56 protein-coding genes (1 of these 56 running past the window's edge) are annotated in these 55,536 nt (G+C 60.8%); 35 read left to right on the top strand and 21 right to left on the bottom strand.

Translation table 11 applies throughout. The annotated features are described in order from the left end of the window. The 4 genes from ACIPO9_RS14645 to gap form a co-directional block, all read right to left on the bottom strand. On the bottom strand, positions 1–2,319 hold the 5' portion of the coding sequence (locus tag ACIPO9_RS14645; protein WP_400781642.1) for a TonB-dependent receptor. Its footprint begins 291 nt before the window's first position; the window shows 2,319 of its 2,610 coding nt (coding positions 1–2,319); its start codon is at positions 2,317–2,319; its stop codon lies beyond the left edge, outside the window. A 118-nt stretch (positions 2,320–2,437) separates the two neighbouring features. Next, on the bottom strand, positions 2,438–3,343 hold the full coding sequence (locus tag ACIPO9_RS14640; protein ID WP_274135151.1) for a FecR domain-containing protein: 906 nt from the start codon (positions 3,341–3,343) through the stop codon (positions 2,438–2,440). A 157-nt stretch (positions 3,344–3,500) separates the two neighbouring features. Next, the gene (locus ACIPO9_RS14635; RefSeq protein ID WP_274135153.1) at positions 3,501–4,016 is read right to left on the bottom strand and encodes an RNA polymerase sigma factor; all 516 of its coding nucleotides are present in this window, start codon (positions 4,014–4,016) and stop codon (positions 3,501–3,503) included. Between the two features lie 228 nt (positions 4,017–4,244). Continuing rightward, positions 4,245–5,246, bottom strand: coding sequence for a type I glyceraldehyde-3-phosphate dehydrogenase (gene gap, locus ACIPO9_RS14630; protein WP_274135703.1), 1,002 nt, complete (start codon positions 5,244–5,246; stop codon positions 4,245–4,247). A 236-nt stretch (positions 5,247–5,482) separates the two neighbouring features. On the opposite strand from gap, the gene edd reads away from it, so the two are divergent. The 10 genes from edd to ACIPO9_RS14580 all read left to right on the top strand — a co-directional run bounded on the left by edd (position 5,483) and on the right by ACIPO9_RS14580 (position 17,908). After that, positions 5,483–7,309 carry a phosphogluconate dehydratase gene (gene edd / locus ACIPO9_RS14625; protein ID WP_274135702.1) on the top strand — a complete coding sequence of 609 codons (1,827 nt, stop codon included), beginning with the start codon at positions 5,483–5,485 and terminating at the stop codon, positions 7,307–7,309. Beyond that, positions 7,306–8,268 (top strand): glucokinase, encoded by a 963-nt coding sequence (locus ACIPO9_RS14620; protein WP_400781640.1) that lies wholly within the window; start codon positions 7,306–7,308, stop codon positions 8,266–8,268. The genes edd and ACIPO9_RS14620 overlap by 4 nt, the downstream gene beginning before the upstream one ends. Positions 8,269–8,482: 214 nt before the next feature. Continuing rightward, positions 8,483–9,220 carry a response regulator gene (locus tag ACIPO9_RS14615; RefSeq protein ID WP_400604845.1) on the top strand — a complete coding sequence of 246 codons (738 nt, stop codon included), beginning with the start codon at positions 8,483–8,485 and terminating at the stop codon, positions 9,218–9,220. Positions 9,221–9,280: 60 nt separating this feature from the next. Beyond that, the gene (locus ACIPO9_RS14610; RefSeq protein ID WP_274135705.1) at positions 9,281–10,687 is read left to right on the top strand and encodes an ATP-binding protein; all 1,407 of its coding nucleotides are present in this window, start codon (positions 9,281–9,283) and stop codon (positions 10,685–10,687) included. 239 nt (positions 10,688–10,926) lie between these two features. Then, on the top strand, positions 10,927–12,213 hold the full coding sequence (locus ACIPO9_RS14605) for an ABC transporter substrate-binding protein (protein WP_274135698.1): 1,287 nt from the start codon (positions 10,927–10,929) through the stop codon (positions 12,211–12,213). A gap of 152 nt (positions 12,214–12,365) precedes the next feature. Then, the gene (locus ACIPO9_RS14600) at positions 12,366–13,274 is read left to right on the top strand and encodes a carbohydrate ABC transporter permease (protein WP_274135696.1); all 909 of its coding nucleotides are present in this window, start codon (positions 12,366–12,368) and stop codon (positions 13,272–13,274) included. After that, a complete protein-coding gene (locus ACIPO9_RS14595; protein WP_400781639.1) occupies positions 13,267–14,112 on the top strand; it encodes a carbohydrate ABC transporter permease in 846 nt (281 codons plus the stop codon). The genes ACIPO9_RS14600 and ACIPO9_RS14595 overlap by 8 nt, the downstream gene beginning before the upstream one ends. Before the next feature lie 2 nt (positions 14,113–14,114). Then, complete coding sequence (locus ACIPO9_RS14590; protein WP_400781637.1) at positions 14,115–15,275, top strand: ABC transporter ATP-binding protein; 1,161 nt, start codon at positions 14,115–14,117, stop codon at positions 15,273–15,275. A 139-nt stretch (positions 15,276–15,414) separates the two neighbouring features. Beyond that, positions 15,415–16,770 (top strand): carbohydrate porin, encoded by a 1,356-nt coding sequence (locus tag ACIPO9_RS14585; RefSeq protein WP_274135692.1) that lies wholly within the window; start codon positions 15,415–15,417, stop codon positions 16,768–16,770. Between the two features lie 265 nt (positions 16,771–17,035). Next, entirely contained in the window at positions 17,036–17,908 is an 873-nt protein-coding gene (locus ACIPO9_RS14580; RefSeq protein WP_400781634.1) for a D-hexose-6-phosphate mutarotase, read from the top strand. Positions 17,909–18,169: 261 nt separating this feature from the next. Here ACIPO9_RS14580 and ACIPO9_RS14575 read toward each other — a convergent pair whose 3' ends face one another. Beyond that, positions 18,170–19,039, bottom strand: coding sequence for a MurR/RpiR family transcriptional regulator (locus tag ACIPO9_RS14575; RefSeq protein WP_274135690.1), 870 nt, complete (start codon positions 19,037–19,039; stop codon positions 18,170–18,172). Positions 19,040–19,270: 231 nt separating this feature from the next. Between ACIPO9_RS14575 and zwf the strand changes: the two genes are divergently transcribed. From zwf to ACIPO9_RS14560, 3 genes are read left to right on the top strand one after another with little or no spacing between them, the layout of a single operon-like run. Further along, entirely contained in the window at positions 19,271–20,740 is a 1,470-nt protein-coding gene (gene zwf, locus ACIPO9_RS14570) for a glucose-6-phosphate dehydrogenase (protein WP_274135689.1), read from the top strand. Continuing rightward, a complete protein-coding gene (gene pgl, locus ACIPO9_RS14565) occupies positions 20,727–21,446 on the top strand; it encodes a 6-phosphogluconolactonase (protein ID WP_274135688.1) in 720 nt (239 codons plus the stop codon). Before zwf ends, pgl begins: the two co-directional genes overlap by 14 nt. A gap of 17 nt (positions 21,447–21,463) precedes the next feature. Beyond that, positions 21,464–22,138, top strand: coding sequence for a bifunctional 4-hydroxy-2-oxoglutarate aldolase/2-dehydro-3-deoxy-phosphogluconate aldolase (locus tag ACIPO9_RS14560; protein WP_400781629.1), 675 nt, complete (start codon positions 21,464–21,466; stop codon positions 22,136–22,138). A 312-nt stretch (positions 22,139–22,450) separates the two neighbouring features. On the opposite strand, the gene ACIPO9_RS14555 is transcribed toward ACIPO9_RS14560, so the two are convergent. Then, on the bottom strand, positions 22,451–22,717 hold the full coding sequence (locus ACIPO9_RS14555; protein WP_274135686.1) for a DUF3820 family protein: 267 nt from the start codon (positions 22,715–22,717) through the stop codon (positions 22,451–22,453). 225 nt (positions 22,718–22,942) lie between these two features. Here ACIPO9_RS14555 and ACIPO9_RS14550 point away from each other — a divergent pair, with 225 nt between their 5' ends. Further along, the gene (locus tag ACIPO9_RS14550) at positions 22,943–23,413 is read left to right on the top strand and encodes a PA2169 family four-helix-bundle protein (RefSeq protein ID WP_274135685.1); all 471 of its coding nucleotides are present in this window, start codon (positions 22,943–22,945) and stop codon (positions 23,411–23,413) included. An 85-nt stretch (positions 23,414–23,498) separates the two neighbouring features. Here the strand turns inward: ACIPO9_RS14550 and ACIPO9_RS14545 are convergent, their stop codons facing one another. Next, complete coding sequence (locus tag ACIPO9_RS14545; protein WP_400781794.1) at positions 23,499–24,962, bottom strand: sensor domain-containing diguanylate cyclase; 1,464 nt, start codon at positions 24,960–24,962, stop codon at positions 23,499–23,501. Positions 24,963–25,333: 371 nt separating this feature from the next. Between ACIPO9_RS14545 and ACIPO9_RS14540 the strand changes: the two genes are divergently transcribed. Both ACIPO9_RS14540 and ACIPO9_RS14535 read left to right on the top strand, forming a co-directional pair. Continuing rightward, positions 25,334–25,699, top strand: coding sequence for a type II toxin-antitoxin system RelE/ParE family toxin (locus tag ACIPO9_RS14540; protein ID WP_274135683.1), 366 nt, complete (start codon positions 25,334–25,336; stop codon positions 25,697–25,699). Further along, positions 25,692–25,997, top strand: a complete 306-nt coding sequence (locus tag ACIPO9_RS14535; RefSeq protein ID WP_274135682.1) for an XRE family transcriptional regulator — start codon at positions 25,692–25,694, stop codon at positions 25,995–25,997. The genes ACIPO9_RS14540 and ACIPO9_RS14535 overlap by 8 nt, the downstream gene beginning before the upstream one ends. A 13-nt stretch (positions 25,998–26,010) precedes the next feature. Here the strand turns inward: ACIPO9_RS14535 and ACIPO9_RS14530 are convergent, their stop codons facing one another. The 10 genes from ACIPO9_RS14530 to ACIPO9_RS14485 form a co-directional block, all read right to left on the bottom strand. Then, positions 26,011–26,283 (bottom strand): HPr family phosphocarrier protein, encoded by a 273-nt coding sequence (locus tag ACIPO9_RS14530; protein ID WP_274135680.1) that lies wholly within the window; start codon positions 26,281–26,283, stop codon positions 26,011–26,013. A gap of 16 nt (positions 26,284–26,299) precedes the next feature. Next, positions 26,300–27,157 carry an RNase adapter RapZ gene (gene rapZ, locus ACIPO9_RS14525; protein ID WP_274135679.1) on the bottom strand — a complete coding sequence of 286 codons (858 nt, stop codon included), beginning with the start codon at positions 27,155–27,157 and terminating at the stop codon, positions 26,300–26,302. Positions 27,158–27,159: 2 nt separating this feature from the next. After that, positions 27,160–27,624, bottom strand: coding sequence for a PTS IIA-like nitrogen regulatory protein PtsN (gene ptsN, locus ACIPO9_RS14520; RefSeq protein ID WP_274135678.1), 465 nt, complete (start codon positions 27,622–27,624; stop codon positions 27,160–27,162). 12 nt (positions 27,625–27,636) lie between these two features. Beyond that, entirely contained in the window at positions 27,637–27,945 is a 309-nt protein-coding gene (gene hpf / locus ACIPO9_RS14515; RefSeq protein WP_062384329.1) for a ribosome hibernation-promoting factor, HPF/YfiA family, read from the bottom strand. Between the two features lie 174 nt (positions 27,946–28,119). Continuing rightward, positions 28,120–29,619, bottom strand: a complete 1,500-nt coding sequence (locus ACIPO9_RS14510) for an RNA polymerase factor sigma-54 (protein ID WP_274135676.1) — start codon at positions 29,617–29,619, stop codon at positions 28,120–28,122. A gap of 186 nt (positions 29,620–29,805) precedes the next feature. Further along, a complete protein-coding gene (gene lptB / locus ACIPO9_RS14505) occupies positions 29,806–30,531 on the bottom strand; it encodes an LPS export ABC transporter ATP-binding protein (protein ID WP_081565365.1) in 726 nt (241 codons plus the stop codon). Beyond that, on the bottom strand, positions 30,531–31,079 hold the full coding sequence (gene lptA, locus ACIPO9_RS14500; RefSeq protein ID WP_274135675.1) for a lipopolysaccharide transport periplasmic protein LptA: 549 nt from the start codon (positions 31,077–31,079) through the stop codon (positions 30,531–30,533). The genes lptB and lptA overlap by 1 nt, the downstream gene beginning before the upstream one ends. Then, complete coding sequence (lptC, locus tag ACIPO9_RS14495; RefSeq protein WP_274135674.1) at positions 31,066–31,638, bottom strand: LPS export ABC transporter periplasmic protein LptC; 573 nt, start codon at positions 31,636–31,638, stop codon at positions 31,066–31,068. The genes lptA and lptC overlap by 14 nt, the downstream gene beginning before the upstream one ends. A 10-nt stretch (positions 31,639–31,648) precedes the next feature. After that, complete coding sequence (kdsC, locus tag ACIPO9_RS14490; protein ID WP_274135673.1) at positions 31,649–32,182, bottom strand: 3-deoxy-manno-octulosonate-8-phosphatase KdsC; 534 nt, start codon at positions 32,180–32,182, stop codon at positions 31,649–31,651. Continuing rightward, complete coding sequence (locus ACIPO9_RS14485; RefSeq protein WP_400604826.1) at positions 32,183–33,157, bottom strand: KpsF/GutQ family sugar-phosphate isomerase; 975 nt, start codon at positions 33,155–33,157, stop codon at positions 32,183–32,185. A gap of 312 nt (positions 33,158–33,469) precedes the next feature. On the opposite strand from ACIPO9_RS14485, the gene ACIPO9_RS14480 reads away from it, so the two are divergent. The 10 genes from ACIPO9_RS14480 to hisC all read left to right on the top strand — a co-directional run bounded on the left by ACIPO9_RS14480 (position 33,470) and on the right by hisC (position 41,499). Further along, positions 33,470–34,279: an ATP-binding cassette domain-containing protein gene (locus tag ACIPO9_RS14480; protein WP_274135670.1), complete on the top strand. Its 810-nt coding sequence runs from the start codon at positions 33,470–33,472 to the stop codon at positions 34,277–34,279. Further along, positions 34,279–35,076 (top strand): lipid asymmetry maintenance ABC transporter permease subunit MlaE, encoded by a 798-nt coding sequence (mlaE, locus tag ACIPO9_RS14475; RefSeq protein WP_400781626.1) that lies wholly within the window; start codon positions 34,279–34,281, stop codon positions 35,074–35,076. The genes ACIPO9_RS14480 and mlaE overlap by 1 nt, the downstream gene beginning before the upstream one ends. Beyond that, positions 35,076–35,543, top strand: a complete 468-nt coding sequence (gene mlaD / locus ACIPO9_RS14470; RefSeq protein WP_274135669.1) for an outer membrane lipid asymmetry maintenance protein MlaD — start codon at positions 35,076–35,078, stop codon at positions 35,541–35,543. Before mlaE ends, mlaD begins: the two co-directional genes overlap by 1 nt. 11 nt (positions 35,544–35,554) lie before the next feature. Next, positions 35,555–36,211: a phospholipid-binding protein MlaC gene (locus ACIPO9_RS14465; RefSeq protein ID WP_274135668.1), complete on the top strand. Its 657-nt coding sequence runs from the start codon at positions 35,555–35,557 to the stop codon at positions 36,209–36,211. Continuing rightward, complete coding sequence (locus ACIPO9_RS14460; protein WP_400781624.1) at positions 36,208–36,513, top strand: lipid asymmetry maintenance protein MlaB; 306 nt, start codon at positions 36,208–36,210, stop codon at positions 36,511–36,513. The genes ACIPO9_RS14465 and ACIPO9_RS14460 overlap by 4 nt, the downstream gene beginning before the upstream one ends. Before the next feature lie 115 nt (positions 36,514–36,628). Next, positions 36,629–36,868, top strand: coding sequence for a BolA family protein (locus ACIPO9_RS14455; RefSeq protein WP_062384295.1), 240 nt, complete (start codon positions 36,629–36,631; stop codon positions 36,866–36,868). A 23-nt stretch (positions 36,869–36,891) separates the two neighbouring features. Beyond that, complete coding sequence (gene murA / locus ACIPO9_RS14450) at positions 36,892–38,157, top strand: UDP-N-acetylglucosamine 1-carboxyvinyltransferase (RefSeq protein ID WP_274135665.1); 1,266 nt, start codon at positions 36,892–36,894, stop codon at positions 38,155–38,157. 173 nt (positions 38,158–38,330) lie between these two features. Continuing rightward, the gene (hisG, locus tag ACIPO9_RS14445; protein ID WP_274135664.1) at positions 38,331–38,966 is read left to right on the top strand and encodes an ATP phosphoribosyltransferase; all 636 of its coding nucleotides are present in this window, start codon (positions 38,331–38,333) and stop codon (positions 38,964–38,966) included. 149 nt (positions 38,967–39,115) lie between these two features. Next, positions 39,116–40,444, top strand: coding sequence for a histidinol dehydrogenase (gene hisD / locus ACIPO9_RS14440; protein WP_400781622.1), 1,329 nt, complete (start codon positions 39,116–39,118; stop codon positions 40,442–40,444). A 2-nt stretch (positions 40,445–40,446) separates the two neighbouring features. Continuing rightward, complete coding sequence (gene hisC / locus ACIPO9_RS14435; protein ID WP_400781619.1) at positions 40,447–41,499, top strand: histidinol-phosphate transaminase; 1,053 nt, start codon at positions 40,447–40,449, stop codon at positions 41,497–41,499. Positions 41,500–41,556: 57 nt separating this feature from the next. Here the strand turns inward: hisC and algW are convergent, their stop codons facing one another. Further along, on the bottom strand, positions 41,557–42,717 hold the full coding sequence (gene algW, locus ACIPO9_RS14430) for a Do family serine endopeptidase AlgW (RefSeq protein ID WP_400604816.1): 1,161 nt from the start codon (positions 42,715–42,717) through the stop codon (positions 41,557–41,559). Positions 42,718–42,840: 123 nt separating this feature from the next. On the opposite strand from algW, the gene ACIPO9_RS14425 reads away from it, so the two are divergent. The 4 genes from ACIPO9_RS14425 to cysN all read left to right on the top strand — a co-directional run bounded on the left by ACIPO9_RS14425 (position 42,841) and on the right by cysN (position 47,157). Next, positions 42,841–43,599, top strand: a complete 759-nt coding sequence (locus ACIPO9_RS14425; protein WP_400781618.1) for a Nif3-like dinuclear metal center hexameric protein — start codon at positions 42,841–42,843, stop codon at positions 43,597–43,599. Between the two features lie 243 nt (positions 43,600–43,842). Then, complete coding sequence (gene cysD, locus ACIPO9_RS14420) at positions 43,843–44,760, top strand: sulfate adenylyltransferase subunit CysD (protein ID WP_400604812.1); 918 nt, start codon at positions 43,843–43,845, stop codon at positions 44,758–44,760. 103 nt (positions 44,761–44,863) lie between these two features. Next, entirely contained in the window at positions 44,864–45,205 is a 342-nt protein-coding gene (locus ACIPO9_RS14415) for a four helix bundle protein (RefSeq protein ID WP_400781615.1), read from the top strand. Positions 45,206–45,258: 53 nt separating this feature from the next. Beyond that, on the top strand, positions 45,259–47,157 hold the full coding sequence (cysN, locus tag ACIPO9_RS14410) for a sulfate adenylyltransferase subunit CysN (RefSeq protein WP_400604810.1): 1,899 nt from the start codon (positions 45,259–45,261) through the stop codon (positions 47,155–47,157). A gap of 324 nt (positions 47,158–47,481) precedes the next feature. Here the strand turns inward: cysN and ACIPO9_RS14405 are convergent, their stop codons facing one another. Next, on the bottom strand, positions 47,482–47,919 hold the full coding sequence (locus ACIPO9_RS14405) for a YhcB family protein (protein ID WP_274136812.1): 438 nt from the start codon (positions 47,917–47,919) through the stop codon (positions 47,482–47,484). 145 nt (positions 47,920–48,064) lie between these two features. On the opposite strand from ACIPO9_RS14405, the gene ACIPO9_RS14400 reads away from it, so the two are divergent. The 3 genes from ACIPO9_RS14400 (at position 48,065) to zapE (ending at position 51,228) form a co-directional block, all read left to right on the top strand. Then, a complete protein-coding gene (locus tag ACIPO9_RS14400) occupies positions 48,065–48,694 on the top strand; it encodes an alpha/beta hydrolase (RefSeq protein WP_400605199.1) in 630 nt (209 codons plus the stop codon). A gap of 28 nt (positions 48,695–48,722) precedes the next feature. After that, positions 48,723–50,072: a tryptophan--tRNA ligase gene (locus ACIPO9_RS14395; RefSeq protein WP_400781613.1), complete on the top strand. Its 1,350-nt coding sequence runs from the start codon at positions 48,723–48,725 to the stop codon at positions 50,070–50,072. Between the two features lie 61 nt (positions 50,073–50,133). Then, complete coding sequence (gene zapE, locus ACIPO9_RS14390; protein ID WP_274136817.1) at positions 50,134–51,228, top strand: cell division protein ZapE; 1,095 nt, start codon at positions 50,134–50,136, stop codon at positions 51,226–51,228. A 215-nt stretch (positions 51,229–51,443) separates the two neighbouring features. Here the strand turns inward: zapE and ACIPO9_RS14385 are convergent, their stop codons facing one another. After that, entirely contained in the window at positions 51,444–52,340 is an 897-nt protein-coding gene (locus ACIPO9_RS14385; protein ID WP_400605197.1) for a GlxA family transcriptional regulator, read from the bottom strand. Between the two features lie 246 nt (positions 52,341–52,586). Here ACIPO9_RS14385 and ACIPO9_RS14380 point away from each other — a divergent pair, with 246 nt between their 5' ends. Further along, entirely contained in the window at positions 52,587–53,723 is a 1,137-nt protein-coding gene (locus ACIPO9_RS14380; protein ID WP_400604805.1) for an acyl-CoA dehydrogenase family protein, read from the top strand. A gap of 137 nt (positions 53,724–53,860) precedes the next feature. Here the strand turns inward: ACIPO9_RS14380 and ACIPO9_RS14375 are convergent, their stop codons facing one another. Further along, complete coding sequence (locus ACIPO9_RS14375; protein ID WP_400781611.1) at positions 53,861–54,898, bottom strand: NADP(H)-dependent aldo-keto reductase; 1,038 nt, start codon at positions 54,896–54,898, stop codon at positions 53,861–53,863. 239 nt (positions 54,899–55,137) lie between these two features. Here ACIPO9_RS14375 and rplM point away from each other — a divergent pair. After that, the coding region (gene rplM / locus ACIPO9_RS14370) for a 50S ribosomal protein L13 (RefSeq protein ID WP_400781609.1) at positions 55,138–55,536 on the top strand (399 nt) is incomplete at its 3' end.

Genomic DNA, 55,536 nt, shown 5'->3' with positions numbered 1-55,536 from the left:
GACCAGGGTCCAGCTCAGCAAGCCGCCGTAGTTGTCCTGGTCATAACCCAGGCCGAAGGTGCCGGTCAGCGGGTTGATGCTGTTGATCGGCTGGCCGGTGTCGTCGTTGCGCCCGTGCTGATACGCCACCGAGCCCAGGGTGTAGAGGCCTTGCGGGGCGCCGTAGCTGTCCAGGTTCAGGCGGCCCTTGAGTTCGAGGCCCTTGATGGTGGCGTGCTTGATGTTGTTGGACTGAAACACCGCCGTGTTGGAACTGGCCGGCTGGATGGCGTCTTCGTTGATGAAGTCGCGGTACTTGTTATAGAACACCGCCACATCGAACGAGCCCTCGTCGAAACGGCCGCGCAGGCCGGTTTCAAAGCTCTTGCTCTTCTCCGGCTCCAGGTCCGGGTTCGGCGCGACGACATAGCCGGTATTGATGTTCTCGAAGCGGCCGTACAGTGCCTTGGCGCTTGGGGTACGGAAGCCCTCGGCGTACTGGCCGTACCAGGTGTAGGCGTCGTCGATGGCGTAGGTCACACCGAGTTTGGGCGACAGGCGATGCCACTTCTTCTCGCTGTCGTCGAACTGGCTGGCGCTGGTCAGGCCTACGGCGCGCAGGAATTCCGGAGTGGCGTGTGGATTGAGCGTGGTGTAGTCGTAGCGCGCACCCGGCATGAATGTCCAGTCACCCCACTTGATCTGGTCCTGGGCGAACAGCGCGTAGGTGTTGATGGTCGGGTCCGGGAAGTCGCTGTTTGGCGCCAGGCTGTCGGAGGCGGTCGGGCTGGTCGCACCGATGGTGCGGCAGGTGCCGAGGACCGATGCGCAGGTCGCGGTGCCGCTACGTTCGCCGGTGACTTTCTGCTGCTTGAGGGTGGTGCCATAGGTCAGCAGGTGCTCGGTGTCGGCGATGCTGAAGGCCTTGTCCAGCTGCGCGTCGAAGATCCACTGGCGTTCCTTGTAGGTGGTGTCGCGGGTTCGCCAGACGTCGCGCGTTGGCGCCCCTGTGAACGGATTGCTTGGAACGTACCGCTCCATGGTGTCCTGGTCGGTCTTGGCGATCTGGTAGTTAAGGCTCCACTTGACGTTGTCCACCAGCAGGCTGTCCAGCGCGAAGGTGTTTTCCAGGCCGAAACGCTCGCGGGTGATCACATCGTTGCCTTCACGGCTGCGATACATGCCAGAGCTGACGCCGGAAATGAACGGCCCGCCCACCGCACTTTTCTGGTTGGTGTGGGTGTCGTCCTTGTATTTCTCGTAGGTGAAGGCCAGGCGGTCGTTGTCGTTGTAGTTCCAGCCCAGTTTAGCCAGCACGTTGGTGGCGCGACGGTCTTCAGGGTTGGCGGCGGTGCGGGACAGACCGGTGCCGCCGTGCTCGCCGTAGGATTCGGTCTCACGGCCGTTGCGCTGGCTCAGGTGCAGCAAGGCGTCGAAATCGCCTTCACGGCCCGCCAGGGTTGCGGAGTTCAGCCAGCTGTTGTCGGCCGAGCTGTACCCGGTTTTCAGGCGTGCGCCGACGTCGCTGACGGGCTTGATGATGTCTTCGGGATCGAGGGTGTAGTAGCTGACTGCGCCGCCGATGGCACTGCTGCCGTAGAGCGCCGAGGCCGGGCCGCGCAGGATCTCGACGCGCTTGATGATTTCCGGGTCGACGTAGTTGCGGTGAGTGTTGGCGTAGGGGCCGGAGAAGTAGTTGTCCGGGACTTCGACGCCATCGACCTGGGTCAGGATGCGGTCGCCGTCGATGCCGCGAATGTTGTAGCCGCTGGTGCCTGCACGCTGGCCGGCGCCGCCTACCGAGACGCCGGGCTCATAGCGCACCAGATCGCGAATGGTGTTGACGTTTTTACGATCCAGATCCTCACGGGTCTGCACGGTGACGGTGCTGGGGACCGAGTCCACCGACTGGGCCTGTCGGGTGGCACTGACCGTGACCTGATCCAGGGCCAGTGTGCCGGTGTTGCTGCGTTTTTCCAGCACCACGTTGTTGTTGCCCAGGCTGCGGTAGCTCAGGTTGCTGCCCGCCAGCAGGCGATCAAGCGCCTTTTCGGCAGGCATCGACCCGTTGACACCCGGCGAGGTAACGTTCTGTGCCAGATCCGAGGACATCCCGACCTGCCAGCCCGTCACCTTGCTGAACTCGTTCAACGCCGACACCAGCGGTTGCTGCTTGATCGAGAACTGATAGCTGCCCGCGACACGCGCCGGTTGTTCGGCGGCGAGGGTGGGGGCTGCGTGCAGGCCGGCGGCGAACACGGCGACGGTCAGCAGGGAAAGGGTGAAGTTGCTGGTGCTGCGGGGTGAATCGGATGTCCCGGGGGTGAACGTGGACGGCATCGATAGCGCTCCCTGTCGTGCGGCTCGTTATAAGTGTTAGCAAGTATTTAATAGGAATCACTTGCATTGGCTATGACGAGACGAACGACGAACGGTTATCGCGTAAAAATAATTATTCTCAATTGAGGATGACCAGCGCAGGCAGTTCATGCAGGTGCGCGGAGGTGATCTGCGCCAGGGAGCGGACCACGTCCACCGGGTTGTCCAGGCGGTAGTTTCCGGTCACGGCAACCTTGTCCAGCCGGTCATTGGCGCTGACGATCCAGCCAGGATAATAGCGGCGCAGCTCGGCCAGCACTTCGCTCAGCGGGCAGTTATCGAAAATCAGGCGCCCCTGGACCCAGGCCAGGTCCTTGTTGCGGTCGATCTTTTCACGATGGCCAAATCCGTCGGGCCCGACCCTGAGGCTGTCGCCTGCGCCCAGGCTGACCTGGGAATTGCCCTTGGTCGCCTGCACGTTCACCGCGCCATGTTCGACCTGAATCTGCGCGACCCCGTCCAGATAGCGCACGGCAAAGGCAGTGCTGCTGGCGCTCATGCGCACGGGACCTGCCTCGACCTCAAGGGGCAGGCCCTTGGCCCCCGGCACTTCGAAGAACGCTTCACCCTGATACAGACGGGCGATGCGCTGGTGTTCATCCAGGTCGCTGGAGAACGCAGATCGGGTATTGAGTAGCACCTTCGAACCGTCTGCAAGCTCCAGCCGCTGGCGCTCTCCGGTCACTGTGAGGTGGTCGGCCTTGAGCCTCAGGGGCAGGTCGCTGAAGTTGAACAGGCCCAGAATCAACAGCGCTGCGGTGGCCAGTGGCATCCAGTGGGGGCGCAGGCGCTTGAACATCGAGGGCTTTTTCGGCGCGGCCAGGGTCACTGCGGCGTCGAGCACCGGCTGCGAATTCCACACGGCCTCGGCCCTGGCGAAAGCTTCGCCATGGGCAGGGTCGGCGGCCAGCCATTCATGAAAACGGGCCTGCTGCTGGGCGTCGGCATCTTCCAGTTCGATCAGCCACATCAGGGCTTGATCCATGGCGCTGTCGTTCAGCGCATCGGCTGGTTGACCGGTGCCAGGTGAGTGAGAGTCCGTCAAGGAGCGTCCTCGGTTGCACGGTTTGGGGCGCGATTCTAGCGTCACAGACGCAAGGCTCCGCCGGATTTCTTATGAAGTATGGATCAGGCTGCTCTCATCAGCGTTCGAGCCGGGCAGCAACCCCGACACAGATCGCCATGATCAGCTTGAGTTCCTTTTGTACGGTGCTGGCCGAAACCCCCAGTTGCTCGGCGATCTCCAGGTAGCTGCAACCATTGAGCCGGCTGAGGGTGAAGATTTTCTGCTGGCGGGGCGTGAGCTTCTCAAGGCTCGCGTTCAGGCTCTGCAGCAGGCGGTTGGCGTGGGCGGCGTCTTCCAGCGCGGCATCAGGGGCGACCACGTTGTAGATATCGGCAATGGGCGCGTCATCGACGATGGTGCGGGCATGAATGCGTCGTGCGCGCAGATGATCCAGCGCCAGGTTGCGTGCCGTCTGGAATACGAAGGGTTCGAGGTGATCGATGGGCCGCTCGCCCAGCGCACGGGTCACCCGCAGGTAGGTTTCCTGCAACAGGTCTTCGGCGGTGCTGGGGTTGCGAACCATGCGTTGCAGGGTGCGCAGCAGGATCGTCCGTCTTGCCAGGAAGACGTCGTTGAAGTGTGACTGACTCACGGGGATACCCGACCAGAAATTCAGCGAATGATAATGCTTATCATCTGCCATGCGGGTCAAGGGTAAAAATTGCAAAGAATGTGTAAAAGCAAGGGCTGGTGCACCCCTGTAGGAGCGCGCTTGCCCGCGATAGCGGTGTGTCAGCCAAGGTTGAGTGACTGACACACCGCCGTCGCGGGCAAGCGCGCTCCTACAGTTAACGCATTGCGTCGGAGGGCACTCGGCCCGTCACTCCGCGTTCATCAACGCCAGGCAGTTATCCAGCATGCGGTTGGAGAAGCCCCATTCGTTGTCATACCAGGCCAGGACCTTGAGCAGGCGGCCGCTGACCTTGGTGTGGTTGGCATCGAAGATCGACGAAAGCGGGTTGTGGTTGAAGTCATGGGACACCAGCGGCAGGGTGTTGTAGCCCAGGATCTTCGAGTGCTTGGCGGCTTCTTTCATGATCGCGTTGACCTCGTCGGCCGTCGCGTCACGCTTGAGCTGGATAGTCAGGTCGACCAGCGACACGTTGATGACCGGTACACGCACCGCCATACCGGTCAGCTTGCCCGCCAGTTCCGGCAGCACCAGGCCCACGGCTTCGGCGGCGCCGGTCTTGCTCGGGATCATCGACTGGGTGGCCGAACGGGCGCGGTAGGGGTCGGTGTGGTAGACGTCGATCAGGTTCTGGTCGTTGGTGTAGGCATGCACCGTGGTCATCAGGCCGCTTTCGATGCCCAGCTCGCGGTTGAGCACCTGGGCCACCGGCGCCAGGCAGTTGGTGGTGCACGAGGCGTTGGAGATGATCTGGTGCGACTGGCGCAGCACGTCGTGGTTGACGCCGTACACAACGGTCGCGTCCGCGCCCTTGGCCGGGGCCGAGATGATGACCTTCTTCGCGCCTGCGGTGATGTGGGCGGCAGCCTTGGCGCGGTCGGTGAACAGGCCGGTGCACTCGAACACCACGTCAATCTTCTCGGATTTCCAGGGCAGTTCAGCCGGATTGCGAATGGCGCTGACCGAAATACGGTCACCATTGACTGTCAGGCTTTCCTTGTCGTGCTCGACAGTTGCGTCGAACTGGCCGTGAACGGTGTCGTATTTGAGGAGGTGGGCGTTGATCTCGCTGTCACCCAGATCGTTGATGGCGACGACTTGCAGGTCCTGACGGTAGCCTTGGGTATAGAGTGCACGTAGGACGTTGCGGCCGATGCGGCCAAAGCCATTGATTGCGATGCGGAGAGTCATACACCCGTCCTCTGTAAATTTGTTGTTGGAATTACAAGATTATTCTCATAAAAATAGAAAACAAGCCCTTTTAGTGGCAGTATTTTGGTTTATCTACAAATAGAAACCCGTAAAACGGGCACAACACGCTGATAAATCAGGCCTTTGCTGAAGCGTTTCTCCCAGGTCATGAAAAATTGTCAGATTTTGTGAACGTTTGAGAGGGTGACCACATCCGTTAGCCTGGAGTTCATCACATGCATCCCCGCGTCCTTGAGGTAACTGAGCGGCTGATCGCTCGAAGCCGTGAAACCCGTCAGCGCTATCTGCAACTGATCCGGGGCGCGGCAAGCGACGGGCCGATGCGCGGCAAGCTGCAATGCGCCAACTTCGCCCATGGCGTCGCGGCCTGCGGCAGCGAAGACAAGCACAGCCTGCGGATGATGAACGCCGCCAACGTTGCCATCGTTTCTTCGTACAACGACATGCTCTCGGCGCATCAGCCTTACGAGCATTTTCCGGAACAGATCAAGAAAGCCCTGCGCGAAGTCGGCTCGGTCGGCCAGTTCGCCGGCGGCGTGCCTGCCATGTGCGACGGCGTGACCCAGGGCGAGCCGGGCATGGAACTGAGCATTGCCAGCCGCGAAGTCATCGCGATGGCAACGGCGGTGGCGCTGTCGCACAACATGTTCGATGCAGCGCTGATGCTCGGCATCTGCGACAAGATCGTGCCGGGCCTGCTGATGGGCTCTTTGCGTTTTGGCCACCTGCCGACCATCTTCGTGCCGGGCGGGCCCATGGTGTCGGGCATTTCCAACAAGGAAAAAGCCGACGTGCGCCAGCGCTACGCCGAGGGCAAGGCCACCCGCGAAGAGCTGCTGGACTCGGAGATGAAGTCCTATCACGGGCCGGGCACCTGCACCTTCTACGGCACGGCGAACACCAACCAACTGCTGATGGAAGTCATGGGGCTGCACTTGCCGGGCGCCTCCTTCGTCAATCCTTACACGCCGCTGCGCGATGCCCTGACACACGAAGCCGCGATCCAGGTGACGCGTCTGACCAAACAGAGCGGCGAGTTCATCCCTCTGGGTGAGATTGTGGACGAACGTTCGCTGGTCAACTCGATTGTTGCGCTTCACGCGACGGGTGGTTCCACCAACCACACGCTGCACATGCCGGCCATCGCCCAGTGCGCCGGCATCCAGTTGACCTGGCAGGACATGGCCGATCTGTCCGAAGTGGTGCCGACCCTGAGCCACGTCTACCCCAACGGCAAGGCCGACATCAACCACTTCCAGGCCGCTGGCGGCATGTCGTTCCTGATTCGTGAACTGCTCGATGCGGGCCTGCTTCACGAAGACGTCAACACCGTGGCCGGTCGTGGCCTGCGTCGCTACACCCAGGAGCCGTTCCTGGATAATGGCAAGCTGGTCTGGCGTGATGGCCCGATCGAAAGCCTGGATGAAAACATCCTGCGCCCGGTGGCTCGTCCGTTCTCCCCTGAGGGTGGCTTGCGGGTCATGGAAGGCAACCTGGGGCGTGGCGTGATGAAGGTTTCGGCGGTGGCGCTGGAGCATCAGATCGTCGAGGCGCCTGCCCGGGTTTTCGAAGATCAGCAGGACCTGGCCGATGCGTTCAAGGCCGGGGAGCTTGAGCGCGATTTCGTCGCGGTCATGCGTTTTCAGGGGCCGCGCTCCAACGGCATGCCTGAACTTCACAAAATGACACCCTTTCTCGGCGTGCTGCAGGATCGCGGTTTCAAGGTCGCCCTGATTACCGACGGACGCATGTCCGGGGCCTCCGGAAAGATCCCGGCGGCCATCCACGTCTGCCCTGAAGCGTCCGATGGTGGCCCTTTGGCACTTGTGCGTGATGGGGACCTCATTCGGGTCGATGGCGTGAAAGGAACGTTGCAAGTTCTGGTCGAACCGGCAGAATTGGCCGCCAGAGAACCGGCAATCGGACGTTTGTCCCACAACGTGGGCACCGGCCGTGAACTGTTCGGTTTCATGCGCATGGCCTTCAGCTCGGCAGAGAAGGGCGCCAGCGCCTTTACTTCGAATCTGGAGACGCTCAAGTGACATTGGCGATGGTGGGTGATATCGGCGGCACAAATGCTCGTTTTGCCATCTGGGAAGACGATCAGTTGCATTCGATCCGGGTGTTCCCGACGATCGATTACGCCAGTCCCGAAAAGGCCCTGCTGGTTTACCTGCAGGACCTGGAGCTGCAACCGGGCGATGTCGGCTCGATCTGCCTGGCCGTGGCGGGGCCGGTGACCGGCGATGATTTCCACTTCACCAACAGCCACTGGAAAATCAACCGGCAGGCATTCTGTGCGGCGATGAAGATCGACAACCTGATCATGGTCAACGACTTCACCGCCATGGCGCTGGGCATGACTCGCCTGCGCGACGATGAATACCTCACCGTGCGACACGGCAAGGGCGATCCGAAGGCCGCCCGCGTGGTGATCGGACCGGGCACCGGCCTTGGCGTCGGCACCTTGATCCGCACCGGCGAAAGCCACTGGACGGCCGTGCCGGGCGAGGGCGGGCATGTGGATTTGCCTATCGGCACGTCCCGCGAGGCGTTGTTGTGGACGCGGCTGATGGCCGAACATGAGCATGTCAGCGCGGAAACCATCTTGAGTGGCGCAGGGATGTTGTTGCTGTATCAGGTCAGTTGTGCGCTGGATGACATCGAGCCGGAACTGAAATCCCCGGCGGCCATTACCTCGGCCGCGCTCAAGGGTGATCCGGTGGCCTGCGCGGTGCTGGAGCAGTTCTGTGTGTTCCTGGGCCGTGTGGCGGGCAACAACGTGTTGACCGTCGGCGGGCGGGGCGGTGTGTACATTGCTGGCGGGGTGATTCCGCGTTTCGTCGACTTCTTCATGAACAGCGGTTTCAATGCGGCCCTTGCACAAAAAGGCCTGATGAAGGATTACTTCAAGGATGTGCCGGTGTGGCTGGTGACGGCCGAGTACCCGGGCCTGATGGGTGCGGGTGTGGCGCTGGACCAGGCGCTGGCTCAGGCCTGATGCTTTTGTAGGAGCGCGCTTGCCCGCGACGGCGGTGTGTCAGCCCATGCATATGACATGGACGGATCGCAATCGCGGGCAAGCGCGCTCCTACAGCCGCGGCGATCTTGAGGACGCCCCCGCCGGCAAGCCGTGCTGCTACGGGGTATGAGTGTGTAGCTACAGATCCGATTTACCCATAAAAACAATTTCAGTGCTTACAAGGACGACCAAAGTGAACGCTGTCAGTAAATCGATTCTGGTGGTCGATGACGACCAGGAGATCCGCGAGTTGCTGCAGGCCTACCTGAGCCGCGCAGGTTTTCAGGTACGCACCGTGGGTGACGGTGCCGAGTTTCGTCAGGCGTTCAATGACGAGGCCAGCGACCTGCTGATTCTCGATGTCATGCTGCCCGACGAAGATGGTTTCAGCCTGTGTCGCTGGGTCAGGCAGCACCCGCGCCAGCCCCATGTGCCGATCATCATGCTCACCGCCAGTTCCGACGAAGCCGACCGGGTCATTGGCCTTGAGCTGGGTGCCGACGACTACATGGCCAAACCCTTCAGTCCCCGTGAACTTCAGGCCCGGATCAAGGCCCTGCTGCGCCGTGCCCAGTTCGGCCAGGAACGCACGGCTGGCGAGGTGCTGGTGTTCGACGAGTGGCGTCTGGACATGGTCAGCCACCGGCTGTTCCACAACGATGGCGAGGAAGTGATCCTCTCCGGTGCCGACTTCGCCTTGCTCAAACTGTTTCTCGATAACCCGCAGCAGATCCTCGACCGCGACACCATTGGCAACGCCACCCGTGGGCGTGAGCTGATGCCGCTGGAGCGCATCGTCGACATGGCGGTGAGTCGTCTGCGCCAGCGCCTGCGCGACACCGGCAAGGCGCCGCGGCTGATTCGCACCGTGCGAGGCAGTGGCTATCTGCTGGCGGCCAATGTGCTGCCGCAAGCCGGCAACGGCTACTGACCGGTGATAGTGGTCGAGAAAAAACGCCGTCTGCCGGTACCGCGCTCGCTGCTGGGGCGCATGTTGCTGCTGACCCTGCTGGCGGTGTTGCTGGCCCAGACGCTGTCCAGCCTGATCTGGCTGTCGCAACTGCGCGCCACGCAGATGGAAGGCCTGATCACCAGTGCCCGCAGCCTCGGTTTCTCGATGGCCGCCAGCGTGAGTTACTTCCGTTCGTTGCCGGTGGCGTTTCGCCCGATGGTCCTCGACCAGTTGCGCAGCATGGGCGGCACGCGGTTTTTCGTGTCGCTCAATGACCGGCCCCTGGAAATGCAGGTGCTGGAGCCCACGGTGCGCAAGTCGGCGGTGATCAATGTAGTCGGCCAGGTCCTGCGCCAGAACCTGGGCGCTGATCCCGACATCCTGGTGCGCTTCGTGCGTCCGGAAGACCTGCGCATCTTCAACAGCGGCCTGAAACTCGATGAACTGCCGCGCTCCTGGGCACATTACGCCCTGACGCTGGAGCCGGTGAATCCGCCGGTGCTGGTGACCCAGATCGAGCTGTCGCCGGGGGAATGGCTGTACATCGCTTCGCTGTTGCCCGAGCCCTACACCATGCTCGAAGAGGAAGGCCTGCCGTCGCAGCAGGTCTGGTTCATCGCGCTGACGAGTATTTTCCTGCTGGTGTTCATCGGCCTGCTGGTGCATTGGCAAAGCGGGCCGCTCAAGCGCCTGGCCAATGCGGCGCGCGACCTGTCGCTGGGCGCCGACGTGGAGCCAGTGGTGGAAGGCGGCGGTAGCGAGGTGGTCGAGGTGACTCGCGCTTTCAACACCATGCGTGAACGCATCAGCCGTTACCTGACCGAGCGCGGGCAGTTGTTCAGCGCCATTTCCCACGACTTGCGCACCCCGATCACACGGCTGCGGCTGCGGGTCGAACTGCTGGAAGACGAAGCCATGCAGGTCAAGTTCACCCGCGATCTGGATGAGCTGGAGCTGCTGGTCAAAGGCGCCCTGCAGTGTGTGAAAGACACCGACATCCACGAGAACATCGAGCCGGTGGACCTCAATCACGCGCTGGACTGCCTGATCGAACCGTACCTGGGGCCTAACGGCGATGGCCGTGTCACGCTGCAAGGCACGGCGATGTCGATGTTCTACGGCAAGCCGCTGGCGTTGCGGCGCTGCATGGGCAATCTGATCGACAATGCGATCAAGTACGGCGATAAGGCGCATCTGTTCGTCGAGGACGATGCCGAGGCGTTCATCCTGCATGTGGATGACGAGGGGCCGGGGGTGCCGGAGCAGCGCCTGGAACAGGTCTTCGAGCCGCATTTCCGGCTGGCGGGCAAGCAGCAGCAGGGTTACGGCCTGGGGCTGGGCATCGCACGCAATATCGCCCACAGCCACGGCGGTGAAGTCAGCTTGCAGAACCTGCGCGAGGGCGGGCTGCGGGTGACGCTGTACCTGCCACGCAGCCAGAACTGACATCCATTTATCACCGTAGGAGCGCGCTTGCCCGCGACCGCGTCATGTCAGTCGCCACATCCGGTGCAGACACACCGCGGTCGCGGGCAAGCGCGCTCCTACAACTGCAACAGCGAATGTCACCATCCTGTGACACTCGCGCATCCCTTCGTTACCGTCGGCTCTAGCCCGTTGTTTAGAATCCATGCAGTGCAAGCACCAAGACTTGCTCATGCATAACAACAAGAAAGGTCAAATTGATGAATTCGATTACTCGTCTCGCCGCACTCGTTTCTCTCGCCTCGTTGTTCCCTCTGAGCGCCATGGCCGCTGATTCCAAAGGCACTGTCGAAGTTGTCCACTGGTGGACTTCGGGCGGTGAAAAGGCGGCTGTCGATGTGCTCAAGGCCCAAGTTGAAAAAGACGGATTCACCTGGAAAGACGGCGCTGTAGCTGGCGGCGGCGGTTCGACTGCCATGACCGTTCTGAAAAGCCGTGCCGTGGCCGGTAACCCGCCTGGCGTTGCCCAGATCAAGGGCCCGGACATCCAGGAGTGGGCATCCACTGGCCTGCTCGATACCGACGTGCTCAAGGATGTCTCCAAGGAAGAGAAGTGGGACAGCCTGCTGGACAAGAAAGTCTCCGATACCGTGAAGTACGACGGTGATTACGTGGCCGTGCCGGTGAACATTCACCGTGTGAACTGGCTGTGGATCAACCCGGAAGTCTTCAAGAAAGCCGGCATCGAGAAAGCGCCTACCACCCTCGAAGAATTCTACGCCGCAGGCGACAAGCTCAAGAAAGCCGGCTTCATCCCGCTGGCCCACGGTGGCCAGCCTTGGCAGGACAGCACCGTGTTCGAAGCTGTCGTGCTCTCGGTCATGGGCGCAGACGGTTACAAGAAAGCCCTGGTCGACCTCGACAACGGCGCGCTGACCGGCCCCGAGATGGTCAAGTCCCTGACCGAACTCAAGAAAGTCGCCACCTATATGGACACCGACGGCAAAGGCCAGGACTGGAACCTGGAAGCCGCCAAGGTCATCAACGGCAAGGCCGGCATGCAGATCATGGGTGATTGGGCCAAGTCCGAATGGACCGCCGCCAAGAAAGTCGCCGGCAAGGACTACGAGTGCGTTGCCTTCCCGGGCACCGACAAGGCGTTCACCTACAACATCGACTCCCTGGCCGTGTTCAAGCAGAAGGACAAGGGCACCGCAGCCGGTCAGCAGGACATCGCCAAGGTCGTGCTGGGCGAGAACTTCCAGAAGGTCTTCAGCATCAACAAGGGCTCGATCCCGGTGCGTAACGACATGCTGTCCGACATGGACAAGTATGGTTTCGACTCCTGCGCCCAGACCGCTGCCAAGGACTTCCTGGCAGATGCCAAGACCGGCGGCCTGCAACCGAGCATGGCGCACAACATGGCCACCACACTGGCCGTGCAGGGCGCGTTCTTTGACGTCGTGACCAACTACATCAACGACCCGAAAGCCGATCCGGCCGACGCGGCGAAGAAGCTGGGCGCTGCGATCAAGGCTGCTAAATAACGCGTAGTCCGCAGACTTGTAGGAGCGCGCTTGCCCGCGATTGCGGTGTGTCAGATCAACGATGCGGCACTGACACGACGCCGTCGCGGGCAAGCGCGCTCCTACAACCGGCAGCGCGTTCGTAATCTTCTTTTCCTGTACTGGATTTCACCATGAGTTCTGTTGCTGTGTTCAGCAAAGCCTCGCCGTTCGATGCACTGCAGCGCTGGCTACCCAAACTGGTGCTGGCGCCAAGCATGTTCATCGTATTGGTGGGCTTCTACGGCTATATCCTGTGGACGTTCGTTCTGTCGTTCACCAACTCGACTTTCCTGCCGTCCTACAAGTTCGTGGGCCTGGCGCAATACGCACGGCTGTTCGACAACGACCGCTGGTGGGTGGCAAGCAAGAACCTGGCGGTATTCGGTGGCATGTTCATCGGTATCAGCCTGGTGGTCGGCGTGCTGCTGGCAGTGTTCCTCGATCAGCGCATTCGTCGCGAAGGTTTCATCCGCACCATTTACCTGTACCCGATGGCGCTCTCGATGATCGTCACAGGTACCGCCTGGAAATGGCTGCTCAACCCGGGCATGGGCCTGGACAAGCTGCTGCGTGACTGGGGCTGGGAAGGCTTTCGTCTGGACTGGCTGATCGACCCGGATCGCGTGGTCTACTGCCTGGTGATCGCTGCCGTGTGGCAGGCCTCGGGCTTCATCATGGCGATGTTCCTGGCGGGGCTGCGTGGTGTCGATCAGTCGATCATCCGTGCCGCGCAGATCGATGGCGCAAGCATGCCCAAGATCTACTGGAAAGTGGTGCTGCCAAGCCTGCGTCCGGTGTTCTTCAGTTCGGTGATGATCCTGGCGCACATTGCCATCAAGAGCTTCGACCTGGTGGCCGCGATGACCGCCGGTGGCCCTGGCTACTCGTCCGACCTGCCTGCGATGTTCATGTACTCGTTCACCTTCAGCCGTGGCCAGATGGGCATGGGGTCGGCCAGTGCAATCCTGATGCTCGGTGCGATTCTCGCGATCCTCGTGCCTTACCTGTATTCCGAGCTGAGGACCAAGCGCAATGACTAGTCTCGCTGCCAAACCTTCCATCAGTCTGAGCCGGATCGCGATCTACGTCGTGCTCATCGGCGCGGTGCTGATCTACCTGGTGCCGCTGGTGGTGATGCTGCTCACCAGTTTCAAATCGCCGGAAGACATCGGCACCGGCAACCTGTTGAGCTGGCCGACCGAAATCACGGCCATCGGCTGGGTCAAGGCCTGGGCGACGGTCAAGGGCTACTTCCTGAACTCGATCCTGATCACCGTGCCGGCAGTGCTGATCTCCACCGCCATCGGTGCCCTGAACGGCTACGTGCTGTCGATGTGGCGGTTCCGTGGCTCGCAGATGTTCTTCGGCCTGTTGCTGTTCGGCTGCTTCCTGCCGTTCCAGACCGTGCTGCTGCCGGCCTCGTTCACCCTGGGCAAGATGGGCCTGGCCAGCACCACCACCGGGCTTGTGTTCGTGCACGTAGTCTATGGCCTGGCGTTCACCACGCTGTTCTTCCGCAACTACTACGTGAGCATCCCTGATGCGCTGGTCAAGGCTGCACGCCTGGACGGTGCCGGTTTCTTCACCATTTTCCGGCGGATCATCCTGCCGATGTCGACCCCGATCATCATGGTCTGCCTGATCTGGCAGTTCACCCAGATCTGGAACGACTTCCTGTTCGGCGTGGTGTTCTCCAGCGGTGATTCGCAGCCCATCACGGTGGCGCTGAACAACCTGGTCAACACCAGTACCGGGGTCAAGGAATACAACGTTGATATGGCGGCGGCGATGATCGCGGGTCTGCCGACCCTGCTGGTCTATGTGGTCGCAGGCAAGTATTTCGTGCGCGGGCTGACGGCCGGCGCAGTCAAGGGGTAATCATGGCAACGCTCGAACTTCGCAATGTAAACAAGACTTACGGGGCCGGCCTGCCGGACACCCTGAAGAACATCGAACTGTCGATCAAGGATGGCGAATTCCTGATTCTGGTCGGGCCTTCAGGCTGCGGTAAGTCGACCCTGATGAACTGCATCGCGGGCCTGGAGAACATCACCGGCGGCGCGATCATGATCGGCGATCAGGACGTCAGCGGCATGAGCCCCAAGGATCGTGACATCGCCATGGTGTTCCAGTCCTACGCGCTGTACCCGACCATGAGCGTGCGCGAGAACATCGAGTTTGGCCTCAAGATCCGCAAGATGAGCCAGGCCGACATCGACGCCGAAGTCGCCCGTGTGGCCAAGCTGCTGCAGATCGAACACCTGCTCAATCGCAAGCCGGGCCAGCTTTCCGGTGGCCAGCAACAACGTGTGGCCATGGGCCGCGCACTGGCCCGTCGGCCGAAGATCTACCTGTTCGACGAACCGCTGTCCAACCTCGACGCCAAGCTGCGGGTCGAGATGCGCACCGAAATGAAACTGATGCACCAGCGCCTCAAGACCACCACGGTCTACGTGACCCACGACCAGATCGAAGCGATGACCCTGGGCGACAAAGTGGCGGTCATGAAGGACGGCATCATCCAGCAGTTCGGCACGCCCAAGGAGATCTACAACGATCCGGCGAACCAGTTCGTCGCCAGCTTCATCGGCTCGCCACCCATGAACTTCATTCCGCTGCGCCTGCAACGCAAGGATGGGCGTCTGGTCGCGTTGCTCGACAGCGGCCAGGCGCGCTGCGAACTGCCGATGAGCATGAGCGATGCGGGGCTTGAGGATCGTGAGGTGATTCTGGGCCTTCGCCCTGAACAGATCATGCTAGCGTCCGGTGATTCTTCCGGGATGCCGACCATCCGCGCTGAAGTCCAGGTCACCGAGCCAACGGGGCCTGACACGCTGGTTTTCGTCACGCTCAATGAAAGCAAGGTCTGCTGCCGCCTGGCCCCTGATGTGGCGCCTGCGGTGGGCGAAACCCTGACCCTGCAATTCGATCCGGCCAAGGTGCTGCTGTTTGACGCCAAGACCGGAGAGCGTCTGGGTGCGCTGGGAAAGTCTAGGCCCGAGCAGGGCATGGGCAACGTCACGCGGCTCAACCGCAACTGATTCACGCACGCAGGAGCACTGCGTCAACGAGCACATCTGACGGGGCGGTTTCTGCCGTAAAGACGGCCCGTCAGGCACACGAGGCAAGTGGTTACAACGCTGTTCCAGAGCTAATAACAATAAAACGAGGATTTAAGGGATGAAGAAGGTAAAAGGCAAATCGCTGAACCAGTTCCGGTTGATTGGCGGGCTGTCAGTCCTGGGGGCTTTGACAATGTCGGGATCGGCATTCGCACTCGAGCCTTTCAACGCCAACGAGCACATGACCGGCGATTGGGGCGGTCTGCGCAAAGAGCTGCACGACAAGGGTTATGACTTCAATCTCGAGTACGTTGGCGAGATGGGGGCCAACGTCAAGGGCGGCTACAACCACGACAAGACTGCGCGCTACAGCGACCAGTTCGCCATCGGTACCCAGATCGACCTGGACAAGGCTTTCGGCATCAAGGACGCCGAGTTCAAGCTGACCATCACCGAGCGTAGCGGTAACAACATCTCCAACGATCGCCTGGGCGATCCGCGCATCGGCACGCTGTCTTCCTCGCAGGAAGTCTGGGGCCGTGGGCAGACCTGGCGCCTGACGCAGATGTGGGTCAAGCAGAAGTACTTCGACGGCGCGCTGGACATCAAGCTGGGCCGTATGGGCGAAGGTGAAGACTTCGGCAGCTTCCCTTGCGACTTCCAGAACCTGACGTTCTGCGGCACCCAGGCGGCGAACTACGTCAACACCTGGTACAACTGGCCCGTCAGCCAGTGGGCTGCGCGCGTGAAATACAACATCACGCCGGAATTCTTCGCGCAGGTCGGTGTGTATGAGCAGAACCCGTCGTACCTGGAAACCGGTAACGGCTTCAAGCTCAGCGGCAGCGGCGCCAAGGGCACCCTGGTGCCTGTGGAAGTGGTGTGGTCGCCAAGCATCAACTCGCTGCCAGGCGAATACCGCTTGGGCTGGTACTACAGCAGCCCGAGCGCCGATGACCTGAAAGACGACGTCAACGGTCAGCCTCAGGCTCTCACCGGCGCCGACTTCAAGTCCCACGGCAGCAAGCACGGCTGGTGGTTTGTCGCTCAGCAGCAACTGACCACCATCGGTGGTGATCCGTCGCGCGGCATGAGCGTGTTCTTCAACGCCACTGTGCACGACAAGGCCACCAACTTCGTCGACAACTTCCAGAACGTCGGCCTGGTGTTCAAAGGTCCGTTCGATGCTCGTCCGAAGGATGACATCGGCGTCGGTGTGTCGCGTATCCACGTCAACGACAACGTGCGTGACCGTGCACGTCTGATCAACCAGGTGAACGGCGCGACTGATTTTGACGATCCGAACTTCCTGCCGATCCAGACCACCGAGTACAACTCGGAGATCTACTACGGCGTACACGTCACCGACTGGCTGACCGTGCGTCCGAACGTGCAGTACGTCGTGCACCCAGGTGGTACCGACCACATCGACAACGCACTGGTTGCCGGTATCAAGCTGCAAACCAAGTTCTAAGTGTCATCGGCGGCGTGTACCGCTCCTGCGCGCCGCTTCTCTCTGATGTGCTTCACAAACGATCTAGGGTCGTGTGTGCTTTACGGGCAGCCTGGCTGCCCGTTTTTTTGTGGAATGGCGCGCAGGTTTTCTTGCGCTTTTTTTTGCACTGAGATCCCCCCTTTTACCCTCGTAGCAGCACGGCTTGCCGGCGGGGGCATTCTCAAGATCGCTCCCGCCGGCAAGCCGTGCTGCTACGGGTGTCTCACCGCTAGACAGGAACTCAATGGCCATCTCGGAAACAGGCTCGCTTGAGCATCCTCTTCAACGCTTCTTCACCCAGGCAAGGCCGCAGCCGACCTTTCAGTGGGAGCGGTACCAGCAGCGCGATGTGTTGGTGGTCAATCACCCGCAATGCCACGCGGTGTTCAGCCGCCAGGGCGCGCAACTGCTGCATTTCCAGCCTTCCGGGCAAAAGCCCTGGTTGTGGTGCGCGGCGCAGTGGCCGCAGGTGGGCGCGATTCGTGGCGGTGTGCCGGTGTGCTGGCCGTGGGTGGGGCGGCATCCCGGTGAGAGTGGCTGGCCGTCCAATGGCTGGGGGCGCCTGCTGGACTGGAAGCTGATCGACAGCCAGGAACACCGCGACGGTGTATCGCTGCACTGGCGCCTGACATTATGGGACTGGCAGGCCGACCTGTTCGCGGACTTGGGGCAGGGCATGGATCTGCGTCTGGAGACCCAGCATCAGGACAGCGAGCCCTGCCAGTTCGGCCATGCCTTGCACGCTTACTGGCGCATCAGTGACATCGCCGATGTCGCCCTGCAAGGCCTGGATGGCGCCCTGGGCTACGACGAACTCAGCCGCAGCCCCTGCGAGCAGAAGGGCGAGCTGAAGGTACTGGGCAGTTGCCAGCGGGTGTTCGAGCATTCCGGGGCGTTGCAGTTGCAGGATGATAGCTGGCAGCGGCGCCTGAATATCGATGCCAGCGACAGCGACAGCACGGCAGTCTGGCACCCTGGAGGGCGCCCGCTGCTCGGCGTGGCGGGCAGTGAAGCGGCAGGGTTCGTGCGGGTGGAGGCGGTGTCGGGTATCGACGACTGCCTGAGCCTGGCGCCGGGGCAGCAGGCGCGGGTGAGTTTGCAGGTGAGTTTGGTTTGAGGTCGTTACGTCGATGCCCTTCGGGCCTATCGCGGGCAAGCGCGCTCCTACATTTGTTGCAACGTGCCGCATTCTGACGGACCGAGCACATAGCCTTTAAAGCAGACCGCACAGGTCACGTTTGAAACCAAGGCTATCAACTCGGTCCATCAGGCCATGGCACGTTGCAAAAAATGTAGGAGCGCGCTTGCCCGCGAAACGCCCGAAGGGCATCCATGTAGCAATCCCAAGCCAACCCCCCCCAACCCAACACCCCAACCCTCACTCCAACTCATCCCCCGCCGGATACCGGCTCGCATTCAGGCTTTCCTTGATCTTGCGCAGGTGCGGCTGGAAGTCCACGCCGCGGCGCAGGGTCATGCCGGTGGCCAGCACGTCGAGCACGGTCAACTGAACGATGCGCGAGGTCATCGGCATATAGATGTCGGTGTCTTCGGGCAGTGGAATGTTCAGGCTCAGGGTGCTGGCCTTGGCCAGCGGCGAGTTGGCGGCGGTCAGGCCGAGGACCGAGGCGCCGTTTTCCCGGGCAATGCGCGCCACCTCCACCAGTTCACGGGTGCGGCCGGTGTAGGAAATGATCACGAACAGCTCGCCGGTGTGGGCGACGGACGCCAGCATGCGCTGCATCAATACGTCCGCGTGGGCCGTCACAGCGAGGTTAAAGCGAAAGAACTTGTGCTGCGCATCCACCGCCACGGGCGCTGAAGCCCCGAGGCCGAAGAAGTGGATCTGCCGAGCCTGGATCAGCAAGTCCACGGCCTTGCTGACCAGCGTCGGGTCGAGCACCTGGCAGACGCTGTCCAGAGAGGCGATGGCGCTGGCGAAGATCTTGCGGGTGTAGGCCTCGGGATTGTCGTCGGCCTCCACCGCACGGCTGACATAGGCCGCGCCGCTGGCGAGGCTCTGGGCCAGTTGCAGCTTGAGTTCCGGATAGCCACTGACGTCGAACGAGCGGCAGAAGCGATTGACCGTCGGCTCACTGACCTTGGAGGCCTGGGCCAGGGCGGCAATGCTGAAGCGGGTCGCCTGCTGGGGATTGCTCAGAATCACCTCGGCGACCTTGCGCTCGGCCTTGTTCAATTCCTCGAGACGGCTCTGGATCTGCTCCAGAAGATTGCGTACGCGGTCCATTCAAAATCCTTCTCTGAAGCGGCAAACAGGCGAATCGGCAGGCCATAAGTGTAAAGGTAGCGACATAGGCCTTTAGCCTGTAGCAAAGGTGGCCTATCGTACTGAGGGCCTGTGGCGATCACCACTCTAATGTGCTTTTTGAAGAAATGTTGTGGTTATTACTACATTTGGCCTTGAGTAACGCCTTTAAAAAAGGTATTTGTAGCCTAACTTGATAAAAGAACAAACATTATGCTCTCGATTACGGTAGAACCGTGCACTTTCGCCTTGTTCGGCGCCCTGGGCGACCTGGCAGTGCGCAAGCTGTTTCCTGCGTTGTACCAGCTTGACCGGGCTGGACTGCTGCATGCCGAGACCCGAATTCTTGCCCTGGCCCGCGAAGCGGGCACGCCAGAGGAGCATCTGGCCTACATCGACAAGAACCTGCGCCGTTTTGTCCCCGAGGCTCAGCTTGAGCGCGAGCACGTGGAGCGTTTTCAGGCCCGCCTGAGCTACCTGCACGTGGACTTCCTCAAGGGCGAGGATTACGTGGGCCTGGCCGAAGTGGTGGGCGATGCGCAGACCATGATTGCCTACTTCGCGACGCCCGCCTCGGTGTACGGTGCGATCTGCGAAAACCTGGCGCTGGTAGGCCTGACCGACCGCACCCGTGCGGTGCTGGAAAAACCGATCGGCCATGACCTAGCGTCTTCGCGTCGGGTCAACGATGCGGTAGCCAAATTCCTTCCGGAAAACCGCGTTTACCGGATCGACCACTACCTGGGCAAGGACACGGTGCAGAACCTCATCGCGCTGCGCTTTGCCAACAGCCTGTTCGAAACCCAGTGGAACCAGAACTACATTTCCCACGTCGAGATTACTGTGGCGGAGAAAGTAGGCATCGAGGGCCGTTGGGGCTACTTCGACCAGGCCGGCCAGTTGCGCGACATGGTCCAGAACCACCTGCTGCAGCTGTTGTGCCTGATTGCGATGGACCCGCCGAGCGACCTGTCCGCCGACAGCATCCGCGACGAAAAGGTAAAAGTGCTCAAGGCGCTGGTGCCCTTCACCCCGGAACGCCTGGCCACCCAGGTGGTGCGCGGGCAGTACATTGCCGGTTACAGCGAAGGCAAACCGGTTCCCGGTTATCTGGAGGAGGAAAACTCCAACACCCAGAGCGACACCGAAACGTTCGTTGCCATTCGTGCCGACATCCGTAACTGGCGTTGGGCAGGGGTTCCGTTCTATCTGCGTACCGGCAAGCGCATGCCGCAGAAGCTGTCGCAGATCGTGATCCACTTCAAGGAACCGCCGCACTACATCTTCGCCCCGGAACAACGGATGCAGATCAGCAACCGCCTGATCATCCGCCTGCAGCCTGATGAAGGCATTTCGCTGCAAGTGATGACCAAGGACCAGGGGCTGGACAAAGGCATGCAATTGCGCAGCACCCCTTTGCAACTGAGTTTCTCCGACGCTTACAACAGCTCACGCGTCCCGGACGCCTACGAGCGGTTGTTGTTGGAGGTCATGCGCGGCAATCAGAACCTGTTTGTCCGCAAAGATGAGATCGAGTATGCGTGGCAATGGTGCGACCAGCTGATTGCCGGCTGGAAAAAGGCGGGCGATGCGCCCAAGCCTTACGCCGCTGGCTCCTGGGGGCCGATGAGTTCCATTGCGCTGATTACTCGTGACGGGAGGTCCTGGTATGGCGATATGTGAACTTGAATTTCCGGCTGGCCTGAAAGCCCTGGATTTCGACAACCCCGAACAGCTGGCCAATGCGCTGGCCGATCACGTGGCCGAGCGTCTGACGGCGGCCATTGACAGCAATCCCCATGGCACCGCGACCCTCGTGGTGTCCGGTGGCAAGAGCCCGGTGGCATTCTTCCAGGCGCTGGCGCAGAAGCCGATCAAATGGTCCCGCGTGTGCATTAGCCTGGCTGACGAGCGCTGGGTGCCGACCGAGCACGCCGACAGCAATGCCGGCCTGCTCAAGCGCTTCCTGTTCCAGGGGCCGGCGGCCGAGGCGGGCTTCTTCAGCCTGTACCGCCCGACCACCACGCTGGACGAAGCGGCGGCAGCCACCGACGAAGCGCTCAAAGAGTTGCCGAAGATCGACGTGCTGGTGCTGGGCATGGGCGACGACGGCCACACGGCCTCACTGTTCCCGGATAGCCCAAATCTTGCCGAGGCACTGGATCTGAACGGCACTCGCCGCTGCCTGCCGATGCTGGCACCGAGCACACCGCATCAGCGTCTGACCATGACCCGCGCCCTGTTGGCGACGGCCGCGACGCCGATCCTGTCCGTTTCCGGGCAGGCGAAACTCGAAACACTGCGCACGGCGCTGGCGGGCGATGACCTGGCCCAGATGCCGATCCGTGCGTTCCTCAACCCGGCTTTAGAGATCTACTGGTGCCCATAAGCAAAGGATCAGCCGCCATGGAGAAAACCCAAGTGACACAACCGTTGAATAGCATGGCGAGCAAAGTTGCCCAGATCGACGAACTCTGCGCGAAAGCGAAGATTCTTCCGGTCATCACCATCGCCCGCGAACAGGACGTGCTGCCTCTGGCCGATGCGCTGGCGGCAGGCGGCCTGACCGCGCTGGAAGTCACCCTGCGTTCCGAATTCGGCCTGAAGGCCATCCGCATGCTGCGCGACGCGCGCCCTGAGCTATGCGTAGGGGCCGGTACCGTGCTGGACCGCCACATGCTCAAGGCCTGCGAAGAAGCCGGCTCGCAATTCATCGTGACCCCGGGCAGCACTCAGGAGCTGCTGGAAGCTGGCGCGCAGAGCAAGTTGCCGCTGTTGCCTGGCATCAGCAGCGCGTCGGAAATCATGATCGGTTACGCCCTGGGCTATCGCCGCTTCAAGCTGTTCCCGGCTGAAATCAGCGGCGGTGTCGCTGCGATCAAGGCCCTGGGCGGCCCGTTCCCGGAAGTGCGTTTCTGCCCCACTGGCGGCGTCAGCGCAGCCAACCTGAAAAGCTACATGGCGCTGCCAAACGTGATGTGCGTGGGCGGCACCTGGATGATCGACAACGCCTGGGTCAAGAACGGTGATTGGGGTCGCATCACTGATGCCACTGCAGAAGCCGTGGCGCTGTTCGACTGATCGAATGCCCCTGACACCCGGCGATATTGATCCCGGACAGCTCCCGTTCATGAGCGGGCTGTTCTAATTATCATTCAACGATGGGTTTCAATGCGCTGGGGTGTTGCTACAGAAGTCGTTGTTGCATGGCTATTTAACGGTGCTCTCCGGTCAGGGAGCATCGTTTTTTTTTGGGTTTTTTTAAGGTCAAGGCGAAAGCGATAAATATGTACCGCACGGCCCTTTGGCTGGGCACGTATCTTTATCACTCCTTTGTAGTTCGTTTTTCATGAGCTCTTTAGCGGTGTTCCCTCCCGGGCGCACCGCTTTTTTTTATTCAGGAAATCGAATCAGCGTCTTGGGCGCGTTCGGCCTCAGCGGCTCGCGAGGGCGGGTTCGCAGCGGGTCGAGCAGGGCGGACAAACCGTTGTGGTCAATCTCCTGCATCAGTGCCAACAGGCTGCCCAGCTCTCCCGTCGGAAACCCCTTGCGGGCAAACCAGTTCAGGTAATCCCCCGGCAGATCGGCCAGCAACCGCCCCTTGTACTTGCCATAGGGCATTTCACGGGTCACCAGGAGTTTGAGTTTTTCGGGATTCATGACGTCGCCGTTGGTCTTTTCGAGTGAACTGGCAAGATACGTGCATTCTGCATGCAGGCCAACAGGCCGATCATGCAGAAAGCGCGGCCACGTGATTTGATTAATGTGTTAACTATATGATTTTAAAGGATTTAATTAAGTTTGAAAGTCTGGCATGGCCGCTGCAACAGTCTACTCATCGAGTGAACTGACTCTTCGATCAACCTGCCAGAAAGGAAACTCAAAATGACGGACATCAACAAAGAAGCGGTCTCCCTGCTCAATGACCTGATCGAGACCAGCAAAGACGGCGAAAAAGGTTTCCACACCAGCGCCGAAGATATCAAGAACCCAGAAATCAAAGCTTATTTCCTTTCTCGTTCATCCGAGTGTGCAACTGCAGTGCGTGAACTTCAGGCTGAAGTCCGTGCACTGGGCGGCGATCCAGAAAATTCCTCTACCGCCGCGGGCACTGTGCACCGTCTCTGGGTGGAGCTGAAGGCTGCCGTGACCGGCAAGAGCGATGAAGCCGTACTCAATGAAGTTGAGCGTGGTGAAGACCATGCCTTGAAGGCTTATCGCGATGCCCAGCAGAAAGCCGTCGAGAAAGCGCTGCCTACTAATGTGGTCAGCCTGATTCAGCGTCAGCTGGCCGGCGTGCAAGCCAACCACGACAAAGTAAAAGCGCTGCGTGACTCGGTTCGCAGAGCGAGCTGATCAACGCCGGTAGCTGGCACTCAGGTGCTAGCCGCTCGTTGAATGAAAAGCGTCAGCCTGGCTGGCGCTTTTTTATGCTCCCGGATCAAGTCGGAGACAGATCAGGTGCTGCTGGCAGCGCGACACGATTGCGACCCAGGCGCTTGGCCACATAGAGCGCTTTGTCTGCATCGGCCAGCAGCATGGCCAGCGTGGCGTGCGCATTGGGCGTGCGAGTCGCGACACCGATACTCACGGTAGTCGGCTGGGTATCTTCGCCGTGAGGCGCAAGTGCCTCGATGGCGCTGCGGATCTTTTCGGCTATCTGTGCCGCGCCTTCAAGGGGCGTCTGCGGCAACACCACCATGAATTCCTCCCCGCCATAGCGTGCGGCCAGGTCGCCGGGGCGTCGCGTGGTGACGGACAGCGTGCGGGCAACGTCACGCAATGCGTCGTCGCCGCCATGATGGCCATGGCGATCGTTGAACGCCTTGAAGTGGTCCACATCGATCATCAAGAGCGATAAGGGCTGGCCGTTGCGCAGGCTGCGCGACCACTCGTGCGCCAGTGCCTGATCCAGCTGGCGGCGGTTGGCAAGCCCAGTCAACCCGTCGGTGGAGGCGAGCTTGGCGAGTTCCCGTTCGGCCCGACGGCGCAGGCGCAACTGCCTGCCCAGCAGCGACGACAGCCAGAGTATTCCCAGGCACAACAGGCTCGTGGCGCCCGCGACCAGCAGCGCATTGCGCTTCCACACGGCATACACCTCATCCCGGGACTGGGCCACCACCACAATCAGCGGCAAGTCCCCGACGCGGGAGAAGGTATATAGCCTGCGTTCATTGTCGAAATCGGAAACGGCGCTGAAACTGCCGTTGATTTCCTTGAGGATTCGCTGGAAGTTGGGTTGCTGGCTGAAGTCCCGGCCGATGAACTTCGCATTCGCACCCTCGGGCTGACGGGCGAGCAAGATGCCTTCGGCGTTGATGAGGTTGATGGTGCCGCTGCGTCCCACATCCAGGCCGCGAAACAGGTGATTGAAGTAGGAGAGGCGCATCGAGGCGCTGGCGACGCCGACGAACTGGCCGTCAGGGGAGGGGATGCGCCGGCTGAAACTGATGCACCAGTCCTTGAAGCCCCAGCGGGATTTGAACGGCCCATCCACCTTCAATCCCAGGGACGCATTGCTTCGATGAAACTGAAAACTCGCCCGGTCGGAAAAGTTGTCTGGCCGAGGGTCCACCGAGGTGGAGTCGGCGACGATCGCGCCATTCTCATCAAGCATGACCAGGTCGCCCTTGTAAGGCGCGGCAGTGGAACGATCAAACAACACCTGACGCCGCAACGCAGGAGAGATCGCCATCACCTCCGGCTGCTGCCATGCGTCGATCATGCCCTTGAGCGAGATGTCATAGAGATCGGCGTTGCGCTGCACGTCCGCATCAATCAGTTGCACCACATTGTTGGCTGAGCGCACTGCGGTTTCGGTCGCATTGCCATACTCGCGCAGCAAGAGCGAGGCGACGATGGCCAGGATCGCCAGCACGGCAAGCAGGCTGCCGGACATCAGCATTTTTTCCGACCGGGACCAGGACCTCGGCGGCGATATGGCAACGGAAAATGTCATCGAACAGCTCTGTTGAAGGTGAACCACTGATGTCCTGCCGGCTGGCTGCATCCAAGGTGCGTCCAGGCCAGCCCATGTTTTCAGGAATTGATGACGTTCGGGTCATCATGCTCGAGCATTAAGGAGACGTCGGCGGCTTGGATCAAGTCAGAAAATTCCGCGAAATTTGAGAGGCAAGTCCGTTAGGCACTGCGGATGAGAGGTGTTTGGCGGTATTTTTCGAGGGCCGATATTCCTGAGGCAGAATCGGAAAAATCCTTCAGTACCTGTGGATATATTCCATTGAGGTTATACTCGGATTTGTCCACAGTTCTTGAATGACCTGGGATATTGAATACACAGATGAATTTGGCGATTGGTGGGCAAGGCTCACTGTCGGTGAGCAGGAGTCGGTGAGCGCCAGCGTGCAGTTGCTTGGGCAGTTCGGGCCGGCGTTAGGATTTCCCCATAGCAGCGGTATCAAAGGGGCGCGACACGGCAATCTCCGGGAGCTGCGGGTGCAGTATGCCGGGAGACCATTTCGTGTTCTTTATGCCTTCGATCCTCGGCGTTGCGCATTGCTGCTGATTGGTGGTGACAAAACGGGTCAGGACCGCTGGTACGAGATTCACGTGCCACTGGCAGACCGTCTGTACGACGAACACATCGAAACACTGCGCCGAGAGGGCTTGAACGATGGCTAGAAAATTTTCCGACCTGCAGGCCGCCATGTCGCCTGAGTCTCGGGCGCGTTCCGAGCACATCTATCAAGGGTTGCTCAGCGAAATGCCCTTGCATGAGCTGCGACGCGCAAGAGAACTGAGCCAGGCGACGCTCGCGAAGACGTTGCATGTGAATCAGGCGGCCATCTCGAAGATGGAGCGTCGTACCGATATGTACATCAGTACGTTGCGCGACTATATCCGGGCTATGGGGGGAGAGTTGGAAATCGTCGCGACCTTTCCGGAGGGGCAAATCAAGATCGAGAACTTTGCCAACTGACTTGGCGCCTCAATCACTCCCCCTCATCAAACCTGTTGTTGATCAACTCGATCAGCCCTTCCAGCGCTGCTTGTTCGTCGTCGCCTTCGGTCAGCAGGTGAATCTCGGTGCCTTTGCCTGCGGCGAGCATCATCACGGCCATGATGCTTTTTCCGTCGACCATGCTTTCCGGGGTGCGGCCGACGCGGATCTGGCAGGGGAATTTTCCGGCCACGCCCACGAACTTGGCGGCCGCGCGGGCGTGCAGGCCCAGCTTGTTGATGATGGTGATCTGATGAGCGGGCATCGCGTTGGGGATCCTTTCAGCTTAGGTCGCGGTGGCGGACCTGAACATTCTTGAGCGATTGTTGCAGGGCCTGACCCAGGCGTTCGGTCAGGTAGACGGAGCGGTGATGCCCGCCGGTGCAGCCAATGGCAATGGTGACGTAGGCGCGGTTGCTGGCGGCGAAGCGCGGCAACCACTTGTTGAGGTACGAGGAAATGTCCTGGAACATCTCTTCGACATCCGGCTGTGCGGCCAGGTACTCGGCCACCGGCAGGTCGAGGCCGGACTGCTCGCGCAACTCCGGCTTCCAGTAGGGGTTGGGCAGGCAGCGCACATCGAAGACCAGGTCGGCATCCACGGGCATGCCGCGCTTGAAGCCGAACGACTCGATCAGGAAGGCGGTGCCGGGCTCGGGTTTGTTCAGGAGGCGCAGCTTGAGGGTGTCGCGCAACTGGTAGAGATTCAGGTGCGTGGTGTCGATGGTCAGGTCGGCCAGGTCGATGATCGGCCCCAGCAGCGTCTTTTCGTCACGAATGGCCTCGGCCAGCGAGCGTGTTGCGTTGCTCAGCGGATGGCGGCGGCGGGTTTCGGAGAAGCGCTTGAGCAGTGTCGACTCTTCGGCATCCAGGAACAGGACGTCGCAGCGGATGTGGCGGCCGCGGACCTCTTCGAGCATTCGCGGAAAACGGGTCAGGTGACTGGGCAGGTTACGGGCGTCGATGGAGACGGCCAGTAGCGGTTCTGCCAGTTCCGTGTTGATCAGCGCCCGCTCGGCAAGCTCTGGGAGCAGGCCGGCCGGCAGGTTGTCGACGCAGTAGAAGCCACTGTCTTCGAGAACATCGAGGGCCGTGCTCTTGCCGGAGCCGGAGCGACCGCTGACGATGATCATGCGCATGTTCAGTGACCGTTCTGTACGCGAAGCACGACGTTGTACAGCTCTTCGCTGCTCTTGGCCTCGCGCAGGCTTGCGCGGACGTCGGCACGGTCGAGCATGCTGGCGATCTGGCGAAGCAGTTCGAGGTGGGCATCGGTCGCTGCTTCAGGGACGAGCAGCACGAACAGCAGGTCAACCGGAGCGCCGTCGATGGCGTCGAAGTCGACAGGTCGTTGCAGGTGCAGCACGGCACTCACCGGTGCCTGGCAGCCCTTGAATCGGCAGTGGGGGATGGCGATCCCGTTGCCAAAACCGGTAGACCCCAGTTTTTCACGGGCGAGTAGGCTTTCGTAGACGTCTTGCCAGTCGAACTCGGGAACTTCTTCGCCGATGCGTCGGGCAATCTCTTCGAGTACTGCTTTCTTGCTGCCGCCTGGCACGTTCACGAATGAACGGCCAGGGGTCAGGATATTTTCAAGTCGGATCATGGAGGGGGAGCGTCAGCGAGCGGCCGCACCTTTGAGGATGCTTTGCTGCTTTTCCTTATGTTTGAGCAGTTGTCTGTCCAGCTTGTCAGTGAGCAGGTCGATTGCCGCGTACATGTCATCATGCTCCGCATTGGCTACGACCTCTCCACCGTGGATATGCAGGGTGGCCTCGATCTTCTGTTTGAGTTTCTCGACGGCCATCGTCACCTGCACGTTGGTAATCTTGTCAAAGTGCCCTTCGAGCTTTTTCAGCTTCAGCTCGATGTACTCGCGCAGGGGCTTGGTCACTTCCAGTTGGTGTCCACTGATGTTGACTTGCATACAGCTTCTCCTTCGTTGCCAGTGCATTAAGAGGCAGGCTGAGTACCTGCCACTGGAACGCTGTGGCTCGTGACCTCTAGGTTCTAGTAAGAAAAGTCTTGAGACCCGGTCATGCTGCGCTGAAAACAGCCTTGCCTTACCTACGTCTTAAAACATTTCGTACAGAGCCTGCCTTTACATCAGTCGCTTGCGCTCGCTCGAAGGGGCTATCCCTAAGGATTCGCGATACTTGGCGACTGTGCGACGGGCCACTTGGATGCCTTGTGCCTCCAGTAAACCAGCGATCTTGCTGTCACTCAACGGCTTTTTCTGATTTTCCGCGGCAACCAGTTTCTTGATGATCGCGCGAATGGCCGTGGACGAGCATTCACCGCCCTCGGAGGTGCTCACGTGGCTGGAGAAGAAGTACTTCAGTTCGTAAATGCCGCGAGGCGTGTGCATGAACTTTTGCGTGGTGACCCGCGAGATCGTCGATTCGTGCATGCCCACCGCCTCGGCGATGTCGTGCAGGACCAACGGCTTCATCGCCTCGTCGCCGTACTCCAGGAAGCCGCGCTGGTGCTCGACGATCTGGGTCGCGACTTTCATCAGGGTTTCATTGCGGCTTTGCAGGCTCTTGATGAACCAGCGCGCTTCCTGCAACTGGTTGCGCATGAAGGTGTTGTCGGCGCTGGTGTCGGCACGACGCACGAAACCTGCGTACTGCGGGTTCACTCGCAGGCGCGGCACGGCTTCCTGGTTCAGCTCCACCAGCCAGCGCTCGTTGTCCTTGCGCACGATCACGTCGGGCACCACGTACTCGGCTTCGCTGGATTCGATCTGCGAGCCAGGACGCGGGTTGAGGCTCTGGACCAGTTCGATGACCTGGCGCAGGTCATCTTCCTTGAGCTTCATGCGGCGCATCAGTTGCGAGTAGTCGCGGCTGCCCAGCAAGTCGATGTAGTCACTGACCAGGCGCTGGGCTTCGGCCAGCCACGGGGTTTTGGCAGGCAACTGGCGCAATTGCAGCAGCAGGCATTCGCTCAGGGTGCGGGCGCCGATGCCGGCGGGCTCGAACTGTTGAATGCGGTGCAGGACGGCTTCGATTTCGTCCAGCTCGATGTCCAGTTCCGGGTCGAACGCGTCGAGCAGCTCTTCCAGGGACTCGTCCAGGTAGCCCTGGTTGTTGATGCAGTCGATCAGCGTGACGGCGATCAGGCGGTCAGTGTCGGACATCGGCGCCAGGTTCAGTTGCCACAGCAGATGGCTTTGCAGGCTTTCGCCGACCGAGGTGCGGGTGGTGAAGTCCCACTCGTCATCGTCGTTGCTGGGCAGGCTGCTGGCGCTGGTCTGGTAGATGTCTTCCCAGGCGGTGTCGACCGGCAGTTCGTTGGGGATGCGCTCGCTCTCGCTCCACTCGCCGTCTTCGAGATTGTCGACGGTGGGGGCGGATTCCTGGTAGGTCGGTTCCTGAACGTCGGCGTTGGGCTTGTTTTCGATGTTGTCGGCCATCGGGTCGGCATTATCGAAGTCGTCGCCTTCTTCCTGGCGTTCCAGCATGGGGTTGGACTCCAGTGCCTCCTGGATTTCCTGTTGGAGATCCAGCGTGGACAATTGGAGCAAGCGGATGGCCTGTTGCAGCTGCGGTGTCATCGTCAGCTGCTGGCCCATTCTCAAGACTAGCGAAGGTTTCATGGCAGGGGCTTAACACCTTATTCGCCGGCGCATCCGCGCCATCCACTACTGGGCGCCGGGGCGCCAAATTAAGCAAATTATATGCCTGAAACCGAAGTGTTTGCCTAGGGTGTGGCGACAATTAATCCGGGGTTGGCGATGAGGCGCATGCAGCGGTCGCCGGCCAACCCCTTGTCAGCCCCCTGTTTACAGGCGGAACTCGTGGCCGAGATACACTTCCTTGACCAACTGGTTGGCCAGGATGGTTTCAGCGTCACCTTCTGCAATCAGCTGCCCGTCGTTGACGATGTAGGCGGTTTCGCAGATGTCGAGGGTTTCGCGCACGTTGTGGTCGGTGATCAGAACGCCGATACCCTTCGCCTTGAGATGGTAGATGATCTGCTTGATATCGCCCACGGAGATCGGGTCGACACCGGCGAATGGCTCGTCGAGCAGGATGAACTTCGGTGCGGTGGCCAGTGCGCGGGCGATTTCGACACGACGACGCTCACCACCGGACAGGCTCATGCCCAGGTTGTCGCGGATATGCGTGATGTGGAATTCCTGCAGCAGGCTTTCCAGTTCCTTGCGACGTCCTGCACGATCCAGTTCCTTGCGGGTTTCCAGGATCGCCATGATGTTGTCCGACACCGACAGCTTGCGGAAGATCGAGGCTTCCTGCGGCAGGTAGCCGATGCCGGCACGGGCACGCCCGTGCATCGGCTGGTGGCTGACGTCCTGTTCGTCGATCAGCACGCGGCCCTGGTCGGCCTGCACCAGGCCGACGATCATGTAGAAGCAGGTGGTCTTGCCCGCACCGTTGGGGCCGAGCAGGCCAACGATCTGGCCGCTGTCGATGGACAGGCTGACGTCACGTACCACCTGGCGGCTTTTGTAGGCCTTGGCCAGGTGTTGGGCTTTCAGCGTCGCCATTACTGCGCCTTCTGCTGGTCGGTTTTCTTTTTCGGCTGGATCACCATGTCGACGCGAGGACGCGCTTCGGTGACCTTGCTGCCGGTGGCGCGGCCAGCGCTGGCCAGCTTGCGCACGGTGTCATAGACGATCTTCTCGCCCTGGGTCACGTTGTTGTCCTTGTCGATGACCTTGGCCTTGTCGATCAGCACGATGCGGTTTTGCGGCGCATGGTACTGGATCGTCACGCCCCAGCCCTGAACGGGTTTGGGGTCGCCAGCGGTCTGCAACTGCTCGAAGTAGGCCAGGTTGCCCACCGAGGTCACGACGTCGATGTCACCTTGCGGGGTGCGGGTCATGGTCACCTTGTTGCCGGTGACCTTCATCGAGCCCTGAGTAATGATCACATTACCGGTGTAGGTGGCGATGCCTTGCTTGTCATCGAGCTGGGCGTCGTCGGCCTGAATGCGGATAGGCTGATCCTGATCGTTCGGCAGAGCCCAGGCGCTCACGCTTCCCAGTGCTGCGCCCAGGCCGAGCAAAATAGGGAGGGTTTTAAGGAGCCTCATACTGTCCTCTTGCGTTCGATAGCAGGTGTATCCTGCTTTCTTTTAGATAGGCTTTCATACCCGTACCGGTGCTCACGCCGTTGAAGCCGTCGATTCTAACGGGTTGGGCCGTTTCCGCATATTGCTTCTGAGGGAAGACAGTCATGCGGGTGCTGGTGATGATGGTGGTGCGGTTCTGTTCGTCGGTGCGGTTGATGCGCACGTTGTCGATCAGCTCGACATGATCGCCGCCCGGGGAAACCTCGGCGCGTACGCTCTGTACATGCCACGGAAACTCGGTGCCACGGTACATCTGCAGCACAGGGGTGGTCATCAGGGTCACGTCGGTAGCCTTCAGGTGCTCGACCTTGTCCGCCGTCAGGTCGTACTGCTGGGTGCCGTCGGGCAGGTACTGGATGCTGTGGGCGTTCATCGCATAGTAGTCGATGGCGCTCTCGTCCACGGCAACCTTTGGCTGGTCCATGAAGCTTTCCGGGCTGATGTTCCAGTAGCCGGCCGCTGCAAGCAGCAGTCCCAGTGCACCGAAGATCAGAAATGTGCGAAATCTTTTGCTCAGCATAAGTACGCTTCTATAAGTAGGCGGCGTGGGCCGCTTCGAGGTTGCCCTGGGCGTTCAGGATCAGCTCGCAGAATTCCCGGGCAGCGCCTTCGCCGCCCCGTGCCCGGGTAACGCCGTGTGCATGCTCGCGCACAAAACCTGCGGCGTTGGCCACGGCCATGCCCAGGCCTACCCGGCGAATCACCGGCAGGTCGGGCAGGTCGTCACCCAGATAGGCAACCTGTTCATAGCTCAGGTTCAATTGCGCCAGCAGTTCATCGAGCACCACCAGCTTGTCTTCACGGCCCTGGTACAGATGGGCGATACCCAGGTTTTTGGCGCGACGCTCGACGACCGGGGTCTTGCGACCGCTGATGATAGCGGTGGTCACGCCGGAATTGATCAGCATCTTGATGCCTTGACCGTCCAGGGTGTTGAAGGTCTTGAACTCGCTGCCGTCTTCAAGGAAGTAAAGGCGACCGTCAGTGAGGACGCCATCGACATCGAACACTGCCAGCTTGATCTGTTTGCCGCGTTGCATCAGGTCGTTCATATCACCGCTCATTTACATGACTCCCGCGCGCAGCAGGTCCTGGAGGTTGAAGGCGCCCACCGGACGGTCGGTTTCATCCACCACGATCAGCGCGCTGATCTTGTTGTCTTCCATGATTTTAAGGGCTTGTGCCGCGAGCATGTCCGGGCGGACGGTCTTGCCGTGCACGGTCATCACTTCGTCGATGGTCGCCTGGCGAATATCGATAGGGCGGTCCAGCGTACGGCGCAAGTCGCCGTCGGTGAAGATCCCGGCCAGGCGTCCGTCGGTCTCGACGATGGCGGTCATGCCCAGGCCCTTGCGGGTCATTTCCATCAGCGAGTCGCGCAGCAGTGTTCCGCGCGCCACCACAGGCAGCTCGCCACCGGTGTGCATCACGTGCTCAACCTTGAGCAGCAGGCGGCGGCCAAGGGCGCCACCTGGATGGGAGAAGGCGAAATCTTCGGCGGTAAAACCGCGTGCGTCGAGCAGGGCCACTGCCAGTGCGTCGCCCATGACCAGTGCCGCCGTGGTCGAGGAGGTCGGGGCCAGGTTCAGCGGGCAGGCTTCTTTCTCGACCCGGGCATTGAGGTTCACGTCCGCGGCTTTGGCCAGCGTCGACTCGGGGTTGCCGGTCAGGCTGATGAGCTTGATGCCCAGGCGCTTGATGAGCGGCAGCAGGGTCACGATTTCGTTGGTCGTGCCCGAGTTCGACAGGGCCAGGATGATGTCGTCGGCGGTGATCATGCCCATGTCGCCATGGCTGGCTTCGGCCGGGTGCACGAAAAACGCCGGGGTGCCGGTGCTGGCCAGGGTCGCGGCGATCTTCTTGCCGATGTGCCCTGACTTGCCCATCCCGACCACCACAACCCGCCCTTTGCTGGCCAGGATCATCTGGCACGCACTGACGAAATCGCTATCGATGTGCGCGAGCAAACCCTCCACGGCCTCTATTTCAAGGCGGATGGTGCATTGTGCCGATTGGATCAGGTCGCGGGCGTCGGTCATGTCTGGAGAGGATCGGTCTGCTGAAAAGGCGGGGATTATAGCGACAATGTTGAAAAGCCTCACGCTTCATTGCGGATGTTTGTTTATTCAAAGTGCCTGTCCGTCAGTTCCTGCACCGCCCAGGGCAGGAGTGTTGCAGGAAATTTGCACTGCAACCGCCGTTTGCGCTGCCTTTAACGCCTTGTAATGTTGGAGCTTTGGCTGCGTACGACAGCGGTGGTATAGTTCGCCGCTTGTTCGGCCCCCCCAGACAGTGTGTCGTTCTTCAAGGACGCAGCATCTGAGAGAGAGGCTGCATCGCAAGGAGTTTAGATGAGTGCCGATAACGCCTACGCGGTCGAATTGAAGGGTGTGTCCTTCAAACGCGGTACGCGCAGCATCTTCAATAATGTCGACATCCGCATCCCCCGGGGCAAAGTCACCGGCATCATGGGGCCGTCGGGCAGTGGCAAGACCACTCTGCTGCGGCTGATGGGTGCGCAACTGCGCCCGGCCAGCGGTGAAGTCTGGGTCAACGGCCAGAACCTGCCAAAGCTCTCGCGCAGCGATCTGTTCGATGCGCGCAAGCAGATGGGGGTCCTGTTCCAGAGCGGTGCGCTGTTCACCGATCTCGACGTTTTCGAAAACGTGGCCTTTCCGCTGCGGGTTCATACCCAGCTTCCCGAAGACATGATCCGCGATATCGTCCTGCTCAAATTGCAGGCGGTCGGGTTGCGCGGTGCCGTCGAGCTGATGCCCGACGAGCTCTCCGGGGGCATGAAGCGCCGCGTGGCGCTGGCCCGGGCCATTGCACTGGATCCGCAGATCCTCATGTATGACGAGCCCTTCGTGGGGCAGGACCCGATCGCCATGGGCGTACTGGTGCGCCTGATCCGCCTGCTCAACGATGCACTGGGGATCACCAGCGTCGTGGTTTCCCACGACCTGGCCGAAACTGCCAGCATCGCCGACTATCTGTATGTGGTCGGGGACGGTCAGGTGCTGGGGCAGGGCACGCCGCAGGAATTGATGCAGTCGGACAACCCGCGCATTCGCCAGTTCATGACAGGGGATCCAGACGGCCCTGTGCCATTTCACTATCCGGCACCGGATTATCGCGAAGATCTTTTGGGGAAGCGCTGATGCGCAGAAAGTCATTGATGGATCGTATACGCCTGATGGGGCGTTCGGCGATCGACATAGTTGCGGTACTGGGGCGTTCGGGGATTTTTCTGGTCCATGCCTTGCTGGGGCGAGGCGGGATCGGCGGCGGTTTCCAGTTGCTGGTTCGCCAGCTCTACTCGGTGGGCGTCATGTCGCTGGCGATCATCGTCGTGTCCGGCGTGTTCATCGGCATGGTATTGGCCCTGCAGGGTTTCAGCATCCTGGCCAAGTACGGCTCCGAGCAGGCCGTCGGGCAGATGGTTGCCCTGACGCTGCTGCGTGAACTGGGGCCGGTGGTGACCGCGTTGCTGTTCGCCGGTCGTGCCGGCTCGGCGCTGACCGCTGAAATCGGCAACATGAAATCCACCGAGCAGTTGTCCAGCCTCGAGATGATCGGCGTGGACCCCCTCAAGTACATCGTCGCGCCCCGCCTGTGGGCCGGCTTCATTTCGCTGCCGGTGCTCGCCATCATTTTCAGTGTGGTGGGTATCTGGGGTGGTTCGTGGGTGGCTGTCGACTGGCTGGGCGTCTACGAAGGCTCGTTCTGGGCGAACATGCAGAACAGCGTTTCCTTCCCCAATGATGTCATCAACGGTGTGATCAAAAGCGTTGTCTTTGCTTTTGTGGTCACCTGGATTGCCGTGTTTCAAGGCTATGACTGCGAGCCCACATCCGAGGGGATCAGTCGCGCCACGACCAAGACCGTGGTCTACGCCTCGTTGGCCGTATTGGGCCTGGACTTTATTTTGACCGCCTTGATGTTTGGAGACTTCTGATGCAAAACCGCGCCCTCGAAACCGGTGTCGGCCTGTTCCTGCTGGCTGGCATCCTGGCCTTGCTCCTGCTGGCCCTGCGCGTCAGCGGTCTCTCCGCCAGCACGACAGCCGACAGCTATAAACTTTACGCAAATTTCGACAATATCGCCGGTTTGACTGTCAGAGCGAAGGTGACCATGGCCGGTGTGACCATCGGCAAGGTCACTGCAATCGATCTGGACCACGACACCTTCACCGGTCGCGTGACCATGGAAGTGGACAAGCGCGTGAATAATCTGCCTTCGGACTCCACGGCTTCTATTCTCACTGCAGGCTTGCTGGGCGAGAAATACGTCGGCATCAGCGTCGGTGGCGATGACAAGCTGTTGAAAGACGGCGGCACCATTCACGACACGCAGTCGTCCCTGGTGCTCGAGGACCTGATCGGTAAATTCCTGCTCAATTCCGTGGGTAAAGACGCCAAATGAGGAGTTTTTTCATGATCTCGATTCTGCGCCGTGGCCTTCTGGTGCTGCTGGCTGCCCTGCCTCTGTTTGCCAACGCGGCAGCGACGACATCGTCGGCCCATGACCTTGTCGACAACACCACCAAGCAACTGCTGGCCGACCTTGCCGCGAACAAGGAAAGCTACAAGACCAACCCGCAGGCCTTCTACGACGCGCTCAACGGCATCGTCGGGCCGGTCATCGATGCTGACGGCATTTCCAAGAGCATCATGACCGTCAAGTATTCGCGCAACGCCACCCCGGCCCAGATGCAGCGCTTCCAGGAAAACTTCAAGCGCAGCCTGATCCAGTTCTATGGCAACGCACTGCTGGAGTACAACAACCAGGGCATCACCGTGGCTCCGGCCAAGGAAGAGGGCGCCGACCGCACCTCGGTCGACATGTCGGTCAAGGGCAACAACGGCGCCGTTTACCCTGTGTCCTACACACTGGTCAAAATCAATGACGAGTGGAAAGTGCGCAACGTGATCATCAACGGCATCAACATCGGCAAGCTGTTCCGCGATCAGTTCGCCGATGCCATGCAGCGCAACGGCAACAACCTGGACAAGACCATCGATGGCTGGGCCGGCGAAGTCGCCAAGGCCAAGCAGGAGACCGAGAACTCGCCTGACAAGGTCGTCAAATGACTGAAGCCTGTGTGACGGCCGTCGGCAGCAGCGAGCTCAAGCTGTTCGGCGTGCTCGACTACCGTACCGGCCCCGCGCTGCGCAAGCAGGGTGCCGAGTTGATCAAGGCCAGTGATTCACCGACGCTGGTGCTCGACTGCTCCGCCGTGCAGAAATCCAGCAGCGTGGGCCTGGCCCTGCTGCTGGCGTTCATGCGTGACGCCCAGGCGGCCGGCAAGTCGGTCAGCGTTCGTGCGCTGCCCGAAGACATGAGAGAAATCGCACAGGTATCGGGTCTGACCGAGCTGTTCGAACAACATTGATTGCTATCATCGATCAAGCCCCTCGTCCGGCACCTGGTAAAGCAGGGTTCGCAACGAGAGGGCTTTTTTGTATCATGGCCGACCCGCGCGCACAGGGCGCCGATTGAGGTTAAGCATGCAGGCCGTAGAAGTTAAGAGCTTCCTTGAAGGTAAGCTGCCAGAGATCCAGGTCGAAGTTGAAGGCGAAGGCTGCAACTTCCAGCTGAACGTTATCAGCGATGAACTGGCTACACTAAGTCCGGTCAAGCGCCAGCAGCAGATCTACACGCATTTGAACCCATGGATCGCCGATGGCAGCATCCACGCGGTCACCATGAAATTTTTCAGCCGCGCTGCATGGGCCGAGCGCACCTGAGCCTAATTGGCGTCGAGATTCCAATGGATAAACTGATTATTACTGGCGGCGTTCGTCTTGATGGCGAAATCCGCATTTCCGGGGCGAAGAACTCTGCCCTGCCGATTCTTGCTGCAACCCTGCTGGCCGATGGGCCGGTGACGGTCCAGAACCTGCCGCACCTGCACGACATCACCACCATGATCGAGCTGTTCGGCCGCATGGGCATCGAGCCGATCATCGACGAGAAACTCAGCGTCGAGATCGATCCTCGCACCATCAAGACCCTGGTCGCGCCGTACGAGCTGGTGAAAACCATGCGCGCCTCGATCCTGGTACTGGGTCCGATGGTTGCCCGCTTCGGTGAAGCCGAAGTCGCGCTGCCTGGCGGTTGCGCCATCGGTTCGCGTCCGGTTGACCTGCACATCCGTGGCCTGGAAGCCATGGGCGCGATCATCGAAGTCGAAGGCGGCTACATCAAGGCCAAAGCGCCGGAAGGCGGCCTGCGTGGCGCGCACTTCTTCTTCGACACCGTCAGCGTGACCGGTACCGAAAACATCATGATGGCCGCCGCGCTGGCCCGTGGTCGCAGCGTGCTGCAGAACGCCGCTCGTGAGCCTGAAGTCGTCGACCTGGCAAACTTCATCAACGCCATGGGTGGCAAGGTTTCCGGTGCTGGCACCGACACCATCACCATCGAAGGCGTCGAGCGTCTGGGCAAGGCGACCTACCGCGTCATGCCTGACCGCATCGAGACCGGCACCTACCTGGTCGCTGCTGCCGTGACCGGTGGCCGCGTCAAGGTCAAGGACACCGATCCGACCATTCTCGAAGCCGTTCTGGAAAAACTGCGTGAAGCTGGCGCCGAAATCACCACCGGTGAGGACTGGATCGAGCTGAACATGCACGGCAAGCGTCCGAAGGCCGTGAACCTGCGCACCGCTCCGTACCCGGCGTTCCCGACCGACATGCAGGCGCAGTTCATCTCGCTGAACGCCATCGCCGAAGGTACTGGCGCGATCATCGAAACGATCTTCGAAAACCGCTTCATGCACGTGTATGAAATGCACCGCATGGGCGCGCAGATCCAGGTCGAAGGCAACACGGCCATCGTCACTGGCTGCGAGAAGCTCAAGGGCGCGCCAGTCATGGCGACCGACCTGCGTGCATCGGCCAGCCTCGTGCTGTCGGCGCTGGTGGCCCAGGGCGACACATTGATCGACCGCATCTACCACATCGACCGTGGTTACGAGTGCATCGAAGAGAAACTGCAGATGCTGGGCGCGAAAATCCGTCGCGTACCGGGCTAACAGTCTCTCAGGCTTGCCGTCGCCCGTGCAGGTTCGGCACGGGCGGCGGGCAAGCCAGCTCAAGGCTTGACCCATTGAATCGTTTCGCTTCGAGTCCTGCGGTTTCGACTTGAAGATTGTCGGGCGCCCATTGCTTCCCGGCTCGCGCTTGCTGATAAGGACTGACGTTTCCCATGTTGACCATCGCACTGTCCAAGGGCCGAATCCTTGACGACACCCTGCCGCTCCTCGCTGCTGCGGGCATCGTGCCGACCGAGAATCCGGACAAGAGCCGCAAGTTGATCATCCCCACGACTCAGGAAGACGTTCGTCTGCTGATCGTGCGTGCGACCGATGTGCCGACCTATGTCGAGCACGGCGCGGCTGACCTGGGTGTGGCGGGCAAGGACGTCCTGATGGAATACGGCGGCCAGGGCCTGTACGAGCCACTGGATCTGCAGATTGCCCAGTGCAAGCTGATGACCGCAGGTGCCGTTGGCGCTGCCGAGCCTCGCGGCCGTCTGCGCGTGGCGACCAAGTTCGTCAACGTTGCCAAGCGTTATTACGCAGAACAAGGTCGTCAGGTCGATATCATCAAGCTGTACGGCTCCATGGAGCTGGCGCCGCTGGTGGGCCTGGCCGACAAGATCATCGACGTAGTCGACACCGGCAACACCCTGCGTGCCAACGGTCTCGAACCTCAGGAACTGATCGCTCACATCAGTTCGCGCCTGGTGGTGAACAAGGCATCGATGAAGATGCAGCACGCCCGTATCCAGTCGCTGATCGACACCCTGCGCACTGCCGTAGAGTCGCGACACCGCGGTTGACTGTTTCGCGCGACTTTAAACAAAGTTGCGCCCAGCTATCCGTGTCATAGCCAAATTTCTCAGGTGCCTGCGCGGATGGCTTGGTAGCTTAGGCTCCTGCCTTTGCATTCAAGGCTCCTGAGAAATTGCCATTTATTGAGGCTCACGCTATGACCACTCCAAACACCATTCGCCGACTCAACGCTGCTGACCCGGATTTCGCCCGACATCTGGCTCATCTGCTGAGCTGGGAAAGTGTGTCTGACGACTCGGTCAATCAGCGTGTGCTGGACATCATCAAGAACGTGCGCGAGCGCGGCGATGCGGCACTGGTTGAGTACACCCAGCGTTTCGACGGCCTGCAGGTGGCGTCCATGTCCGACCTGATCCTGCCGCGCGAGCGTCTGGAACTGGCGCTGGCCCGCATCACCCCCGCTCAGCGCCAGGCGCTGGAAAAGGCCGCTGACCGCGTGCGCAGCTACCACGAACGGCAGAAACAGGATTCCTGGAGCTACACCGAAGCCGACGGCACTGTGCTGGGCCAGAAGGTCACCCCGCTGGATCGCGCCGGCCTGTATGTGCCGGGCGGCAAGGCGTCGTACCCGTCTTCGGTACTGATGAACGCGATTCCGGCCAAGGTCGCGGGCGTCGGCGAAGTCGTCATGGTCGTGCCGACTCCGCGCGGCGAGATCAACGAACTGGTGCTGGCCGCTGCCTGCATCGCTGGCGTTGACCGGGTGTTCACCATCGGTGGCGCCCAGGCTGTCGCGGCCCTGGCCTACGGCACCGAAAGCGTGCCGCAGGTGGACAAGGTCGTAGGTCCCGGCAACATCTATGTGGCCACGGCCAAGCGTCACGTGTTTGGTCAGGTCGGCATCGACATGATTGCCGGTCCTTCGGAAATCCTCGTGGTCTGCGACGGCCAGACCGATCCGGACTGGATCGCCATGGACCTGTTTTCCCAGGCCGAGCACGACGAAGACGCCCAGGCGATTCTGGTCAGCCCCGATGCCGAGTTCCTCGACAAGGTTGCGGCGAGCATCGCCAGGCTGATGCCGACCATGGAGCGCGCCGAGATCATCAACACCTCGATCAACGGTCGCGGTGCCCTGATCAAGGTGGCGGACATGAATCAGGCCATCGAAGTCGCCAACCGCATTGCGCCGGAGCACCTGGAACTCTCGGTTGCCGATCCTGACGCCTGGCTGCCACAGATTCGCCACGCCGGTGCGATCTTCATGGGCCGTCACACCTCGGAAGCCCTGGGCGACTACTGCGCGGGCCCCAACCACGTGCTGCCGACGTCCGGCACTGCGCGCTTCTCCTCGCCGCTGGGGGTCTATGACTTCCAGAAACGCTCTTCGATCATCTTCTGCTCCGAGCAGGGTGCATCGGAGCTGGGCAAGACGGCGTCGGTGCTGGCCCGCGGCGAGTCGCTGACCGCCCACGCCCGCAGCGCCGAGTACCGGATCAAAGATAACCAACAGGAAGGCAAGTGAGCATGAGCAAGTTCTGGAGTCCTTTTGTCCGTGACCTCGTGCCTTACGTGCCGGGCGAACAACCCAAGCTGACCAAGCTTGTGAAGCTGAACACCAACGAGAACCCCTACGGCCCGTCGCCCAAGGCGATCGAGGCGATGCGCGCCGAGGTCAATGACAACCTGCGCCTGTACCCGGACCCCAATAGCGACCTGCTCAAGCAGTCGGTCGCGCGTTACTACGGCGTCGAGGCCAACCGTGTGTTCCTCGGCAACGGTTCCGATGAGGTGCTGGCCCACGCCTACCACGCGTTTTTCCTGAAGGACAAGCCGCTGTTGTTCCCGGACATCAGCTACAGCTTCTACCCGGTGTACTGCGGCCTCTATGGCGTGGACTACGAAATGGTGCCGCTGGACGAACAGTTCCAGATTCGCGTCGAGGACTACAAGCGTCCCAACGGCGGCATCATTTTCCCGAACCCCAACGCGCCGACCGGCTGTTTGATGGCGCTGGAGGCGGTCGAGCAGATCCTGGCCGCCAACCCGGATTCGGTGGTCATCGTGGATGAGGCCTACATCGACTTTGGTGGCGAGACTGCAATCACTCTGGTGGATCGTTATCCGAACCTGCTGGTGACCCAGACCCTGTCCAAGTCCCGCTCGCTGGCGGGCTTGCGCGTTGGCCTGGCGGTGGGGCATCCGGACCTGATCGAAGCGCTGGAACGGGTGAAGAACAGCTTCAACTCCTACCCGCTGGACCGCATGGCCATCGTCGGTGCGGCTGCGGCGTTCGATGACCGCGAGTACTTCGAGAAGACCTGCCAGCTGGTGATCGACAGCCGCGAGAAGCTGGTGGCGCAACTGGAAGGCAAAGGCTTTGAAGTGTTGCCATCGGCGGCGAACTTCATCTTCGCCCGTCACCCGGAACACGACGCAGCGGGCCTTGCCGCCAAGGTGCGTGAGCAGGGTGTGATCGTGCGTCACTTCAAGCAGGAACGCATTGCGCAATTCCTGCGCATCACCATCGGCACGCCAGAGCAGAATCAGGCGCTGGTGGATGCGTTGGGCGATCTCTAAGCATTTATTGCCCGCATGAAAAAACCGCCTTATCGGCGGTTTTTTTATGGCTGCGAATCAATCCTCTGCCGCAGGCGCTGGGGTTTGTGGCGGGCGCAGGCCCACTTCTGCCATCAACTTCAATTCCTTGCCGTTACGCATCACCTGAATCGCGATCTTCTCAGACGGCTTGGTGCGTGCCACCTGGTTCATCGATTTGCGACCATCGCCGGCCGGCTCGCCGTTGATGCTCAGGATCACGTCACCCAACTGCAAACCGGCCTTTTGCGCCGGGCCGTCGCGGAAGATACCGGCCACCACGATGCCGGGGCGGTCTTTCAGGCCAAAGGACTCAGCCAGCTCCTGGGTCAAAGGCTGTACTTCGATACCCAGCCAGCCACGAATCACCTGGCCATGCTCGATGATCGACTTCATCACCTCCAGCGCAAGCTTGGTCGGGATCGCAAAACCGATGCCCTGTGAACCACCGGATTTGGAGAAAATCGCCGTGTTGATCCCGGTCAGGTTGCCGTTGGCGTCCACCAGCGCGCCGCCCGAGTTGCCGGGGTTGATGGCGGCGTCGGTCTGGATGAAATCTTCATAAGTGTTCAGGCCGAGCTGATTGCGGCCCGTCGCGCTGATGATGCCCATGGTGACGGTCTGGCCGACGCCAAACGGGTTGCCGATGGCCAGCGCGACGTCGCCGATGCGGATGCTGTCGGAGCTGCCGAGGGTGATCGACGGCAGGTTCTTCAGGTCGATCTTCAGCACCGCCAGGTCGGTTTCCGGGTCGCTGCCGATGATGCGTGCGATGGTTTCGCGACCGTCCTTGAGCGCCACCACGATCTGGTCGGCGCCGGACGTCACGTGGTTGTTGGTCAGCAGATAGCCTTCCGGGCTCATGATGACCGCCGAACCGAGGCTCGACTCCATGCGCCGCTGCTTGGGCAGGTTATCGCCGAAGAAACGACGGAATTGCGGGTCTTCGAACAACGGATGGTTAGGCTTGTTGTTGACCATCTTGGTCGTGTACAGGTTGGCCACCGCAGGCGCCGCGCTGCTCACCGCGTCAGCGTAGGAGACCGGGCCCTGCTGGATCAGGGCGGTCTGGGGCGCCTGCTGCAGGTTGACGTCCTGGCTGGGCAGGCCGACCCACTGCGGATAGCGCTGGATAATCAATAAAGCGATAAGCACACCAGCAAGCAATGGCCAGCCGAGAAAACGCAGCGCTTTGAACATTTAGCAGAGTCCTGAAGGTTGATACGCAGAACATTCGAACCGTCGAACGGGCTTGTCTGCGCCATAATGGCGGGCATTATACGAGGACCTGTGCGGTCTGAACTGCATATTTAGGAGACTTTTATGGCTGTTGCCCTGAGCACTCTGGTCGACGAAGCGGACCGCTACCTGGGGAGCGCTCGCGTTCAGGACTATTGCCCCAATGGTCTGCAGGTCGAGGGGCGTCCGCAGGTGAGCCGGATCGTTTCCGGCGTGACGGCAAGCCAGGCCTTGCTGGACGCGGCAGTAGAGGCCAATGCGGACCTGATCCTGGTCCACCACGGTTACTTCTGGAAAGGTGAGAACCCCTGCATCACCGGCATGAAACAGCGCCGTCTCAAGACCCTGCTCAAGCACGACATCAGCCTGCTGGCCTATCACCTGCCGCTGGATCTGCACCCGGAGGTCGGCAATAACGTGCAACTGGCGCGGCAACTGGACATCACCGTCGAGGGACCGCTGGACCCGGAGAACCCTCGCATCATCGGCCTGGTGGGATCGCTGTCGGAGCCCATGACACCCCGCGACTTCGCCCACCGCGTGCAAAGTGCCCTGGGTCGCGAGCCGCTGCTTATAGAAGGCAGTGAGGTGATTCGTCGGGTGGGCTGGTGCACTGGAGGCGGGCAGGGGTACATCGACCAGGCGATTGCGGCCGGGGTCGATCTTTTCCTCAGTGGCGAGGCGTCCGAGCAGACTTTCCACAGCGCCCGCGAGAACGACATCAGCTTTATTGCAGCCGGGCACCATGCGACCGAGCGCTACGGCGTTCAGGCCCTGGGCGATTATCTGGCGCGGCGCTTTGCCCTTGAACACCTGTTCATCGATTGCCCGAATCCGATCTGACATGTGCGGGTCTGACCGTAGCAGCACGGCTTGCCGGCGGGGGGCGTACTTGAGAGCGCTCCCGCCGGCAAGCCGTGCTGCTACGGATCGGTGTGACTTCAAAGACCGTCCAAATTCCGGGCTATATGGTTATACCGTTTCGATCTATCCAGCCCGCTGATTAGAATCAATCCCCATGATAAAGTGCGGCGTTCGATAGAGCCCGCAGGCTCTCCATAAAAGTACGTTATCCCGTGAGTAACCATGGTCGACAAACTGACGCATCTGAAACAGCTGGAGGCGGAAAGCATCCACATCATCCGCGAGGTCGCCGCCGAGTTCGATAACCCGGTGATGCTCTACTCGATCGGCAAGGACTCCGCCGTCATGCTGCACCTGGCGCGCAAGGCGTTCTTCCCGGGCAAGCTGCCGTTCCCGGTGATGCACGTCGACACTCGCTGGAAATTCCAGGAGATGTACCGCTTCCGCGACAAGATGGTCGAGGAAATGGGCCTGGAACTGATCACCCACATCAACCCTGACGGTGTGGCGCAGGACATCAACCCGTTCACTCACGGCAGCTCCAAGCACACCGACATCATGAAGACCCAGGGCCTCAAGCAGGCACTGGACAAGCATGGTTTCGACGCCGCCTTCGGTGGCGCGCGCCGCGACGAAGAGAAATCCCGCGCCAAGGAGCGCGTGTATTCCTTCCGCGACAGCAAGCACCGCTGGGACCCGAAGAACCAGCGTCCAGAGCTGTGGAACGTGTACAACGGCAACGTCAACAAGGGCGAGTCGATCCGCGTGTTCCCGCTGTCCAACTGGACCGAGCTGGACATCTGGCAGTACATCTACCTTGAAGGCATCCCGATCGTGCCGCTGTACTTCGCCGCCGAGCGTGAAGTGATCGAGAAGAACGGCACCCTGATCATGATCGACGACGATCGCATCCTCGAGCACCTGACCGACGAGGAAAAGGCGCGCATCGTCAAGAAGAAGGTCCGTTTCCGTACCCTGGGCTGCTACCCGCTGACGGGCGCTGTCGAGTCGGAAGCCGAGACCCTGACGGACATCATCCAGGAAATGCTCCTGACGCGAACTTCCGAGCGCCAAGGCCGAGTTATCGACCACGATGGTGCGGGCTCGATGGAAGATAAAAAACGTCAAGGCTACTTCTAAGCTTCAAGTTACAAGCGGCAAGCTGCAAGCCAGAAGCGGAATGCGTAGCTTCTGAGTTTTGTGGATTGCTGCCTGCTCTGCGGGCGCGTTTGGAGTGCTCGCAGTGGATTTTGAGAAGTTGCTGGTTTGGCAAAGAAGCAAGCGGTTGGCCGTTGAGTTGTTCAGGGCTTTTGCTGGATGCCGCGACTACGGGTTCAAGGACCAGATCACTCGCTCGGGTGTTTCGATACCTTCCAATATCGCGGAGGGTATGGAGCGCCGAGGACACCGGGAAAAGGTCTGGTTTCTCAATGTAGCGAAAGGCTCCTGTGCAGAGTTGCGCACACAACTGATGATCGCAGGCGAGATTGGATATCTCCCAACTGAGCTGGCCAACGACTGGATTCATGAATCCCGTGAGATCTCGAAGATGCTCAGCGGGCTGATCAACACAATTTCTAACTAGCTGTACGCCGACAAGCTTGCCGCTTGAAGCTTACAGCTTGGAGCTTGAATGCAATGAGTCATCAATCTGATTTGATCAGCGAGGACATCCTCGCGTACCTGGGCCAGCACGAACGTAAAGAGATGCTGCGCTTTCTGACCTGTGGCAACGTCGACGACGGCAAGAGCACGTTGATCGGCCGCCTGCTGCACGATTCCAAGATGATCTACGAGGATCACCTGGAAGCCATTACCCGTGATTCGAAAAAATCCGGCACCACAGGCGATGACGTCGACCTGGCGCTGCTGGTGGACGGCCTGCAGGCCGAGCGCGAGCAGGGCATCACCATCGATGTGGCCTACCGCTATTTCTCGACTTCCAAGCGCAAGTTCATCATTGCCGACACCCCGGGCCACGAGCAGTACACCCGCAACATGGCCACCGGTGCGTCGACCTGTGACCTGGCGATCATCCTGGTCGATGCCCGTTATGGCGTGCAGACCCAGACCCGCCGCCACAGCTACATTGCGTCGCTGCTGGGCATCAAGCACATCGTGGTGGCCATCAACAAGATGGACCTCAATGGCTTCGACGAGCAGGTCTTCGAGCAGATCAAGGCTGATTACCTGACGTTCGCCGAGCGCATTTCGCTCAAGCCGACCACCATGGAGTTCGTTCCGATGTCTGCCCTCAAAGGCGACAACGTGGTGAACAAGAGCGAGCGCTCGCCGTGGTACACCGGCAAGTCGCTGATGGAAATCCTCGAGACCGTCGAGATCGCGGGCGACCGTAACCTCAACGACCTGCGTTTCCCGGTGCAGTACGTCAACCGTCCGAACCTGAACTTCCGCGGCTTTGCCGGCACCCTCGCCAGTGGCGTGGTGCACAAGGGCGACGAAGTGGTCGTGCTGCCGTCGGGCAAGAGCAGCCGCGTGAAATCCATTGTCACCTTCGAGGGTGAACTGGAGCACGCAGGCCCGGGCCAGGCCGTGACCCTGACCATGGAAGACGAGATCGACATCTCCCGTGGCGACCTGTTGGTGCATGCCGACAACGTGCCGCAGGTGGCTGACGCCTTCGACGCGATGCTGGTGTGGATGGCTGAAGAGCCGATGCTGCCGGGCAAGAAATACGACATCAAGCGCGCCACGTCCTACGTGCCGGGCTCGATTGCCAGCATCACCCACCGTGTGGATGTGAACACGCTGGAAGAAGGCCCTGCCAGCGCACTGCAACTCAATGAAATCGGCCGGGTGAAAATCTCCCTCGATGCGCCGATCGCGCTGGACGGCTATGACAGCAACCGCACCACCGGTGCGTTCATCGTCATCGACCGTTTGACCAACGGCACCGTGGCCGCGGGCATGATCATCGCCAAGCCGGTCGCGGCGGGTCATGGCAACCATCATGGTGCCTTGGCTCACGTCTCCGTCGAAGAACGCGCCCAACGCTTCGGCCAGCAGCCAGCCACCGTGCTGTTCAGCGGCCTGTCGGGCGCGGGCAAGAGCACCCTGGCTTATGCGGTCGAGCGCAAGCTGTTCGACATGGGTCGTGCGGTGTTCGTCCTGGATGGCCAGAACCTGCGTCACGACCTGAACAAAGGCCTGCCGCAGGACCGTGCCGGTCGTACCGAGAACTGGCGTCGTGCTGCTCACGTGGCGCGCCAGTTCAACGAAGCAGGCCTGCTGACCCTGGCAGCGTTCGTCGCCCCCGATGCAGCAGGGCGCTCCAACGCCAAGGCGCTGATCGGCGATGATCGCCTGATTACCGTCTACGTCCAGGCCTCGCCTCAAGTGTGCCGCGAACGCGACCCACAGGGCCTGTACGCCGCCGACAAGGACAACATCCCGGGTGAGTCCTTCCCGTACGACGTGCCGCTGGATGCCGATCTTGTGATCGACACCCAGTCGCTCAGCGTCGAGGAAAGCGTCAAGCAAGTGCTGGATCTGCTGCGGGCTCGCGGCGCGATCTAAGCGTTGTTCGATTCACGAGAAACCCGCCAGCGATGGCGGGTTTCTTGTTTCTGCGTGCCACAGAGCTTCTGTAGGAGCGCGCTTGCCCGCGACGGCGTCGTGTCAATCAACCCTTTTGGTGCAGACAGACCGCAGTCGCGGGCAAGCGCGCTCCTACACGGGGTTCAGTCTCCCGCGATCCGTAGCAGCACGGCTTGCCGGCGGGGGCGTTCTCAGGATCGCTCCCGCCGGCAAGCCGTGCTGCTACGGGGTTGGGTTCGCTCCCACAAACAAAAAAGCCCGCCGCGGATGTTCTCCGGGGCGGGCTTTTTGTTTTAGCGAGTGTTACTTCTTCAAGCCGTATTGCTCGTCCAGCATGCCGGGGGTGTTCGGCGCTTTCGGGGCGTAGTCCCGTGGCGGCTCGGCGGCGGTGCGTGGCGGGGTCAGGCGGTCGCGCGGGGTCTGGATCGAATCCGGGTGCAGGGCGGCCAGCAGACGTTGACGGGTCAACTCGTCGGTGGCCAGGCGGTTGGCGCTTTCGGCCAGGTGCTCCTGGACTTCCTGATAGCTCTGGGTCAGCTTCTGAACCAGGTTCGCGGTGCTGTTGAAGTGAGTGACCACCTCGTTCTGATACCTGTCGAAACGCTCCTGAACGTCATCCAGCTGGCGCTGAGTGCTGTTAGGCGCGGCATTGGGCAGCGCACGCGCCACGAAGAAACCGATGGCGACACCGGCGACCAGGGCAATGGTCGGCAGCAACCAAACTAAGAGCGAGTAATCCACGAGTCCTTCCTCTATAAACGGCTTTGCTTTACGTTAACGGCTCGAACCTGCGCTGTATAGCGGCGACGCGTCGCCAACATGCCAGCCACAGACAATCAGCTAGACGAGTCGACCCAATTGAAGGTCACGGAGTTCATTCTTGCTCATGCGTGAAACCCCTGTATTCATCGACGGCCCAGTGGGCCAACTCGAAGCCCTGTACCTTGACCTGGAAGGGGCCAAGGGCGTGGCGCTGATCTGCCATCCTAACCCGGTTCAGGGCGGCACGATGCTCAATAAAGTGATTTCTACCCTGCAGCGCACAGCCCGTGACGCAGGATACGTTACCTTGCGTTTCAATTATCGCGGCGTCGGTCAAAGTGCCGGCAGTTCCGACATGGGCCAGGGCGAGGTCGATGATGCCGAAGCCGCCGCCACCTGGCTGCGTGAAAAACACCCCGATCTGCCCATGACCCTGTTCGGTTTTTCCTTCGGCGGATTTGTCGCGGCAACCCTGGGCGGGCGTCTGGAGGCCAAGGGCGAAACCCTGGCGCATCTGTTCATGGTCGCACCCGCCGTCATGCGCATTGCCGACCCGAGCGCGCTGGCGCAAAACGGGCCGTTGACGCTGATCCAGCCGGAAACCGACGAAGTGGTCGACCCGCAACTGGTATATGCCTGGTCTGACGCACTCTCGCGCCCCCATGAGCTGCTGAAAGTGGCAGAATGCGGACACTTTTTCCACGGCAAGCTGACCGATCTCAAGGATCTGGTCCTGCCGCGCCTTTCGAACTGATCGCAGCACCCAAAATAAGCGACTAGCCATGACCACTCGTATCCTGACCGGCATCACCACCACCGGCACGCCTCATTTGGGCAACTACGCGGGCGCCATTCGCCCGGCCATCGTCGCCAGCCGCCAGAGCGACGCCGATTCGTTCTACTTCCTGGCCGACTACCACGCGCTTATCAAGTGCGATGACCCGCTGCGCATCCAGCGCTCGCGTCTGGAAATCGCCGCGACCTGGCTGGCCGCCGGCCTGGATGTCGATCGCGTGACCTTCTACCGCCAGTCCGACATCCCGGAAATCCCTGAGCTGACCTGGCTTTTGACCTGCGTCGCGGGCAAGGGCCTGCTCAATCGTGCCCACGCCTACAAGGCCTCGGTGGACAAGAACGTCGAAGCCGGTGAAGACCCGGATGCGGGCATCACCATGGGCCTGTTCAGCTACCCGGTGCTGATGGCCGCTGACATCCTGATGTTCAATGCCCATCAGGTGCCGGTCGGCCGCGACCAGATCCAGCACGTGGAAATGGCCCGCGACATCGGCCAGCGCTTCAACCACCTGTTCGGCAAGGGCAAAGAGTTTTTCGTCATGCCCGAGGCGCTGATCGAAGAGAGCGTGGCGACCTTGCCGGGGCTGGACGGTCGCAAGATGTCCAAGAGCTACGACAACACCATCCCGTTGTTCAGCAGCGCCAAGGAGATGAAGGAGGCGATCTCGCGCATCGTCACCGATTCGCGCCTGCCGGGCGAAGCGAAGGATCCGGACAACTCGCACCTGTTCACCCTGTACCAGGCGTTCGCCAGCAAGGAGCAGAGCAACGAATTCCGCGCCGATCTGCTGCAAGGCCTGGGTTGGGGCGATGCCAAGCAGCGCCTGTTCCAGCTGCTCGACAGCGAGCTGGGCGAGGCCCGCGAGAACTACCATCGTCTGATTGAACGTCCGGCCGATCTGGAGGACATTCTGCTGGCTGGTGCGCAGAAGGCCCGCCGTATCGCCACGCCGTTCCTGGGCGAGCTGCGCGAAGCGGTTGGCCTGCGTTCGTTCCGTGAAACCACGCAAACCGTCACCGCTACCAAGAAGAAAGCCAGCAAGGGCGCGCGCTTCGTCAGCTTCCGTGAAGACGACGGCAGCTTCCGTTTCCGTCTGCTGGCGGCCGATGGCGAGCAACTGCTGTTGTCGCGCAACTTCGCCGACGGCAAGGCAGCCGGTGCGGTGACCAAGCAGCTGCAGCAAGGCGGCGAGCTGGACATTCGGACAGAAGGCCGCGCGTTCACGGTCTGGCTGGAAGGTGCGTGCGTGGCGGACAGCCCGGCATTCGCCGATGCCGCGGGCCGCGACGCCGCCATCGAAGCCCTGAAACTGGCCCTGGCGCCACAACAGGATTAATTGCCATTACAACGGGCCATCGCTACAGTGTCGGCCCGTTTTTGCTCCCTAGCTAAAGACCATGACGCCCCTAGAAAGCTACCAGAACGACCTCAAGAAACCTGAATTCTTCCACGATGCCGCTCAGGAAAACGCTGTGCGTCATCTGCAGCGCCTGTACGACGATCTGGTCGCGGCCCACGAAAGCAAGCCGGGCCTGTTCGGCAAACTGTTCGGCAAGAAAGATGCGACGGTCATCAAGGGCCTGTATTTCTGGGGCGGTGTGGGCCGTGGCAAGACCTACCTGGTGGACACCTTCTTCGAAGCGTTGCCGTTCCAGGACAAGATGCGCACGCACTTCCACCGCTTCATGAAGCGCGTGCACGAGGAAATGAAAAACCTCAAGGGCGAGAAGAACCCGCTGACCCTGATCGCCAAGCAATTCGCAGGCGAAGCGCGGGTGATCTGCTTCGACGAATTCTTCGTTTCCGACATCACCGACGCCATGATCCTGGGCACGCTGATGGAAGAGCTGTTCAAGAATGGCGTGACCCTGGTCGCGACATCGAACATTGTGCCGGACGGCCTCTACAAGGACGGCCTGCAGCGTGCGCGCTTCCTGCCGGCCATTGCGCTGATCAAGCAGAACACCGACATCGTCAACGTCGACAGCGGCGTGGACTATCGCCTGCGTCATCTGGAACAGGCCGAGCTGTTCCACTTCCCGCTCAACGAAGTCGCCCACGAAAGCCTGCGCAAGAGCTTCCGTGCACTGACTCCGGAATGCACCCAGGCGGTCGAGAACGACGTGCTGATGATCGAGAATCGTCCGATCAAGGCCCTGCGTACCTGCGATGACGTGGCCTGGTTTGAATTCCGTGAACTGTGCGATGGCCCGCGTAGCCAGAACGACTACATCGAGCTGGGCAAGATCTTCCACGCCGTGTTGCTCAGCGGCGTGGAGCAGATGAGCGTTGCCACCGACGACATCGCCCGCCGCTTCATCAACATGGTCGACGAATTCTACGACCGCAACGTCAAGCTCATCATCTCGGCGGAAGTCGAGCTGAAGGACCTGTATTCGGGCGGCCGCCTGAACTTCGAATTCCAGCGCACGCTCAGCCGTCTGCTGGAAATGCAGTCCCACGAGTTCCTGTCCCGGGCGCACAAGCCTTAACGGGCGCACAAGCCTCAAGTAGCAGTCCGGCTTGCCGGCGTCGGCGTCCGTATGATCGCCGACGCCGGCAAGCCGGACTGCTACGGGATGTGTGTTGGTACCCGAAAGATCGCCACCGTCCGTAGGAGCGCGCTTGCCCGCGAAAGCGTCCAGTCAGGCGATGAAGCTTTGGCTGACAGAACGCCGTCGCGGGCGAGCGCGCTCCTACAGGCTGTTCAGGCGGCCTGCTGGAACTGCTGCCGATATTCGTTGGGCGACAGGTCGGTGTGTTGCCGGAACAGCCGTGCGAAGAAGCTGGCGTCGTCGTAGCCCACTTCGTAGCTGATGGTCTTGATGCTCTTGCGCGAGCCTGACAGCAAGCCCTTGGCCGTCTCGATGCGCAGGCGTTGCAGGTAATGCAGCGGCTTGTCGCCGGTGGCGGTCTGGAAGCGGCGCATGAAATTGCGAATGCTCATGCCATGCTCGCGGGCCACGTCCTCGAAGCGGAACTTGTCGGCAAAGTGCTCTTCGAGCCAGTGCTGGATCTGCAGGATGATCACGTCCTGGTGCAGCTTCTGCCCACCGAACCCCATTCGCCCCGGCGCGTAGCTGCGCTGCACTTCATAGAGAATGTCCCGCGCTACCGTCTGCGCGACGTTGGGACCGCAGAAGCGCTCGATCAGGTAGATGTACAGGTCGCACGCCGAGATGGTGCCGCCTGCGCAATACAGGTTGTCAGCGTCGGTCAGGTGCTTTTCCTGATTGAGCAGGACTTTAGGGAAGCGCTCGGCGAACTCGTTGAAGAAACGCCAGTAGGTGGTCGCTTCCTTGCCGTCGAGCAGGCCCGCCTCGGCCAGCCAGAACACGCCGCTGGCTTCGCCACACAGCACCGCGCCCTTGGCGTGCTGTTCGCGCAGCCATGGCAGAATCTGCGGATAGCGCTGGCGCAGGGTGTCGAAGTTGTCGACGAAGGCGGGCAGGATGATGATGTCGGCGTTTTCGAGGGCGCCGTCCACCGGCAGCACGACTTCGCTGAAGCTGCGCACCGGTTGCCCGTCAGGGCTGACGAGACGGGTTTCGAACGCGGCCTTCAGGCCCTGTCCCAGTTGCTTGCCGTAGCGCAGGCTGGCCAGGTGGAAGAAGTCCTTGGCCTGGGTGAGGGTGGAAGCGAAGATCCCGTCGATCGCGAGGATGCTGACGCGCCGCAACGGCACGGTTTGCTGAATAGACATAATCTGTTGTTCTTATAAGGGAAAGTGGTCATGCAACGGCGTGATCGTCTTATTTTTTGTCGGATGTGTCCAGTGTTGAAGTCAATCGGCACGGCATAGGCTCTGGAACTCGCAGTGTCCGACAATCCCTCAAGGCCAAGGTGTCCCATGCTTCCAAGAACGCTTTTCAGCTCCGAGCACGAGCTTTTCCGCGACAGCGTGCGCAAGTTCCTCGAACAGCACGCCGCGCCGTTCCATGCGCAATGGGAGAAGCAGGGGCACGTGGATCGCAGCCTGTGGAACCGCGCGGGGGAGCAGGGCATGTTGTGTTCGCACCTGCCGGAAGCCTACGGCGGCATGGCGGCGGATTTTCTCTACACCACCGTGGTGATCGAAGAGATCTACCGCCTGGGCCTGACCGGCATCGGATTCTCGCTGCACTCGGACATCGTCGCCCCCTACATCCTGCATTACGGCAGTGAGGCCCTGAAGCTCAAATACCTGCCCAAAATGGTCTCCGGCGAGCTGGTCACGGCCATCGCCATGACCGAACCGGGCGCAGGCTCCGACCTGCAAGGGGTGAAGACCACCGCTGTGCTGGACGGCGACGAGTACGTCATCAACGGTTCCAAGACCTTCATCACCAATGGCTTTCTGGCGGACCTGGTGATCGTGGTCGCCAAGACCGATCCCAAGGCGGGCGCCAAGGGCACCAGTCTGTTCCTGGTCGAGGCGGGCACGCCGGGCTTCGAGAAGGGCAAGCGCCTGGAGAAGGTCGGCATGAAGGCGCAGGACACGTCGGAATTGTTCTTCCAGGACGTACGAGTGCCCAAGGAAAACCTGTTGGGCCAGGCCGGGATGGGGTTCGCCTACCTCATGCAGGAATTGCCGCAAGAGCGCCTGACCGTCGCGATCGGCGCGATTGCCTCGGCCGAGGCTGCGTTGCAGTGGACGCTGGACTACACCCGCGAGCGCAAGGCGTTCGGTCAGGCGATTGCCGATTTCCAGAACACCCGCTTCAAGCTGGCTGAAATCGCCACCGAAGTGCAGATCGGTCGGACTTTCATCGACCGCTGCCTGGAACTTCATCTGGAGGGCAAGCTGGACGTGCCGACGGCGGCGATGGCCAAGTACTGGTCCACCGACCTGCAATGCAAGGTGCTCGATGAATGCGTGCAACTGCACGGCGGCTATGGCTTCATGTGGGAATACCCGATTGCACGGGCTTGGGCCGATGCGCGGGTGCAAAGGATTTATGCGGGGACCAACGAGATCATGAAGGAGATCATCGCCCGTTCACTCTGACGCCAACGCAACGCCAACGCCAATGCAACGCCAATCCTGTAGGAGCGCGCTTGCCCGCGACCGCAGTGTGTCAGAGACAGTGATGCTGACTGACACGCCGCCGTCGCGGGCAAGCGCGCTCCTACAAGGGTATTGCGTCAAGGCGCGGGGTTCGGCTGATCCTTGTGAATCGCCTCGATCCCGGCCAGCACTTCTTCGGACAGCACCAGCTCGGCGCTGGCCAGGTTGCTGTCGAGCTGTTCGAGGGTGGTCGCGCCAATGATGTTGCTGGTCACGAACCCACGGCTGGTGACGAACGCCAGGGCCATCTGCGCCGGGTCCAGGCCGTGCTGCTGTGCCAGCGCTACGTAACGGGCGCAGGCCGCTTCGGACTGCGGGTTGAAATAGCGGGTGAAGCGGCTGTACAGGCTCAGGCGCGCATGGGCCGGACGGGCGCCATTGGCGTATTTGCCCGAGAGCATGCCAAACGCCAGCGGCGAGTAGGCCAGCAGGCCGCACTGCTCGCGAATGGCGACTTCCGCAAGACCCACCTCGAAGCTGCGGTTGAGCAGGTTGTACGGGTTCTGGATCGACACCGGGCGGGTCAGGCCGTGGGTGTCGGATTCAGCGAGAAACTTCATCGTGCCCCATGGGGTTTCGTTGGACAGCCCGACGTGACGGATCTTGCCGGCCTTGACCTGTTCGTCCAGCGCCTGGAGCACTTCCAGCAACGGCGTGAAGTATTCCTCGGAATGGTTGTAGCCCAGCTTGCCGAAGAAGTTGGTGCTGCGCTCCGGCCAGTGCAACTGGTACAGGTCCAGGTAGTCGGTCTGCAGGCGCTTGAGGCTGGCGTCCACGGCCGCAACGATATGGTCGCGGTTGAATTTCAGCTGGCCGTCGCGAATGTAGTCGATGCCGTTGCCGGGGCCGGCGATCTTGCTGGCCAGGATCCAGTCGGCGCGGTCACCGTTCTTCTTGAACCAGTTGCCGATGATGGTCTCGGTGCTGGCATAGGTTTCTTTCTTCGGCGGGACGGGATACATCTCGGCGGTATCCATGAAATTGATACCTGCCGCCTTGGCGCGTTCGATCTGGGCAAAGGCCTGGGACTCGCTGTTTTGCTCGCCCCAGGTCATGGTGCCCAGGCAGATGGCGCTGACATTGAGGTCGGTTCTGCCCAGTTGGCGATAGTCCATGTGGCTCTCCTGATCAAAAGAGCCATAAAAGCAGGTTGAAATTTTTTTCGCAATCTGCATAATTCCGCAGCTCTTCGTCACGGGAGTGATGCCCCGCGACCAAGACACCGCTGCGATCGAACGCGCTGACCCGAGCCCCCTATAGCGTTCGTGCCCGGCGGCCTTTGACTTGTCAAAGACCGTACTATCGAGTATGCTCCGCCGTCTATTTTTTCAGGCGGCCTTTGAGGCTATAAAGAATGAAAACTTTTACCGCTAAACCGGAAACAGTAAAGCGCGACTGGTTCGTCGTCGACGCTGCTGGTCAGACCCTGGGTCGTCTGGCCACTGAAATCGCGAGCCGTCTGCGTGGCAAGCACAAACCGGAATACACTCCGCACGTTGACACCGGCGACTACATCGTCGTGATCAACGCTGAGCAGATCCGCGTTACTGGTGCCAAAACCTCCGACAAGATCTACTACTCTCACTCCGGTTTCCCGGGCGGGATCAAGTCGATCAACTTTGAAAAGCTGATCGCCAAAGCTCCTGAGCGCGTGATCGAGACCGCGGTCAAAGGCATGCTGCCTAAGAACCCGCTGGGTCGCGACATGTATCGTAAGCTGAAAGTCTATGCGGGCGCTGCTCACCCTCATACT

This window comes from Pseudomonas sp. NPDC090203 (assembly GCF_044746765.1).
GTDB classification, from domain to species: Bacteria; Pseudomonadota; Gammaproteobacteria; order Pseudomonadales; family Pseudomonadaceae; genus Aquipseudomonas; species Aquipseudomonas putida_AD.
This window is presented reverse-complemented; position numbering and strand designations above follow the sequence as displayed.

Excerpts from the sequence above, each read along its gene's own strand:
- ACIPO9_RS14640 (WP_274135151.1), bottom strand. The coding sequence starts at position 3,343 with ATGGATCAAGCCCTGATGTGGCTGATCGAACTGGAAGATGCCGACGCC.
- kdsC (WP_274135673.1), bottom strand. The coding sequence starts at position 32,182 with ATGAGCGGTGATATGAACGACCTGATGCAACGCGGCAAACAGATCAAG.
- ACIPO9_RS14540 (WP_274135683.1), top strand. The coding sequence starts at position 25,334 with ATGACCTGGGATATTGAATACACAGATGAATTTGGCGATTGGTGGGCA.
- ACIPO9_RS14480 (WP_274135670.1), top strand. The coding sequence starts at position 33,470 with ATGAGTGCCGATAACGCCTACGCGGTCGAATTGAAGGGTGTGTCCTTC.
- hisC (WP_400781619.1), top strand. The coding sequence starts at position 40,447 with ATGAGCAAGTTCTGGAGTCCTTTTGTCCGTGACCTCGTGCCTTACGTG.
- ACIPO9_RS14465 (WP_274135668.1), top strand. The coding sequence starts at position 35,555 with ATGATCTCGATTCTGCGCCGTGGCCTTCTGGTGCTGCTGGCTGCCCTG.
- ACIPO9_RS14585 (WP_274135692.1), top strand. The coding sequence starts at position 15,415 with ATGAAGAAGGTAAAAGGCAAATCGCTGAACCAGTTCCGGTTGATTGGC.
- algW (WP_400604816.1), bottom strand. The coding sequence starts at position 42,717 with ATGTTCAAAGCGCTGCGTTTTCTCGGCTGGCCATTGCTTGCTGGTGTG.
- ACIPO9_RS14610 (WP_274135705.1), top strand. The coding sequence starts at position 9,281 with ATGTTGCTGCTGACCCTGCTGGCGGTGTTGCTGGCCCAGACGCTGTCC.
- gap (WP_274135703.1), bottom strand. The coding sequence starts at position 5,246 with ATGACTCTCCGCATCGCAATCAATGGCTTTGGCCGCATCGGCCGCAAC.
- hisD (WP_400781622.1), top strand. The coding sequence starts at position 39,116 with ATGACCACTCCAAACACCATTCGCCGACTCAACGCTGCTGACCCGGAT.
- ACIPO9_RS14555 (WP_274135686.1), bottom strand. The coding sequence starts at position 22,717 with ATGAATCCCGAAAAACTCAAACTCCTGGTGACCCGTGAAATGCCCTAT.
- zapE (WP_274136817.1), top strand. The coding sequence starts at position 50,134 with ATGACGCCCCTAGAAAGCTACCAGAACGACCTCAAGAAACCTGAATTC.
- ACIPO9_RS14425 (WP_400781618.1), top strand. The coding sequence starts at position 42,841 with ATGGCTGTTGCCCTGAGCACTCTGGTCGACGAAGCGGACCGCTACCTG.
- ACIPO9_RS14590 (WP_400781637.1), top strand. The coding sequence starts at position 14,115 with ATGGCAACGCTCGAACTTCGCAATGTAAACAAGACTTACGGGGCCGGC.
- murA (WP_274135665.1), top strand. The coding sequence starts at position 36,892 with ATGGATAAACTGATTATTACTGGCGGCGTTCGTCTTGATGGCGAAATC.
- cysD (WP_400604812.1), top strand. The coding sequence starts at position 43,843 with ATGGTCGACAAACTGACGCATCTGAAACAGCTGGAGGCGGAAAGCATC.
- rapZ (WP_274135679.1), bottom strand. The coding sequence starts at position 27,157 with ATGCGCATGATCATCGTCAGCGGTCGCTCCGGCTCCGGCAAGAGCACG.
- ACIPO9_RS14530 (WP_274135680.1), bottom strand. The coding sequence starts at position 26,283 with ATGCCCGCTCATCAGATCACCATCATCAACAAGCTGGGCCTGCACGCC.
- ACIPO9_RS14595 (WP_400781639.1), top strand. The coding sequence starts at position 13,267 with ATGACTAGTCTCGCTGCCAAACCTTCCATCAGTCTGAGCCGGATCGCG.
- ACIPO9_RS14400 (WP_400605199.1), top strand. The coding sequence starts at position 48,065 with ATGCGTGAAACCCCTGTATTCATCGACGGCCCAGTGGGCCAACTCGAA.
- ACIPO9_RS14460 (WP_400781624.1), top strand. The coding sequence starts at position 36,208 with ATGACTGAAGCCTGTGTGACGGCCGTCGGCAGCAGCGAGCTCAAGCTG.
- ACIPO9_RS14510 (WP_274135676.1), bottom strand. The coding sequence starts at position 29,619 with ATGAAACCTTCGCTAGTCTTGAGAATGGGCCAGCAGCTGACGATGACA.
- lptC (WP_274135674.1), bottom strand. The coding sequence starts at position 31,638 with ATGCTGAGCAAAAGATTTCGCACATTTCTGATCTTCGGTGCACTGGGA.
- edd (WP_274135702.1), top strand. The coding sequence starts at position 5,483 with ATGCATCCCCGCGTCCTTGAGGTAACTGAGCGGCTGATCGCTCGAAGC.
- ptsN (WP_274135678.1), bottom strand. The coding sequence starts at position 27,624 with ATGATCCGACTTGAAAATATCCTGACCCCTGGCCGTTCATTCGTGAAC.
- lptA (WP_274135675.1), bottom strand. The coding sequence starts at position 31,079 with ATGAGGCTCCTTAAAACCCTCCCTATTTTGCTCGGCCTGGGCGCAGCA.
- ACIPO9_RS14580 (WP_400781634.1), top strand. The coding sequence starts at position 17,036 with ATGGCCATCTCGGAAACAGGCTCGCTTGAGCATCCTCTTCAACGCTTC.
- hisG (WP_274135664.1), top strand. The coding sequence starts at position 38,331 with ATGTTGACCATCGCACTGTCCAAGGGCCGAATCCTTGACGACACCCTG.
- hpf (WP_062384329.1), bottom strand. The coding sequence starts at position 27,945 with ATGCAAGTCAACATCAGTGGACACCAACTGGAAGTGACCAAGCCCCTG.
- lptB (WP_081565365.1), bottom strand. The coding sequence starts at position 30,531 with ATGGCGACGCTGAAAGCCCAACACCTGGCCAAGGCCTACAAAAGCCGC.
- ACIPO9_RS14485 (WP_400604826.1), bottom strand. The coding sequence starts at position 33,157 with ATGACCGACGCCCGCGACCTGATCCAATCGGCACAATGCACCATCCGC.
- ACIPO9_RS14375 (WP_400781611.1), bottom strand. The coding sequence starts at position 54,898 with ATGGACTATCGCCAACTGGGCAGAACCGACCTCAATGTCAGCGCCATC.
- ACIPO9_RS14560 (WP_400781629.1), top strand. The coding sequence starts at position 21,464 with ATGGAGAAAACCCAAGTGACACAACCGTTGAATAGCATGGCGAGCAAA.
- pgl (WP_274135688.1), top strand. The coding sequence starts at position 20,727 with ATGGCGATATGTGAACTTGAATTTCCGGCTGGCCTGAAAGCCCTGGAT.
- ACIPO9_RS14545 (WP_400781794.1), bottom strand. The coding sequence starts at position 24,962 with ATGCTGATGTCCGGCAGCCTGCTTGCCGTGCTGGCGATCCTGGCCATC.
- ACIPO9_RS14380 (WP_400604805.1), top strand. The coding sequence starts at position 52,587 with ATGCTTCCAAGAACGCTTTTCAGCTCCGAGCACGAGCTTTTCCGCGAC.
- ACIPO9_RS14550 (WP_274135685.1), top strand. The coding sequence starts at position 22,943 with ATGACGGACATCAACAAAGAAGCGGTCTCCCTGCTCAATGACCTGATC.
- ACIPO9_RS14600 (WP_274135696.1), top strand. The coding sequence starts at position 12,366 with ATGAGTTCTGTTGCTGTGTTCAGCAAAGCCTCGCCGTTCGATGCACTG.
- mlaD (WP_274135669.1), top strand. The coding sequence starts at position 35,076 with ATGCAAAACCGCGCCCTCGAAACCGGTGTCGGCCTGTTCCTGCTGGCT.
- ACIPO9_RS14395 (WP_400781613.1), top strand. The coding sequence starts at position 48,723 with ATGACCACTCGTATCCTGACCGGCATCACCACCACCGGCACGCCTCAT.
- ACIPO9_RS14575 (WP_274135690.1), bottom strand. The coding sequence starts at position 19,039 with ATGGACCGCGTACGCAATCTTCTGGAGCAGATCCAGAGCCGTCTCGAG.
- cysN (WP_400604810.1), top strand. The coding sequence starts at position 45,259 with ATGAGTCATCAATCTGATTTGATCAGCGAGGACATCCTCGCGTACCTG.
- zwf (WP_274135689.1), top strand. The coding sequence starts at position 19,271 with ATGCTCTCGATTACGGTAGAACCGTGCACTTTCGCCTTGTTCGGCGCC.
- ACIPO9_RS14605 (WP_274135698.1), top strand. The coding sequence starts at position 10,927 with ATGAATTCGATTACTCGTCTCGCCGCACTCGTTTCTCTCGCCTCGTTG.
- ACIPO9_RS14455 (WP_062384295.1), top strand. The coding sequence starts at position 36,629 with ATGCAGGCCGTAGAAGTTAAGAGCTTCCTTGAAGGTAAGCTGCCAGAG.
- mlaE (WP_400781626.1), top strand. The coding sequence starts at position 34,279 with ATGCGCAGAAAGTCATTGATGGATCGTATACGCCTGATGGGGCGTTCG.
- ACIPO9_RS14535 (WP_274135682.1), top strand. The coding sequence starts at position 25,692 with ATGGCTAGAAAATTTTCCGACCTGCAGGCCGCCATGTCGCCTGAGTCT.